General features: G+C 71.6%; 50 protein-coding genes and 1 riboswitch (1 of these 51 only partly in view). Of the genes, 17 read left to right on the forward strand and 33 right to left on the reverse strand.

The features are described from left to right. Window positions 1-266: 266 nt before the first annotated feature. The gene (locus tag BIV24_RS24885) at window positions 267-758 is read right to left on the reverse strand and encodes an SRPBCC family protein (RefSeq protein ID WP_245766934.1); all 492 of its coding nucleotides are present in this window, start codon (window positions 756-758) and stop codon (window positions 267-269) included. Between the two features lie 192 nt (window positions 759-950). Between BIV24_RS24885 and BIV24_RS24890 the strand changes: the two genes are divergently transcribed. From BIV24_RS24890 to BIV24_RS24900, 3 genes are read left to right on the forward strand one after another with little or no spacing between them, the layout of a single operon-like run. Then, a complete protein-coding gene (locus BIV24_RS24890; RefSeq protein WP_071368667.1) occupies window positions 951-3,443 on the forward strand; it encodes a DUF4132 domain-containing protein in 2,493 nt (830 codons plus the stop codon). Then, on the forward strand, window positions 3,443-5,791 hold the full coding sequence (locus BIV24_RS24895) for a DUF4132 domain-containing protein (RefSeq protein ID WP_071368668.1): 2,349 nt from the start codon (window positions 3,443-3,445) through the stop codon (window positions 5,789-5,791). The genes BIV24_RS24890 and BIV24_RS24895 overlap by 1 nt, the downstream gene beginning before the upstream one ends. Continuing rightward, window positions 5,791-6,183 carry a hypothetical protein gene (locus tag BIV24_RS24900; protein WP_071368669.1) on the forward strand — a complete coding sequence of 131 codons (393 nt, stop codon included), beginning with the start codon at window positions 5,791-5,793 and terminating at the stop codon, window positions 6,181-6,183. Before BIV24_RS24895 ends, BIV24_RS24900 begins: the two co-directional genes overlap by 1 nt. 100 nt (window positions 6,184-6,283) lie before the next feature. Here the strand turns inward: BIV24_RS24900 and cobC are convergent, their stop codons facing one another. From cobC to BIV24_RS24965, 13 genes are all read right to left on the reverse strand, one after another. Beyond that, window positions 6,284-7,357, reverse strand: a complete 1,074-nt coding sequence (cobC, locus tag BIV24_RS24905) for an Rv2231c family histidinol phosphate aminotransferase CobC (protein WP_071368670.1) — start codon at window positions 7,355-7,357, stop codon at window positions 6,284-6,286. Further along, on the reverse strand, window positions 7,347-8,267 hold the full coding sequence (locus tag BIV24_RS24910; RefSeq protein ID WP_071368671.1) for a sirohydrochlorin chelatase: 921 nt from the start codon (window positions 8,265-8,267) through the stop codon (window positions 7,347-7,349). Before BIV24_RS24910 ends, cobC begins: the two co-directional genes overlap by 11 nt. Next, window positions 8,264-8,848 carry a precorrin-8X methylmutase gene (locus BIV24_RS24915; RefSeq protein ID WP_071368672.1) on the reverse strand — a complete coding sequence of 195 codons (585 nt, stop codon included), beginning with the start codon at window positions 8,846-8,848 and terminating at the stop codon, window positions 8,264-8,266. Before BIV24_RS24915 ends, BIV24_RS24910 begins: the two co-directional genes overlap by 4 nt. Further along, window positions 8,845-10,515 (reverse strand): precorrin-3B C(17)-methyltransferase, encoded by a 1,671-nt coding sequence (gene cobJ, locus BIV24_RS24920; protein ID WP_071368673.1) that lies wholly within the window; start codon window positions 10,513-10,515, stop codon window positions 8,845-8,847. Before cobJ ends, BIV24_RS24915 begins: the two co-directional genes overlap by 4 nt. Next, a complete protein-coding gene (locus BIV24_RS24925; protein ID WP_071368674.1) occupies window positions 10,512-11,753 on the reverse strand; it encodes a bifunctional cobalt-precorrin-7 (C(5))-methyltransferase/cobalt-precorrin-6B (C(15))-methyltransferase in 1,242 nt (413 codons plus the stop codon). Before BIV24_RS24925 ends, cobJ begins: the two co-directional genes overlap by 4 nt. After that, window positions 11,750-12,568 carry a precorrin-4 C(11)-methyltransferase gene (gene cobM / locus BIV24_RS24930; RefSeq protein ID WP_071368675.1) on the reverse strand — a complete coding sequence of 273 codons (819 nt, stop codon included), beginning with the start codon at window positions 12,566-12,568 and terminating at the stop codon, window positions 11,750-11,752. The genes BIV24_RS24925 and cobM overlap by 4 nt, the downstream gene beginning before the upstream one ends. A gap of 117 nt (window positions 12,569-12,685) precedes the next feature. Next, a complete protein-coding gene (gene cobI / locus BIV24_RS24935) occupies window positions 12,686-13,435 on the reverse strand; it encodes a precorrin-2 C(20)-methyltransferase (RefSeq protein WP_071368715.1) in 750 nt (249 codons plus the stop codon). Beyond that, window positions 13,432-14,760, reverse strand: a complete 1,329-nt coding sequence (locus tag BIV24_RS24940) for a cobyrinic acid a,c-diamide synthase CobB (RefSeq protein ID WP_177198814.1) — start codon at window positions 14,758-14,760, stop codon at window positions 13,432-13,434. Before BIV24_RS24940 ends, cobI begins: the two co-directional genes overlap by 4 nt. A 14-nt stretch (window positions 14,761-14,774) precedes the next feature. Beyond that, entirely contained in the window at window positions 14,775-15,374 is a 600-nt protein-coding gene (gene cobO / locus BIV24_RS24945; RefSeq protein ID WP_071368677.1) for a cob(I)yrinic acid a,c-diamide adenosyltransferase, read from the reverse strand. Next, window positions 15,374-17,362: a putative cobaltochelatase gene (locus tag BIV24_RS24950; RefSeq protein ID WP_071368678.1), complete on the reverse strand. Its 1,989-nt coding sequence runs from the start codon at window positions 17,360-17,362 to the stop codon at window positions 15,374-15,376. The genes cobO and BIV24_RS24950 overlap by 1 nt, the downstream gene beginning before the upstream one ends. Then, on the reverse strand, window positions 17,359-21,012 hold the full coding sequence (cobN, locus tag BIV24_RS24955; protein WP_071368679.1) for a cobaltochelatase subunit CobN: 3,654 nt from the start codon (window positions 21,010-21,012) through the stop codon (window positions 17,359-17,361). The genes BIV24_RS24950 and cobN overlap by 4 nt, the downstream gene beginning before the upstream one ends. Further along, window positions 21,009-22,580 (reverse strand): cobyric acid synthase, encoded by a 1,572-nt coding sequence (locus tag BIV24_RS24960; RefSeq protein WP_071368680.1) that lies wholly within the window; start codon window positions 22,578-22,580, stop codon window positions 21,009-21,011. Before BIV24_RS24960 ends, cobN begins: the two co-directional genes overlap by 4 nt. Continuing rightward, the gene (locus tag BIV24_RS24965) at window positions 22,577-23,533 is read right to left on the reverse strand and encodes a cobalamin biosynthesis protein (protein ID WP_071368681.1); all 957 of its coding nucleotides are present in this window, start codon (window positions 23,531-23,533) and stop codon (window positions 22,577-22,579) included. The genes BIV24_RS24960 and BIV24_RS24965 overlap by 4 nt, the downstream gene beginning before the upstream one ends. 101 nt (window positions 23,534-23,634) lie before the next feature. Beyond that, a riboswitch (cobalamin riboswitch) is annotated at window positions 23,635-23,773 on the reverse strand. Between the two features lie 305 nt (window positions 23,774-24,078). Here BIV24_RS24965 and BIV24_RS24970 point away from each other — a divergent pair. Then, the gene (locus BIV24_RS24970) at window positions 24,079-24,288 is read left to right on the forward strand and encodes a DUF397 domain-containing protein (protein WP_071368682.1); all 210 of its coding nucleotides are present in this window, start codon (window positions 24,079-24,081) and stop codon (window positions 24,286-24,288) included. A 268-nt stretch (window positions 24,289-24,556) separates the two neighbouring features. Here BIV24_RS24970 and BIV24_RS24975 read toward each other — a convergent pair whose 3' ends face one another. From BIV24_RS24975 to BIV24_RS24990, 4 genes are all read right to left on the reverse strand, one after another. Beyond that, entirely contained in the window at window positions 24,557-25,069 is a 513-nt protein-coding gene (locus tag BIV24_RS24975) for a hypothetical protein (protein ID WP_071368683.1), read from the reverse strand. Between the two features lie 35 nt (window positions 25,070-25,104). Then, entirely contained in the window at window positions 25,105-25,962 is an 858-nt protein-coding gene (locus BIV24_RS24980) for a helix-turn-helix domain-containing protein (RefSeq protein ID WP_071368684.1), read from the reverse strand. A 306-nt stretch (window positions 25,963-26,268) separates the two neighbouring features. Continuing rightward, window positions 26,269-26,484, reverse strand: a complete 216-nt coding sequence (locus BIV24_RS24985) for a hypothetical protein (protein WP_071368685.1) — start codon at window positions 26,482-26,484, stop codon at window positions 26,269-26,271. 12 nt (window positions 26,485-26,496) lie between these two features. Further along, complete coding sequence (locus BIV24_RS24990; protein ID WP_071368686.1) at window positions 26,497-27,768, reverse strand: inorganic phosphate transporter; 1,272 nt, start codon at window positions 27,766-27,768, stop codon at window positions 26,497-26,499. 319 nt (window positions 27,769-28,087) lie between these two features. Here BIV24_RS24990 and BIV24_RS24995 point away from each other — a divergent pair, with 319 nt between their 5' ends. The 3 genes from BIV24_RS24995 (at window position 28,088) to BIV24_RS25005 (ending at window position 31,635) form a co-directional block, all read left to right on the forward strand. After that, complete coding sequence (locus tag BIV24_RS24995) at window positions 28,088-28,807, forward strand: class II aldolase/adducin family protein (protein WP_071368687.1); 720 nt, start codon at window positions 28,088-28,090, stop codon at window positions 28,805-28,807. A gap of 42 nt (window positions 28,808-28,849) precedes the next feature. Then, on the forward strand, window positions 28,850-29,977 hold the full coding sequence (locus BIV24_RS25000) for an alpha/beta hydrolase (protein WP_071368688.1): 1,128 nt from the start codon (window positions 28,850-28,852) through the stop codon (window positions 29,975-29,977). A 212-nt stretch (window positions 29,978-30,189) separates the two neighbouring features. Next, window positions 30,190-31,635 (forward strand): hypothetical protein, encoded by a 1,446-nt coding sequence (locus BIV24_RS25005; RefSeq protein ID WP_177198812.1) that lies wholly within the window; start codon window positions 30,190-30,192, stop codon window positions 31,633-31,635. Between the two features lie 7 nt (window positions 31,636-31,642). On the opposite strand, the gene BIV24_RS25010 is transcribed toward BIV24_RS25005, so the two are convergent. Beyond that, complete coding sequence (locus BIV24_RS25010) at window positions 31,643-32,059, reverse strand: VOC family protein (RefSeq protein WP_071368690.1); 417 nt, start codon at window positions 32,057-32,059, stop codon at window positions 31,643-31,645. Window positions 32,060-32,352: 293 nt separating this feature from the next. Between BIV24_RS25010 and BIV24_RS25015 the strand changes: the two genes are divergently transcribed. The 3 genes from BIV24_RS25015 (at window position 32,353) to BIV24_RS25025 (ending at window position 35,460) form a co-directional block, all read left to right on the forward strand. Beyond that, on the forward strand, window positions 32,353-33,951 hold the full coding sequence (locus tag BIV24_RS25015) for an ABC-F family ATP-binding cassette domain-containing protein (protein WP_071368691.1): 1,599 nt from the start codon (window positions 32,353-32,355) through the stop codon (window positions 33,949-33,951). Between the two features lie 365 nt (window positions 33,952-34,316). Next, window positions 34,317-34,538: a helix-turn-helix domain-containing protein gene (locus BIV24_RS25020; RefSeq protein WP_071368692.1), complete on the forward strand. Its 222-nt coding sequence runs from the start codon at window positions 34,317-34,319 to the stop codon at window positions 34,536-34,538. A 130-nt stretch (window positions 34,539-34,668) separates the two neighbouring features. Further along, window positions 34,669-35,460 (forward strand): enoyl-CoA hydratase/isomerase family protein, encoded by a 792-nt coding sequence (locus BIV24_RS25025; RefSeq protein ID WP_071368716.1) that lies wholly within the window; start codon window positions 34,669-34,671, stop codon window positions 35,458-35,460. A 72-nt stretch (window positions 35,461-35,532) separates the two neighbouring features. Here BIV24_RS25025 and BIV24_RS25030 read toward each other — a convergent pair whose 3' ends face one another. The 5 genes from BIV24_RS25030 to BIV24_RS25050 all read right to left on the reverse strand — a co-directional run bounded on the left by BIV24_RS25030 (window position 35,533) and on the right by BIV24_RS25050 (window position 40,411). After that, the gene (locus tag BIV24_RS25030; RefSeq protein ID WP_071368693.1) at window positions 35,533-36,288 is read right to left on the reverse strand and encodes an SDR family oxidoreductase; all 756 of its coding nucleotides are present in this window, start codon (window positions 36,286-36,288) and stop codon (window positions 35,533-35,535) included. 5 nt (window positions 36,289-36,293) lie between these two features. Further along, a complete protein-coding gene (locus BIV24_RS25035) occupies window positions 36,294-38,087 on the reverse strand; it encodes a glycoside hydrolase family 15 protein (RefSeq protein ID WP_079168509.1) in 1,794 nt (597 codons plus the stop codon). Window positions 38,088-38,172: 85 nt separating this feature from the next. Then, window positions 38,173-38,964, reverse strand: coding sequence for an SURF1 family cytochrome oxidase biogenesis protein (locus BIV24_RS25040; protein ID WP_071368694.1), 792 nt, complete (start codon window positions 38,962-38,964; stop codon window positions 38,173-38,175). 157 nt (window positions 38,965-39,121) lie between these two features. Beyond that, the gene (locus tag BIV24_RS25045) at window positions 39,122-39,355 is read right to left on the reverse strand and encodes a hypothetical protein (protein WP_079168513.1); all 234 of its coding nucleotides are present in this window, start codon (window positions 39,353-39,355) and stop codon (window positions 39,122-39,124) included. A gap of 78 nt (window positions 39,356-39,433) precedes the next feature. After that, window positions 39,434-40,411, reverse strand: a complete 978-nt coding sequence (locus BIV24_RS25050) for a DEDDh family exonuclease (RefSeq protein WP_071368718.1) — start codon at window positions 40,409-40,411, stop codon at window positions 39,434-39,436. Window positions 40,412-40,605: 194 nt separating this feature from the next. Between BIV24_RS25050 and BIV24_RS25055 the strand changes: the two genes are divergently transcribed. From BIV24_RS25055 to BIV24_RS25065, 3 genes are all read left to right on the forward strand, one after another. Further along, window positions 40,606-41,304, forward strand: a complete 699-nt coding sequence (locus BIV24_RS25055) for a VIT1/CCC1 transporter family protein (protein WP_425442591.1) — start codon at window positions 40,606-40,608, stop codon at window positions 41,302-41,304. Between the two features lie 137 nt (window positions 41,305-41,441). Next, window positions 41,442-42,317, forward strand: coding sequence for a sterol desaturase family protein (locus tag BIV24_RS25060; protein WP_071368696.1), 876 nt, complete (start codon window positions 41,442-41,444; stop codon window positions 42,315-42,317). Next, a complete protein-coding gene (locus tag BIV24_RS25065) occupies window positions 42,314-43,027 on the forward strand; it encodes a lysoplasmalogenase (protein WP_079168510.1) in 714 nt (237 codons plus the stop codon). The genes BIV24_RS25060 and BIV24_RS25065 overlap by 4 nt, the downstream gene beginning before the upstream one ends. Window positions 43,028-43,158: 131 nt before the next feature. Here BIV24_RS25065 and BIV24_RS25070 read toward each other — a convergent pair whose 3' ends face one another. From BIV24_RS25070 to BIV24_RS25085, 4 genes are all read right to left on the reverse strand, one after another. Next, complete coding sequence (locus BIV24_RS25070) at window positions 43,159-44,202, reverse strand: CopD family protein (RefSeq protein WP_071368698.1); 1,044 nt, start codon at window positions 44,200-44,202, stop codon at window positions 43,159-43,161. Window positions 44,203-44,328: 126 nt separating this feature from the next. Beyond that, window positions 44,329-45,708 (reverse strand): CoA transferase, encoded by a 1,380-nt coding sequence (locus tag BIV24_RS25075; RefSeq protein ID WP_071368719.1) that lies wholly within the window; start codon window positions 45,706-45,708, stop codon window positions 44,329-44,331. Between the two features lie 81 nt (window positions 45,709-45,789). Next, complete coding sequence (locus BIV24_RS25080) at window positions 45,790-47,310, reverse strand: S8 family serine peptidase (RefSeq protein ID WP_071368699.1); 1,521 nt, start codon at window positions 47,308-47,310, stop codon at window positions 45,790-45,792. Window positions 47,311-47,381: 71 nt separating this feature from the next. Next, window positions 47,382-48,905 carry a S8 family serine peptidase gene (locus tag BIV24_RS25085; RefSeq protein WP_071368700.1) on the reverse strand — a complete coding sequence of 508 codons (1,524 nt, stop codon included), beginning with the start codon at window positions 48,903-48,905 and terminating at the stop codon, window positions 47,382-47,384. A gap of 367 nt (window positions 48,906-49,272) precedes the next feature. On the opposite strand from BIV24_RS25085, the gene BIV24_RS25090 reads away from it, so the two are divergent. The 3 genes from BIV24_RS25090 (at window position 49,273) to moaA (ending at window position 52,412) form a co-directional block, all read left to right on the forward strand. Then, on the forward strand, window positions 49,273-49,629 hold the full coding sequence (locus tag BIV24_RS25090; protein WP_071368701.1) for a DUF485 domain-containing protein: 357 nt from the start codon (window positions 49,273-49,275) through the stop codon (window positions 49,627-49,629). Next, window positions 49,626-51,245: a solute symporter family protein gene (locus BIV24_RS25095; protein ID WP_071368702.1), complete on the forward strand. Its 1,620-nt coding sequence runs from the start codon at window positions 49,626-49,628 to the stop codon at window positions 51,243-51,245. Before BIV24_RS25090 ends, BIV24_RS25095 begins: the two co-directional genes overlap by 4 nt. A gap of 177 nt (window positions 51,246-51,422) precedes the next feature. Further along, window positions 51,423-52,412, forward strand: a complete 990-nt coding sequence (gene moaA / locus BIV24_RS25100; RefSeq protein WP_071368703.1) for a GTP 3',8-cyclase MoaA — start codon at window positions 51,423-51,425, stop codon at window positions 52,410-52,412. A 1-nt stretch (window position 52,413) separates the two neighbouring features. Here moaA and BIV24_RS25105 read toward each other — a convergent pair whose 3' ends face one another. After that, window positions 52,414-52,653 carry a hypothetical protein gene (locus tag BIV24_RS25105; protein ID WP_071368704.1) on the reverse strand — a complete coding sequence of 80 codons (240 nt, stop codon included), beginning with the start codon at window positions 52,651-52,653 and terminating at the stop codon, window positions 52,414-52,416. A gap of 228 nt (window positions 52,654-52,881) precedes the next feature. Continuing rightward, a complete protein-coding gene (locus BIV24_RS25110) occupies window positions 52,882-53,325 on the reverse strand; it encodes a DUF3099 domain-containing protein (RefSeq protein WP_071368705.1) in 444 nt (147 codons plus the stop codon). A 246-nt stretch (window positions 53,326-53,571) separates the two neighbouring features. On the opposite strand from BIV24_RS25110, the gene BIV24_RS25115 reads away from it, so the two are divergent. Next, a complete protein-coding gene (locus BIV24_RS25115; RefSeq protein WP_071368706.1) occupies window positions 53,572-53,853 on the forward strand; it encodes a GlsB/YeaQ/YmgE family stress response membrane protein in 282 nt (93 codons plus the stop codon). A gap of 60 nt (window positions 53,854-53,913) precedes the next feature. Here the strand turns inward: BIV24_RS25115 and tyrS are convergent, their stop codons facing one another. From tyrS to BIV24_RS25130, 3 genes are all read right to left on the reverse strand, one after another. Continuing rightward, window positions 53,914-55,182: a tyrosine--tRNA ligase gene (gene tyrS, locus BIV24_RS25120; RefSeq protein ID WP_071368707.1), complete on the reverse strand. Its 1,269-nt coding sequence runs from the start codon at window positions 55,180-55,182 to the stop codon at window positions 53,914-53,916. Between the two features lie 58 nt (window positions 55,183-55,240). After that, window positions 55,241-56,635 carry a TldD/PmbA family protein gene (locus tag BIV24_RS25125; RefSeq protein ID WP_071368708.1) on the reverse strand — a complete coding sequence of 465 codons (1,395 nt, stop codon included), beginning with the start codon at window positions 56,633-56,635 and terminating at the stop codon, window positions 55,241-55,243. A 168-nt stretch (window positions 56,636-56,803) separates the two neighbouring features. Continuing rightward, window positions 56,804-57,276, reverse strand: the 3' end of a protein-coding gene (locus BIV24_RS25130) for a TldD/PmbA family protein (protein WP_071368709.1). Its footprint extends 1,051 nt past the window's final position; 473 of the gene's 1,524 nt are visible here — the last part of the coding sequence; its start codon lies off the right edge, out of view; its stop codon occupies window positions 56,804-56,806.

Genomic DNA, 57,276 nt, shown 5'->3' on the forward strand with positions numbered 1-57,276 from the left:
AGCCCAAGTACGTCCAGTACGAGGGCTTCCGGCCGGCACTCCCCCAAGCTCTTCGAGCAGGGGGGACCCCCAGAGCACGCTCCCCCACTCTCGGCTTCTCCCCCACTCTCGACTCCGCTCGAGCGGGGGGACCCCCAGAGCGGGAGGTGCCCCCACGACGCCGCTCCTTAACGGGCAAACGTTGCCTGCCGCGGCACTAGGCCGGGAGGCCTGGGCGGCCTTCCTGCCCTACGCCGCAGACCGCCCCGTTCGCTGAGCCTCGGGCGTCAAGCCGGCCGCTCCAGGCGGGCCGTCAGAACACGGGCCCGGGCCTGCTGGACGGCTCCCGCCTGGGAGGCGGCGAAGCGGAGCAGGCCCGGGGGCGTCCGCAGGTGCAGCGTGTCGGTGACGACGCTCCCGGCCTCGTCGCGGTCGATGGCGAAGCGGTAGCTCATGCGGACCCGGCCGGGGCTGCGGACCTCGCCGGAGATCTCGGCGGACTGCGGGAGGCCGTCCGGGGCGGCGACAAGCGTGACGTCGATGATGTTGTCGTGCCGCAGGACGCCGAGGAACCGGAAGCGCTCCACGGCCGTGTAGTGCACGGTCCCGCCGCTGCGGCGCACGTCGCGGACGGCCACGAGGAGCGGTGACAGGCCGACGTAATGCGACGGTTCGGCCAGGTGTGCGAAGACTTCCTCGGGCGGCGCGGTGATCTGGAACGTGTGCTTCAGTTCGGTGGACGGCACCTCGGACCCCTCCTCGGCACGGCGCGGTGGCACGGTGATCCTCCCATCGCCGGCGCGGGCGAAACCGATCCGACCCTGCACGCTGCGCAGGACGCGGCTCGCGCCCCGGACGCTGTGCGTGGGACGCCTTCGAGCCGCCGGTAGTCGGGCCCGGAGATCACATGAACAGGCGCGAGCATCCTTCGACTTGATCGCGTTGTCAGTCCCCCCTGTCATCATCCCGCCATGCTGTACGACGCCTTGGTGGCCGAATCCCGCAGGAACGACTCGCTCGACGACGTGCGGTCCGCCGCGCTCGACCGCGTCCGCTGGCTCGTCGACCTCCTGGAACGTCAACGGATCGAGTTCCGGCGGTCCATGGGGCACGAGCACCGGCGAGACAGGGCTGTGGGTGCGGCGACCCAGGCCGAGATCGACGGGCGGCTCGCGGCCTGCGCGGACGAGGAGGGCAGGGCCGCGGTCCTGTGCCTCATGCAGGCGGCCTGCTTCGACGACACGACCTTCTGGCAGTACGACACCGAGATCGGGGCTCTGATCTCGCGGGTGCGCGGCTGGACGCCCGACGAGGTCGCGGTGATGCTGCTCCGCGCCACCGAGTACAGCATGGGCTGCTGGTTCGCCCATGCGCTGGGGTTGGTGCTGAACGCCGCCGACCAGCTCGACACCGATGGCCGCCGTGCGGTCATGCCCTGGCTGCGGCACGCACACACGGATCTCATGGACACCACTGTCGAGGCGCACCTGCGCGCGTCGCTGGCCCAGCGCCTCCGCGCGCTGCTCGCCAGCGTGGACGAGGCGCACATACCCGAGGGGCTGATCCCCGCCCACGCTCCCTGGGCCTCCCCGCTGAGTGACCGTGCGAAGACCTCGACGCCGGAACTTGCCCGCTTCGTAAGGCACTTGGCGAGCCTGTCCGGGCCGCGTCCCGCACAGAGATGGCGGCGGACGTGCCGTGAGCTCGCGAATGCGGCGTCGGCGCGGGATCTCGTGGCCGACACCCTGCGGGCGCTGGCCGAGGGCGAGGCGCTGTGCAGCAGGGAAAGCGGTGCGTACGACTGGCTCCACAGCGACGATTACCACTACCACTACGTCGTCCACCAGAAGGACGGAGACCTGGCACGCGGTGTCGTCTGGGCGGCCGCGCTGACCGGCGGCCCGGCCGCGGTGCAGCACCTCGGCGCGCTCGCTCTGCGGACCGGCGGCCTCAGAACCGACGTGATCGAGGACGTCAAGCTCGCGGGCGCGGCGATCAACGCGCTGGCCGACACCGGCGATCCGGCCTCTTTGGAGGCCCTGTGGCGGCTGCAGTCACGTATCAAGCACCGGGCTCTGCGCAAGCAGCTCGACACCGCGCTGGTGACGGCAGCAGGGAAGCAGGGCATCACGGCGGAGCAGCTCATAGAGCGCAGCGTGCCGGACCACGGCTTGGCGTCGGACGGTTCGCTGGAAAGGGAGTTGGGTGGACACCGGGTACGGGTGGCGATCGAGGACGCGGCGGCCGTGCGGCTCACCTTCACACGCCCTGACGGGGGAACGTCCCGCACGGCTCCGGTGGCAGTGAAGGACGGCTTCCCGGATGAGCTCCAGGAGTTGAAGGCCCTGGCCAAGGAGGTGCGGGGGACACTGTCGGGGGAGCGGGCCCGCGTCGAGGCGCTGATGTCGGCCGGGCGCGAGTGGCCGTACGACGAGTGGTGCCGCTACTACAGCGACCATCCGGTCACCGGGACTCTCGTCCGCGGCCTGATCTGGGAGTTCCAGGGCGCGGACGGCGAGTGGCGTGCGGTGGCGCCGATGGCCGAGCCGCCGGGCGAGCCCGAGCGCGTCCGGTTGTGGCATCCGATCCGGGCGTCGACGGACGACATCAGGGCGTGGCGGGAGCGGCTCGTCGTCGAGCGGCTGCGGCAGCCGTTCAAACAGGCTTTCCGGGAGATCTATCTACTCACCCCGGCGGAGGAGGAGACCGGCGTCTACTCCAACCGGTTCGCCGCCCACATCGTCCACTACCGGCAGCTCTACGCGCTGTTCAAGGAGCGTGGCTGGCAGGCCAACTTCCTCGGCCGGTACGACGGCGGCCACTACGGGCAGGCGCGGGCCGAGTTCGGCGACGGCGAGTGGCGGGCCTGCTTCCACCACGAGCCCGCCGCGGACGACGACGGCGGCTACGTGCCCGAGCACGCCGCGACGGACCAGGTCCGCTTCGAGCGGCGGGACGGCCGGCGCCGGCGGGAGGTTCCGCTGGCGGAGGTGCCCCCGCTGGTGTTCAGCGAGGCGATGCGGGACGTCGATCTGTTCGTGGGCGTGACCTCGATCGCCGCCGATCCCGAATGGACCGACCGGGGCGAGGACCGCTACGCCGGGTACTGGCGGACGGCCACGTTCGGTGCGCTGACGGCGAGCGCCGAGGTTCGCCGCGAGGCGCTGGAAGGGATCCTGCCGCGCCTGAAGATCGCCGACCGGTGCTCGCTCGACGGCCGCTTCCTGATCGTCCGAGGCGATCTGCGCACCTACAAGATCCATCTGGGCTCGGCCAACATCCTGATGGCACCGGACGACGCCTACCTGTGCATCGTTGCGGCACGCGGCAAGGGCGGCGGCAAGGTGTTCCTGCCGTTCGAGGACGAACGGCTCTCCCTGATCCTCAGCAAGGTGTTCCTGCTCGCCGCCGACACGAAGATCACCGACAAGACGATTCTCCGACAGATCAAGAGGGGGGCCTGATGGGCCTTGTAGCCCGGCTGATGCGCGCGCTGACCGACCCGGACTTCACACCTGAGGACGAGGACAGGCACCCCGATCTGTCGCAGGTCTCCGACGAGGAACTCGGCAGCCTGCTCGCGACGGCCTACCGGGTGGACGGCTCGGCCACGCACGCGACGAGGTTGGTCCGCTACGCGCTCGAAAAAGCGGCTGCAGATCGACAGCCGCGTTATACGCCCGACGCGTGCCGCCGGATGTTCGAGGCGCTCGCCGAAAGGTGCGAGAAGCACGGCTGGGCGGACCTCACCCGGGGCCTGGACGCGCTGGAGCGCTGTACGGGGCCGCTGCCCGACGTGTCCGAACCGGCTTGTGTCCTGGTCGGGTTGTGGCTGGAGAAGGAGCCCGTGCGTCAGCCGTACGCGCTTCTTGCGGTCGCGGGGCTCGCCGGCGACGAGACGCTGCGCGCGGCCGTGGAGCACCTCGCCCGTGATGTGGGCCCCATCGTCGCGGAGGAGATGGCGGTCATCGCCGGTCTCACTCCTGCCGAACGGGCGCTGCTGTCCGAGATCAACCGGGACCACGGGTTCGTCGACGCGCCGCTCGCGCACGTGTGGCGCAGGGCCGCCGACAGCCCCGCCTACGTGGCGTTCGCCCGCCGCGCGCTGGAAGCGGCGGCCGATCGCACCGACGCGATCCGGACCGGCGAGATCCCCTACCGGGCGGACAAGGCGTTCACGGACCGGGAGATCACTTCGCTCGGACAGGCCCTGCGGGTGGCTCTGCTGCGTGACGAGCCCTGGCTGCCGGAGCTGCTCGAGCGGCTGCTGCCCGGCGTCGCCCTCGCCCCGACAGCGGCGAAGACGCTTCCGTCGCAGGCCCTGCTGTACGAAGTGGTGCGCGCCGCACAGGACTTCCCGACGCCCGAGCTGGTGACCGCGATCCGTACCGTGCGCCGGACCGTCCGGCACGCCGGGGTGCCCAAGCAACTCGACAAGATGATCAAGAAGGTCGACGCGGCCCTGGCCGAGCGCACCGACGTGGCACTGCGACTGCCGAGGCTGGGGTTCGACACCGCGTCCATCAGCGGCTCCGTCGCGGGCGGCGTCCTGCGCCGGACGGTCGGCGACTACCAGGCCGTCGTCCTGGTCGCCGAGACCGCCACGCTGACCTGGGAGAAGGACGGTCGCCCGCTGCGCAGCGTCCCGGCGCCGGTCCGCCGCGACCACGCCGCCCTGGTCAAGGAGCTGCGCGACCTGGTGAAGCGGGTGAATGCCCAACTTGTCACCCTCGTACGCGCGTTGGAAGGCGGATTCACCGTCGATGCCGTCCACCCCTACGGCTGGTGGCGCACCGAGCTGGCCGGGCACCCCCTCGCCCGGACCCTCGTACGCCGGCTGATCTGGGAGGTCGAGGTCGCACCCGACGAATGGCGGTCCGTACTGCCCGAGACGGACGAGCACCTTCCCGACGCACCCCACGACGCCTCCGTACGGCTCTGGCACCCGCTCCGCTCCGAGCCTCACGCCGTGCGGGCCTGGCGGGATCTGCTCACCGAGCGGTGCATACGGCAGCCCTTCAAGCAGGCTTTTCGCGAGATCTACCTCCTCACCCCGGCCGAGGAGCAGACCCGCGTCTACTCCAACCGCTTCGCCGCGCACCTCGTCCACTACCTCAAGATGTTCGCCCTGTTCCGGGCCCGGGGGTGGGGGAGCGACCGGCTCGGCCCCTGGGACTGCGGGGACGACGGCCGGGCCGAGCGCACCCTCGCGGCGGGCGAGTGGCGGGTCCGCTTCTTCCACAGCTGGGCCGACTGGGCGGGCGACGACGAACTGGCCTCGACCGATCAGGTGCGCTTCGACCGCCGGGTGGGGAGCGCCTGGCGCGAGGCACCGCTCGCCGACGTTCCCCCGCTGGTGTTCAGCGAGGCGATGCGCGACGTGGACCTCTTCGTGGGCGTGAGCTCGATCGCCGCCGATCCCGACTGGACCGACGGCGGCCCCCGGCGCACCTACTGGGAGCGGGCCTCCTTCGCCGAGCTGACGGCGAGCGCCGAGGTTCGCCGCGAGGCGCTGGAAGGGATCCTGCCGCGCCTGAAGATCGCCGACCGGTGCTCGCTCGACGGCCGCTTCCTGATCGTCCGAGGGGACCTGGGCACGTACAAGATCCATCTGGGCTCGGCCAACATCCTGATGGCACCGGACGACGCCTACCTGTGCATCGTTCCGGCACGGCGCGCGGGGGACGGCAAGGTGTTCCTGCCCTTCGAGGACGAACGGCTCTCCCTGATCCTCAGCAAGGCGTTCCTGCTCGCCGCCGACACGAAGATCACCGACGAATCCATCCTCATGCAGATCAAGCGAGGTGCCTGATGGCCACCGTGACGTTCCGGGACGAGACCGCGACGGGCAAGGCGGTCGCTGAGTGGGAAGTCGCCGGGCTGCCGGAACGGATGACCGTACGGGAGCTGCTCAGGCTCCGGGTCCGCGAGGAGGTCGCTCGGCACAACGCCCGCCCGAGCAACCACTTCAACGGCCTCGTCCGCCCCGACGACGCCGAGACGGAGCTGAACGGCTACCGTCTCCGCGAGCCCCGCCGCATCGACTGGGAGCGCCAGGCCGAGATCGCCGAGCGCGCCTTCCTGGCCAACGGGTTCTTCATACTGGCCGGTGATCGTCAGGTCGAGGACCTCGACGACGTCGTGGATATCACCATCGATCCCGACGTGGTCTTCATCAAGCTCGTCGCGCTCGTCGGCGGCTGAGAGACCGGCCCCTGCCATGGCTGACGAGCCGTCGGCCGTCCGCAGCAGATCACATGATCCGCTGCGGACGGCGACCGACTGTCGAGTCCTGCCGAGGGCCTCACCTGCCCGCCAGCGTTGCCGCCCGGTCCAGCGCCTGCAGGAACCGATTCACCGTCGCCCGGTCGCGTACCGCCAGCCGCAGCCACTCCTCGTCCAGGCCCGGGAACGTGTCTCCGCGGCGTACCGCGAAGCCGAGGTCCCTCAGGTGGCGGCGGACCGTCGCGGCCCGCGGCAGGCGGACGAGGACGAACGGGCCCTCCGCGGGCTCGGCCACATACAGCCCGTCCGCCTCGAACTCCCGCAGCCCGGCGACCAGATACGCCCGGTCCACCGCCCCCCGGCGTGCCACGTGTGCGGCCTCTGCCAGTGCCCGGGGCGACACGCACGCCTCCGCTGCCGCGAGCGCGGGCGTGGACACCGGCCACAGGGGCTGCGCCCGCACCAGAAGAGAGATCGTTTCCGGGGCGGCCAGGACATAGCCGATCCGCAGGCCCGCCAGCCCCCATGTCTTCGTCAGGCTGCGCAGGACCACCAGGCCAGGCACGTCCGTCCGGTCCGCCAGTGTCTCCCGTTCTCCCGGCACCGCGTCCATGAACGCCTCGTCGACCACCAACGTTCGCCCTGGACGGGCCAGTTCGGCGATCGTGGACGCCGGGTGCAGTACCGATGTCGGGTTCGTCGGGTTCCCGATCACCACCAGGTCCGCGTCGTCCGGGACCAGCGCCGGATCCAGGCGGAAGCCGTCCGACGGCCGCAGCAGCACCCGGTCGACCATGTGCCCCGCATCCCGCAGCGCCGCCTCCGGCTCCGTGAACTGCGGGTGCACCACGACCGGTCGCCGTACCTTCAGCGCGCGGGCGAGCAGAACGAACGCTTCCGCCGCGCCCGCCGTCAGCAGCACCCGCTCGGGTGGCAACCCGTGCCGCGCCGCCACCGCCGCCCGAGCCGCACGCCCGTCGGGGTATGCCGCGAGCCCGCCGAGCGACCCGGCGATCACCTCGCGCAGCCACACCGGGGGCGTGTCCGTACGCACGTTCACCGCGAGGTCCGTCAGCGCCGCGCCGTCGTCACGGACCTCGGCGTCCCCGTGGTGCCGCAGGTCGTGACCGCCGCCCTCCGCCTCAGTGCGCATGGGAGTGTGCGTGCCCCCCGTGGTGGTGTCCGTGACCGTGGTGGTGGCCGTCGTCGTCCGGGTGGAAGTGCGGCTGCTGCGGCAGGCCCACCTTCTCCTCGAAGCCGGGCAGCGCGATCCGGTACACGCACGTGTCGCAGTTCATCCGCAGATCGCCCTGCACGGCCTCCTCGTACCGTTCCCTCACCAGGTCGAGCAGCTCCGGTTCCGGCCCGATGACGTCCGCCGAGCGCACCCCGATGTCCGGGTGCGCCGCCGCCCAGTCCTCGGTCTGCCGCCGCACCCGGTCCGGCAGGACGCCCGTGAACAGGAAGTACGGCAGGACGACGATCCGTTTCGCGCCCAGCTTCGCGCACCGGTCCAGGCCGCTCGGCACGTCCGGCGCCGCCAGCGAGACGAACGCCGTCTCCACTCCCGCGTACCCGCGCCCCTCCCACAGCAGTCGTGCCGCCTTGTGCACCTCCGCGTTCGCGTCGGGGTCGGTGGAGCCACGGCCCACCAGCAGCACGGTCACATCGGAGCGGTCCCAGGAGGGATCCATCGCGTCGTCCAGCCGCCGCTCCAGGACCGACAGCAGCGCCGGATGCGGGCCCAGCGGGCGCCCGTACGTGTACGAGATCCCGGGGTGCCGCTCCTTCTCCCGGGCCAGCGCCGCCGGGATGTCTCCCTTGGCGTGCCCGGCGGACACCAGCATCAGCGGTACGGCGGCGAACCGGCGCACTCCGCGCTCCACCAGTTCGGCCACCGCGTCGCCCAGCGGCGGCGGCGACAGCTCGATGAAGCCGCCCGCGACGGGCAGTTCGGGATGGCGGCGCCCCAGTTCCCGTACGAAGGCGCGGAACGCCTCGGCTCCGGCCTCGTCCCGGGTGCCATGACCGGCGATGAGCAGGGCGGGTGGCGGGGTGGTCACGGGTTCTCCTTCGAAGTGGGGTGATACAGCAGGGCGTTGAGTGCGGCGGCAGCGACCGCCGAACCGCCCTTCTCGGACACGTTGCTGACGGCGGGCAGCCCGCTGTCGCGCAGCGCGGCCTTGGACTCCGCCGCGCCGACGAAACCGACGGGCAGACCGATCACGAGCGCGGGCGAGGCGTCCAGCTTCAGCAGCTCCTCCAGGGCGGTCGGCGCGCAGCCGATCACCCAGAGTGCTCCGGGGCCGACGTCCTCGTAGGCCAGTCGGATCGCGTGCGCCGAACGCGTCAGCCCAGGGCCGGATGCGGCGTCCCTGAGACGGCACACGGTCTTGCGCCGGGTGATCCCGGCCGCGACCATCTCCACGTCCACCACGACGGGCGCCCCCGCGTGCAACGCGGCGTGTGCCGAGGCGAGTTGACCCTCGTTCATCACGAGGTCGGTCGCGTAGTCGAGGTCGGCGGCGGAGTGGACGACCCGCTCCACCACCGCCCGGGTCAGCGGCGGGAAGTGCGAGGTGTCCAGACGGGCGCGCAGTCGCCGGAAGGACTCCTGTTCGATGGGATGGACCACGCGGTTCACCGGACCGCCTCCTGCCAGCGGTAGCCGCGCGGTGTCACCATGCGCCCCGCGACCTCGCGGGTCGCGGTGTTGCCCACGGTCACGACCGTCATCATGTCGACCGTCGCCGGGTCGAGCGCCGCCAAGGTCGTCAGACGGCTGGACTCGTCCGGCCGTGACGCGTTGCGTACGACACCGACCGGCGTAGTCGGTGCCCGGTGTCCGGCGAGCATCGCGAGCGCCTTCGGCAACTGCCAGTCACGGCCCCGGCTGCGCGGGTTGTAGAAGGTGACCACGAGGTCCGCCTCCGCCGCGGCCCGCACCCGTCGCTCGATGACCTCCCAGGGGGTGTGCAGATCGGAGAGGCTGATCGACACATGGTCGTGGCCCAGGGGAGCGCCGAGGATCGCGCCCGCCGCCAGCGCGGCGGTGACGCCGGGCACCCCGACCACGTCGATGTCGTCGGCCGCCTCGGCGAGCGCGGGCGACGCCATCGCGTACACGCCCGCGTCACCGCTGCCGATCAGCGCGACCGCGTTCCCCTTGCGGGCCTCGGCGACCGCGGTTCGCGCCCGCTCTTCCTCGGCGCCGAGCCCCGACTCCAGGACCCGGGTGCCGGGCGGCAGCAGATCGCGGATCTGGTCGACGTACTGGTCGAGCCCGACGAGCACGGAGGCGCGCCGCAGTTCGGCCTTCGCGCGCGGGGTCAGCAGGTCCCGCGCGCCCGGCCCGAGCCCGACGATCGCGAGCCGCCCGCGGCCAGGGCGGCGTACGACGGCACAGGTGGCCATGGCCGACTTCCGCTTGGGGACGAGGAGTTCACCGCCGCGGGCGAGCGCGGCCGCCTCCGCGACGGACGGCGTACCGACGGCGGCCAGTGGCGCGGCGGACGGGTTCGGCACGTCTACCGTCGCCAACTCCCCGGCGGGGTAGGTCACCAGGGGCACGCCGAGCCGCTCGGCCGCTTCGACGATGCCGGGCTCGCCGGCCTTGGCCTCCACGGTGGCGAGTTCGGCGAGCGAGCGGACGCAGAGCCCGGCCTCCCGCAGCGAACCCTCGACGAGCCCGAGGACTTCGTCGACCGGGGCGCCCCTGGACGCGCCGACGCCCACGACCAAGGTCGGGGGCCGCAGGACGGCCTCCCGCTCGGCGGGCCGGACGGCACGGTCGGTGACCCGGATCGTGTACGGGCCCTCGGCGGTCACGGGCAGCGCAGGCAGCGGCCAGCGCACATCCGCCCGAAGGGCGACCGGTTCCCCGTCCAGCAGCGCCCGCGAGACCCCGGCGACATCGCCCTCCACGGGGAACCCGAGCGTGTCCAGGCCGGGCAGCCCCATGGAGTCCGTCGCGGTCGTCACCACCGGTCGCGCCCCGAGCACCTCGCCCACGGCACGGGCGAGTTCATTGGCGCCGCCCGCGTGCCCGCCCACGAGGGACACCGCGAACCGCCCGCCCTCGTCGACGCACACCACGCCCGGGTCGGACGTCTTGTCCCCGAGCAGTGGGGCGAGCAGCCGTACGGTCGCCCCGGTCGCCAGGAAGCACACGAGCTGCTCGCACTCCGCGAACGCGGCCCGTACGGCGTCCCCGACGGGTCCGTCGTACACCCGGGTGCGGTCCGGCCACGCCGTGGCCAGCCGGTCCCGTGCGGCCGCCCCCGCCGCGGTGGCGGACATCAGGCCGATCACTGCACAACTCCTTCGTGACGTGCCGGAGGCCGTGTGCCCCACAGCAGGAAAACAGGGTTGGTCGCCGCGAGCCGGGTCACATCCCCCGGCAGCGGCGCGAGCCGCGACGAGTGCAGCAGCACGCCGTCGCAGGAGAACCCGGCCGCGACGAGCGCCTCACGGACCGGCGGTACCCGGTCCAGGGCGGCCAATGCGACCACCACCGCCCGCCGGGCGCGCCGCGCGCACACCGTCACGATGTCCGGCAGCTCGCGTCCGCCGCCACCGACGAACACCGCGTCGGGGTCGGCGAGAGGGGTCAGCGCGTCCGGCGCGGCCCCGTGCACGACGTGGACGTCCACGCCGTGCGCCGCCGCGTTGGCACGGATCCGCTCCACCCCGTCGCCCGTCCTCTCGACCGCGACGGCGGCGGCGCCCAGGCGGGCGCACTCTACGGCGACCGACCCGGAGCCGGCGCCGACGTCCCAGACGAGCTCGCCGAGCCGCGGTCCCAGCCGGGCCAGCGCCAGGGCGCGTACCTCGAACTTGGTGATCATCGAGTCGCGGTGGGCGAAGGCGCTCTCCTCCAGGGCCCACCCGGACGGACCCGGCGGCGGCCCGGCGACCGTGCGCACGGGCCCGAGCGTTCGCGACGGGTCGAGGCACAGCACCACGCTCACCGCCGCACCCCAGTCCCGGGCCGCCGCCTCGGCGGGCGTCACCCGCTCCACCCGCTCGTGCTCCGGGTCGCCGAGGGCGCTCGCCACGACCAGGACCCGTTCGGCGCAGCCGTCGGCGAGCGCGGCCCCCAGCTCGGCGGGACCGGCGCCGGGCCCGGTCAGCACCGCGACCTTCGGTCGCGCGCGGCACACGTTCACCGCTGTCCGCGCAGCACGCCCGTGCGCGCTGACCACCACCGCGTCGTCCCACGGCAGCCCGAGCCGCGCGAAGGCGGCGACCACCGAGGAGACACCCGGGCGCACATCGAGCCGTTCCGGCCCGAACCGCTCGGCCAGCATCCGGACGATCCCGAAGAACCCGGGGTCGCCGGAGGCGAGCACGACGACCCGCCGTCCCTGGTCGAGGCACCGCTCGATCGCGTCGAGGGCGGGCGCCGGCGGCCCGAGGACGATCCGCCGAGCCCCCTCGGGCAGCCGTACGGCGTCCAGATGCCGCCGCCCGCCCACCACGAGGTCCGCGGTGGCCAGGGCGTCGGCGGGAAGCGGCATCCCCGTGCCCGTACCGACGACGGTGATCATGTGCGCGCACCCCGTGCGCGCAGGGCCTTGCGGGCCTCGGGATCCGCCTTGCGATAGCCGTGGAAATGGCCGGGGTGGTAGAGGTGCGAGCGGGTGCCGTGCGCGTCGAGCGCCGGGCCGACCAGGAAGAGGGTGTGCTTCCAAAGACGGTGCTCCTTGACGGTCTCCTCCAGCGTGCCGATCGTGCAGCGCACGACCAGTTCCCCGGGCCAGGTCACCTGGTGGGCGACGATGACCGGGGTGGATGTCGGATAGCCGCCCTCCAGCAGTTCCCGCACCAGCTGGCCGCTGCGGGCCGCCGAGAGGAAGATCGCCATGGTGGTGCCGTGCCGGGCGAACTCGCGCACCTCCTCCCCGGGCGGCATGGGCGTCTTGCCGCCGCCGAGCCGGGTGAGGACCACGGACTGCGCGACCTCGGGGATCGTCAGTTCACGCCCGGCGAGCGCGGCGACGGCGGAGAAGGACGAGACACCCGGCACGACCTCCGTCCCGATGCCGATCTCGGCACACCGGTCGAGCTGCTCCTGCGTGCCGCCCCACAGGGCCGGGTCGCCGGAATGGATACGGGCGACGCGCAGGCCCTCTTCCCGGGCACGCCGGTAGACGGCGACGACGTCCTCCAGGGACAGGGCCGCCGAGTCGAGGATCTCGGCGCCCTCGCGCGCGTGCTCGAGGACCTCCGTCTGCACCAGGCTGGCGGCCCAGATCACGACATCGGCCTCGGCGATGGCGCGTGCGGCACGAAAGGTCAGCAGGTCGGCGGCGCCGGGGCCGGCACCGACGAAGGTCACCTTGCCGGTGGGGGTGTCGGCCATGGGAAGGGGTCCTCTCCTACGAAAGCTCGGGTGGTACGAAACGCGGAACGCCGGTGCCTGCACGGCCGCCGGTCCCGCGCACACGGGGGTTGGCTCACCGCCCAGGTCCCCGGACGGTCACAGCCTGCCGCCACGGGTGCCGTCGCGACGGGCGGGCGCGATGAGGGTGGACAGGTAGGGGAGCGGACCCCCGTCGAGGTCGGCGGCCGGCCGGATCGACTCCTCGGGCAGTCCGAGCGCCGAACCCCACACCGCGTCCTCGATCCGCCCGGTCTCCCGTAGCGCCTCGGCGACCTCCTGCGCCTGCCGCCCGAACTTGTACGCGACCACGGTGCCGGGCCCGCCGAGCGCGTCCTTGAGCACGGTTGCCCCGGCCGTGACGGGCACCAGCGTGAGCGGCTCGGTGCCCTCGGTCAGGACCGCCCCCGACCGTGCGGCGAGGTCCTGCATGGCGGTGATGCCGGGCACGGTCTCGACGACGATCCCCGGCACGAGGTCCCGGAGGGTCTGCGCGAGATAGGTGAACGTCGAGTACACATGGGGATCGCCGAGGGTGGCGAAGGCGACGGTGGCGTGCCGTCGCAGCAACTCGGCCACGCGCTCCCCGGCCGCGTCCCAGGCGGCCTCGCGCCGCGCACGGTCGCTGCGCTCGTTGAGCGCGAACACGACGCGCACCACCTTCTCTTCGGGCACGTAGTGCAGCACGGTCGCCTCCGCGCGCCCGGGCTCCCCGCCGTCCCGCCCGTCGGACGCGGCCATGACGGGTACGACGACGGCGTCGGCGGCACGCAGGGCCTTGACGCCCTTGACGGTCACCAGCTCGGGGTCGCCGGGCCCCACCCCGACTCCGATCAGCCTGCTGCTCATGACGTCCGGCACCTCTCCACGAACCGATGGGCGGCACCGGGCACGGCGGCCCAGTGCGTGTGCAAGTAGCTGGCGTGCACGCCCTGTTGTACGAACCCTTCGACGCGCCGGTCGGGGGCGCGCACCCCCCAGGCGGGAGCCGCCCCCGCACCGGGTTCGACGACGGTCCGGTGGAACTCGTGTCCCCGCATCCGGGTCCCGGCCGGGGCGAGGACGTTGTCACCGACGGCCACCGCGTCCCGGTAGCCGAGGGTGAGCCGTTCACTCATGCGGGCACGCGCGTCGAGCACCCCGCACATCGGTTGTCCGTCCAGCTCACGGCAGAGATAGAGCAGCCCGGCACACTCGGCGGCGACCGGAGCACCGCCCAGCGCGAGGTCGGCGACGGCCTTGCGCAGGGGCTCGTTGGCGGACAGCTCCGCGGCGTACACCTCGGGGAAGCCACCGCCGATGACCAACCCGCGCGTACCTTCGGGAAGTTGCTCATCACGCAGGGGGTCGAAGGGGACGACGTCGGCGCCGGCGGCGGTGAGCAGCTCGGTGTGCTCGGCGTAGGAGAACGTGAATGCCGCGCCCCCGGCTACGGCGACCACCTCCCGCGCTCCCGTCGCGGCGGCGGGCGGCTCCCAGGGCTCATCCGGCAGCGTTCCCGCGCTCTTCGCCAGCCCCAGCAACGCCTCCAGGTCGCAGCCCTCGCGCACCTGCGCGGCCATCGCGGCGACGGCCTCCACCGCCTCCGCCCGCCGCTCGGCGGCCGGCACCAGGCCGAGATGGCGCGACGGCGTGCCGATGCGCGAGGCCCTCCGCAGCGCGCCGAGCACCGGCACCCCGGCCGCCTCCAGGGCCTCGCGGAGCAGCGCTTCGTGCCGGTCCGACGCCACCTTGTTCAGGATCACGCCCCCGATCCGCACCCCCGGATCCCAGGACGCGAAGCCATGCACCAGCGCCGCCACCGACCGCGACTGCGACGACGCGTCGACGACGAGCACCACCGGGGCCCGCAGCAGCTTCGCCACCTGCGCGGTGGACGCCAGTTCGCCCTCTCCCGCGGCCCCGTCGAACATTCCCATCACACCCTCGACGACGGCGAGGTCACAGCCGCGCGCCCCGTGCAGGAACAGCGGCGCGATCAGCTCCGGCCCGCACAGGTAGGCGTCGAGGTTCCGCCCTGCGCGCCCGGTCGCGAGCGCGTGGTACCCGGGGTCGATGTAGTCCGGTCCGACCTTGTGCGGGGAGACGGCCATCCCCCGCTCGGCGAACGCGGCCATCAACCCCGTGGCGACGGTGGTCTTGCCGCTGCCCGATGACGGTGCGGCGATGACCATCCGTGGCACAGACGTCACCACTCGATGCCCCTCTGGCCCTTCTGGCCGACGTCCATCGGGTGCTTGACCTTGGACATGTCGGTGACGAGGTCGGCGAAGCCGACGAGCCTCTCCGGCGCGTTCCGTCCGGTGATCACGACATGCTGGGTGCCGGGCCGGTGGCGCAGTACGTCGACGACCTCATCGGTGTCGACCCACCCCCAGTGCATCGGATACGCGAACTCGTCGAGCACGTAGAGCTTGTAGGTCTCGGCGGCCAGGTCCCGCTTGACCTGCTCCCAGCCCTCGCGGGCCTTCTCCTCGTTGTCCAGTTGCGCATCGCGCTGCACCCACGACCAGCCCTCGCCCATCTTGTGCCAGTCGACGCTCCCGCCCTGCCCGGACGCCCCCAGCACCCGCAGCGCGTTCTCCTCGCCGACCTTCCACTTCGCCGACTTGACGAACTGGAACACCCCGATCGGCCACCCCTGGTTCCAGGCACGCAGCGCGAGCCCGAAGGCCGCGGTCGACTTACCCTTCCCGACACCGGTGTGCACGACGACGAGCGGACGATTGCGGCGCTGACGGGTCGTCAGCCCGTCGTCCGGTACGACACTCGGCTGTCCCTGCGGCATCACGCGGCCCTCCCGATCCCCTGTACGTTCCTCACCAAGCCCGCGATGCTGTCCGCGCGCAGCTCGTCGAGCGTCACCGCCGTAGCCGCCAGCTCCGCGGCCAGCCGCCCGGCGAGCCCCAGCCGCACGGGTCCCGACTCGCAGTCCACGACGACGGACGCGACACCCTCGGCGGCGAACAGCCGCGCCGCACGCCCCGCCAGCGTGACCGGCTCCGGACCGCCCGTGGCCCGCCCGTCCGTCACCACCACGACCAGCGGACGCCGCGCGGGATCCCGTAGCCGCTCCACCCGCAGCACGTCATGGGCCTTGAGCAGCCCGGCGGCCAACGGCGTCCGCCCGCCCGTCGGCAGCGACTCCAGCCGGGCCGCCGCGGCGTCCACCGACGAGGTCGGCGGCAGCGCGACCTCGGCCGCCGACCCCCGGAAGGTCACCAGCCCCACCTTGTCCCTGCGCTGGTAGGCGTCCAGCAGCAGCGACAGCACGGCACCCTTCACGGCACTCATCCGCTGCCGGGCCGCCATCGACCCGGAGGCGTCGACCACGAACAGCACGAGGTTTCCCTCCCGCCCCTCCCGCGTCGCCTGCCGCAGATCGTCCCGGCGCACCACGAGCCCGGGCCCCGACCGCCCGCGCGCCCGCTGATGCGGGGCCGCCGCCCGCACGGTCGCCGCCAGATGCAGCCTGGTCAGCGCCCCCCGGGGGCGCCGCGCCCCGGTGGTCCGCCCGTGCTCGGTCCGGGCACGCGAACGCCGCCCGGCGGCACCCTCACCGATCCCCGGAACGCTGAGCACCTTCGTACGGAACGGCTCGGATGCCCGCACGGGCTGCTGCTCCCCGGAGCCGGAGGCCTGCGGCTGCCCGCTCTCCCCGGCCTCGGGCCGCGCCGCGGTGTCACCGCCCTGCGGACCGTCGTCGGGCGACGGCCGCCCACCGCCGCCACCCGGCCCGTCGGGGCCCGGGTCGTCCTCGTCCGAGCCGCCGAACTGCTCCAGGGCCTCGTCGAGCGTGTCCTCGTCGAGCCCCGGCGCGTCGAACGGATTGCGCCGCCGCCGGTGCGGCAGCGCGAGCAGCGCGGCCTGCCGTACGTCCTCGGCGAGCACATCGGTCCGCCCGGCCCAGGCGGCCAGCGCGGTCGCCGTACGCGCCATCACGATGTCGGCGCGCATGCCGTCCACCTCGAACGCCGCGCAGGTCGCCGCGATCTGCCGCAGCGCCCCGTTCCCGAGCCGCACGGACGGCAGCAGGTCACGTGCGGCCACGATCCGCGCCCGAAGGGCAGCCTCCTCGTCGGCCCAGCGCGCCGCGAAACCGGCGGGGTCGTCGTCGTAGGCGAGCCGCCGCCGGACCACCTCCACCCGCCGGTCGGGTTCGCGTGAGGCGGCCACCTCCACCGTGAGCCCGAACCGGTCGAGCAACTGCGGCCGCAGCTCGCCCTCTTCGGGGTTCATGGTGCCGACGAGCAGGAAGCGCGCCGCATGCCGTACGGAGACACCCTCGCGCTCCACGTACGAGGCGCCCATCGCAGCCGCGTCGAGCAGCAGGTCGACCAGGTGGTCGTGCAGGAGGTTGACCTCGTCGACGTAGAGGATCCCGCGATGCGCCTGCGCCAAGAGGCCCGGCTCGAAGGCTTTCACTCCCTCGGCCAGCGCCCGCTCGATGTCGAGGGCGCCCACGAGCCGGTCCTCGGAGGCACCGACGGGCAGTTCGACCATGCGGGCAGGCCGCAGCGTCCCGGCGCCCGCCCCGTGCGACCCGTCCGGACACCCAGGGTCGGGGGCGGCCGGGTCGCAGGAGAAACGGCACCCGGGGACCACGTCCACCTCGGGCAGCAGGGCGGAGAGGGCGCGTACGGCGGTGCTCTTCGCGGTGCCCTTCTCGCCGCGCACCAGGACACCGCCCACGGCCGGGCTCACCGCGTTCAGCAGCAGCGCCAGCCGCAGATCGTCCTGCCCGACGACCGCTGTGAACGGAAACGGAGTACTCACTTGTCGTCGCCCTCCAGGTCGCCCTCGAGTTCCAGGTAGCCGGCACGCAGCCGCTCCAGCGTGTCCGCGTCGGGCTCGGCCCACAGGCCGCGCTCGGCGGCCTCCAGCAGTCGCTCGGTGATGCCGCGCAGCGCCCACGGATTGGACTTCCGCATGAAGTCCCGGTTCTCGGCGTCGAAGACGTACTCCGCGCTGAGCTTCTCGTACATCCAGTCGTCCACGACCCCGGCCGTGGCGTCGTACCCGAAGAGGTAGTCGACGGTGGCCGCCATCTCGAAGGCGCCCTTGTAGCCGTGGCGTCGCATGGCCGCCATCCAGCGAGGATTGACCACCCGCGCGCGGAAGACCCGGTGGGTCTCCTCGCCGAGGGTGCGGGTCCTCACCTGGTCGGGTACGGCGGAGTCGCCGATGTACGCCTCAGGGTCGGACCCCGTCAGATGGCGGACCATGGCGACCATGCCGCCGTGGTACTGGAAGTAGTCGTCCGCGTCGTGAATGTCGTGCTCTCTGGTGTCGACGTTCTTCGCGGCCACGGCGATGCGCCGGAACGCCGTCTCCATGTCCCCGCGCGCCGCCCGCCCGTCCAGCCCGCGCCCGTAGGCGTAGCCGCCCCAGACCGCGTACACCTCGGCGAGATCCGCGTCCGACCGCCAGTTGCGCGCGTCGATCAGCGGCAGCAGCCCGGCACCGTACGCACCCGGCTTCGACCCGAAGACCCGGGCCGTCGCCCGCCGCCGGTCGCCATGCCGGGCGGTGTCCTCCTCCACATGCGCCCGTACGTAGTTGGACTCGGCGGGCTCGTCCAGCTCGGCCACCGCCCGTACCGCGTCGTCGATCAGGCCGACGACGTGCGGGAACGCGTCCCGGAAGAAGCCCGAGATGCGGACGGTGACATCGATACGGGGCCGGCCCAGCTCCCTTGGCCCGATCACCTCGAAGCCGGTCACCCGGCGTGAGGCGTCGTCCCAGACCGGGCGGCAGCCCAGCAGCGCCAGGATCTCGGCGATGTCGTCGCCCTGGGTGCGCATGGCGGACGTGCCCCAGACGGTGAGACCGACGGACCTCGGGTACGCCCCGGTGTCGCTCAGATACCTCTGGACGAGCGAGTCGGCGAGCGACTGACCGACCTCCCAACTCAGTTTCGACGGGATGGCCTTGGGGTCGACGGAGTAGAAGTTGCGTCCGGTCGGCAGGACGTTGACGAGACCGCGGGTGGGAGAGCCGGAGGGGCCCGCGGGGACGTAACCGCCGTCGAGCGCCTTGAGGATGTGGCTGATCTCGTCGGTGGTCCGGGCGAGCCGAGGCACGACCTCGGTGCACGCGAACTCCAACACGTCGATGACATCGGGGAGTTCGAAGCCCAGGACCTCCCGGACGAGGGTCGGGACGGCCGTGGCGTCCCAGCCGCGCTCCTCCATGCCCTCCGCGAGCCGCCGGCACACCTGCTCCAGCAGGTCGATCGCGTCCGACGCCGTACGAGCCGGACCCTCCACCAGATCCGTCAGCTCCACCGGCATTTTCACCGGCGCACCTGGCTCGGCCAGCAACTCCTTCTCCACCAGCCCGACATGAGCGGCCAGCGACGCCCTCAGGCCCGGCAGTGCGTTTGCCCGCCCACCCCACACCTGCGAGGCGCGCAGCACGGCGAGCACGAGGTTCACGCGTGGCTCGCCGACCGGGCCGTCGCCCAGGATGTGCAGACCGTCCCGGATCTGCACATCCTTGATCTCGCACAGGTAGCCGTCGATGTGCATGACGAACTCGTCGAACGCGTCGTCGTCCGGCTGCTCGTCCACGTGCAGGTCGTGGTGCAGTTCGGCGGCCTTGACGAGCGTCCAGATCTGGGCCCGTACGGCGGGAGCCTTCGCCGGGTCCAGGTCGGACACGAGCGCGTACTCGTCGAGGAGTTGCTCCAGCTTGGCCAGGTCGCCGTAGGTGTCGGCGCGTGCCATCGGCGGGACGAGGTGGTCGACGACGGTGGCGTGGCCGCGCCGCTTGGCCTGGGTTCCCTCGCCGGGGTCGTTGACGATGAACGGGTAGATCAGGGGGAGGTCACCGAGGACGGCGTCCGGCGCACAACCCCGGCCGAGCCCGAGCCCCTTGCCCGGCAGCCACTCCATCGTGCCGTGCTTGCCCATGTGCACGACGGCATCGGCCCGGAACGTGTTCTCCAGCCACCGGTAGGCGGCCAGATAGTGGTGCGACGGCGGCATGTCGGGGTCGTGGTAGATCGCGATCGGGTTCTCGCCGAAGCCGCGCGGCGGCTGGATCATCACGACGACGTTCCCGAACTGCAGTGACGCCAGCACGATCTCGTCGCCGTCGACATACAGCGAGCCCGGCGGCTCGCCCCACGCCTCGACCATCGCATCCCGCAGCCGCGGGTCCAGCCGGTCGAACCACGCCCGGTAGTCGGCGAGCGGCACGCGCGCGGGTGCGGTGGCCAGCTGTTCCTCCGTCAGCCACTCGACGTCGTGCCCACCGGCCTCGATGAGGCGGTGGATCAACTCGTCGCCGTGCGAGGGGTACTCGGTCGGCGAGTACCCCGCGTCCCGCAGCGCGTCCAGCACCCGTACCGCCGAGGCCGGCGTGTCCAGGCCGACCGCGTTGCCGACGCGTGAGTGCTTCGTCGGGTAGGCGGTGAAGACGAGCGCGATCCGTTTCTCCGCGTTCGCCGTGTGCTTCAACCGGGCGTGCCGTACGGCGATTCCGGCGACCCGTGCCGCCCGCTCGGGGTCGGCGACGTACACCGGCACATCGTCGGGGCCCTGCTCCTTGAACGAGAACGGCACGGTGATCAGCCGCCCGTCGAACTCGGGGATCGCGACCTGCATCGCCGCGTCCATGGGGGAGAGAGCGGCGTCGGACTCCTCCCACGCGGCGCGCGACGAGGTGAGGCAAAGACCCTGGAGAACGGGGATGTCGAGTTCAGCCAGAGCTCCCACGTCCCAGGACTCCTCGGTTCCGCCCGCCGACGACTGCGCGGCGTGCGTGCCGCCGGCGGCGAGCACGGTGGCGACGAGGGCGTCGGCCCGGCCGAGGAGTTCGTACAGTCCGGGCTCGGCGCCGCGCAGCGAACCGCAGTACACCGGAAGGGCGTTGGCACCCTTCGCCTCGATCGCATCGCACAGCGTGTCCACGAAGGCGGTGTTGCCGCCCAGTTCGTGGGCCCGGTAGAAGAGCACGCCCACGGTGGGACGGCCCTCGACCTGCGCACGCTCGCCGTGGACGCCGTACTCGGGCATCTTCCGCGGCGGGTCGAACCCTTCGCCGGTCAGCAGCACGGTGTCGGACAGGAACCGGGCCAGCTCCGCGAGGTTGGCCGGGCCGCCCTCGACGAGGTAGCGCAGCGCCTCGGCCACCACACCCGCGGGCACGGACGACTCGGCCATCAGCTCGGCGTCGGGGACGGATTCGCCGCCGAGCAGCACGGTCGGGATGCCGGACGCCCGGAGCCGGGCGAGCCCGTCCTCCCAGGCGCGCTTCCCGCCCAGCAGCCGTACGACGGCGATGTCCGCGCCCTCGACGAGATCCGCAAGCTCTTCACCGACATCCACCCGCATCGGGTTCCCGATCCGGTAGGGCGCGCCGGAGGCACGGGCCGCCAGCAGATCGGTGTCGGCGGTCGACAGCAACAACACGGTGCTCATGCGGGTACTCCCGGAGGAAGGAAAGGCAGTCCACGGGGCGCGCCCGACTCGATGAGCCGCCACAGCGCGTCCGTGTCCGCGTGCTGTTCGATCAGGTCGCCGAGCCGGTCGAGCTGTTCCTCGCGCAGCGCGGCGAACGACGTGCCGGCGGCCGGTACGAAGCGACGGCCCGCGGCGGCCGCCACCTCGCGCAGGAACGCCCGGCGGAAACCGTCCGACTCCAGCGAGCCGTGCCAGTGCGTGCCCCAGACCGAGCCGACCCGGCAGCCGTCCAAGAAGGGTTCACCGCCTACGACGTCGGCGACCCCGTGGTGGATCTCGTATCCCTCGACGGGTTCGCCGAGCGCCTCGCCGACGGGCCGGGCGAGGGTCTTCTCGTGCGCGAACCGCACCCGCACGGGCAGGATCCCGAGCCCGTCCACGACCCCGTGGCGGCTCTCGACCTCGTCCTCGATGCGCTCGCCGAGGATCTGGAAGCCACCGCAGATGCCGAGGACCGGCCGGCCGTCGACGGCCCTGCGGACGACGGCCTTCGCGAGCCCGCGCTCGCGCAGCCACTCCAGGGCCCTGACGGTCCCCCGGGTCCCCGGAATGATCACGAGGTCGGCGTCGGCCAGTTCCTCGGGCCGGTCCACGAACCGCACGACGACGCCCGGTTCGGCGGCAAGGGCGTCCACATCGGTGAAGTTGGACATGAGGGGGATCGCGCAGACGGCGACGCGCAGCACGTCCTCGCCGGCGGGCGCGGTCACCTCCGACTCCCGGACGGCCTCCTGCAGGGACGCTCTCGACTCCTCCCCCACTCTCGACTTCGCTCGAGCGGGGGTACCCCCACGAGCAGGGGGGACCCCCATCCCGTCCTCCTCGTCGATCCCGAGCCCGTGCCGGAAGGGAAGCACGCCGTAGGTACGCCGCCCGGTGAGGCCGTGCAGCATGTCGAGGCCGGGCTCCAGCAGGGTGACGTCCCCGCGGAACTTGTTGACCAGGAACCCGGCGACCAGTTCCTGGTCCTCGCGCGACAGCAGGGCGACGGTGCCGAAGAAGGAGGCGAAGACACCGCCGCGGTCGATGTCGCCGACGACGAGGACGGGAAGCCGGGCGTTGCGGGCGATCCCCATGTTCACGATGTCGGTCCGCCGCAGATTGATCTCGGCGGGACTGCCGGCCCCCTCGCAGATCACCGCGTCATACGAGCTGCGCAACGAGGCGAGGCACTCCAGCACGGTGCCCAGGAGTGCCTCCTGCCGCCCGCCGTGGTAGCCGCGCGCGCTCAACTCGCCCACCGGCTTGCCCATGAGCACGACCTGACTGCTGCGGTCGCTGCCGGGCTTGAGCAGCACGGGGTTCATGAGCGCGGTCGGCTCGATACGGCACGCCTGAGCCTGCATGGCCTGCGCCCGCCCGATCTCCGCGCCCTCGCGCGTGACGAAGGAGTTGAGGGACATGTTCTGCGCCTTGAACGGCGCGACCTTGACCCCCTGCCGCACCAGCCAGCGGCAGATCCCGGCGGTGACGACGCTCTTGCCCGCGTCGGAGGTGGTACCGGCGACCAGCAGCCCGCCGCTCATGAGGACCGTCCCTTGGTGAGAACCCTTCGGGCGAGGAACCGCCCGGCGACCGTGACCCCGAGCGCGAGCCCGCTCACCCGCCGGGACAGACGTACGGCGCGTTCGACGTCGTGCACGCCGACGGCCCGGCCCCGGCCGTTCAGTACCGGCCGATGTTCCACCCGCCCCCCGTACGAGAGCGTTCCGCCCAGCCGCACCCCGAGGGCCCCCGCGAAGGAGGCCTCCACGGGCCCGGCGTTGGGGCTCGGATGCGCCGCGGCATCGGCACGCCAGGCGCGTACGGCCCCGCGCGGATCCGGGCCTGCCGCCGCCGCCAGGACGGCGGTCAGGCGCGCCCCCGGCCACCCGGCGACGTCGTCGAGCCGAGCCGAGGCCCACCCGAAGCGCCGGTACCGGGGCGACCTGTGCCCGACCATGGCGTCGAGGGTGTTCACGGCCCGGAAGCCGAGCAGCCCGGGGACGCCGGCGACCGCCCCCCACACCAAGGCGCCCACCACGGCGTCGGAGGTGTTCTCGGCGACGGACTCGACAGCCGCCCGCGCGATCCCGTCGGCGTCGAGCGCCTGCGGATCCCGCCCGCACAGATGCGGCAGCCGCGCGCGGGCGGCCTCGAGGTCCCCCGCCTCGAGGGCGCGCCCGATGGCCCGGGCCTCCCGTGCGAGCGACGTACCCCCGACGACGGCCCAGGTGGCGGCGGCGGTCAGGGCGAGGGACGCGGCGGGGGAGGGACGTACGCAGCGAGCGGCGACGGCCCCCAGGGCAACGGCGCCACCGGCGCACACAGCGGTGTGCAGCGCGCCCCACCCCCGGTGGTCGCGCCACAACGCCCGCTCCACGGCGCTCGTGGCCAGCCCGAACATGGCGACCGGATGCCCGCGGCGTGGATCGCCGAGCAGGAGGTCACCGAGAAGGCCGGCGGCGGCGCCGTACGCGAAGACGCGATCGGCACCCATCGGGTCAGCCGGCCGAGGGGTCCGGCAGGAGTCGGGTACTCAACCTTGAACGGCAGCCGCGCATGGCGATGTGTCCTCACTCAGGGTGTCCACGCCCTGGTTCGACGAGACCGGCGGTGAGAGTTCCTGGCTCCCGGGATGTTCTTCCCCGGTGACAGTGGCGGGACCGCGCCGGATTCGCACCGGCTTCCTCTCCTACCGCCGTAATGGCTCCGGCAGTCCACCACGTGCCCCGAACAGCCGTCAACTGGCTCTTGAGCTGCGACGGTGCGGTGTGCTGAGCCCCACACCGCGGAAAACCCGGTCAGTACCCCGAATCGACGGTTTCTGTGCTCTTTCCCGGAGCAGAAGCTGGGAAGACTTGAGGGAACGGCAGTACGAACGGGGCGGGCGCCGACGAGCGGTTTGGGGCGATGCGTGGCGGGGAGACGAACCCGATGCGGCCGGTCCCTGTTGCCTGTGGCAGCGGTGGGACACGGCTCTCGGGAGCGTCGCGGGCAGGACGCCGTGTCGGTGCGCTGACTCTTGGGCAGAAGGAGGTCGGTGTGATCGGCAGGGAGCCGTCGGAACGGGTGTGGGTCAAGAGCAGCTACTCGCCGAACGACAACGATGCCTGCGTCGAAGTCGTCGACGAGGGGGCGCGTGTGCGGGTGCGTGACTCGAAACGGCGCGAAGGCCCAGTGCTCGTCTTTCGCCGTACCGCGTGGTGTGGTTTGCTGGCTGCACTTGAGAACCCGGCTGCGGACCGTTTCTGAAGATCCGTCCAGAGGACGGGAGGGACCCATATGGGGGACAGGGCCAGAGAAGTCCCGGCACGTGCGGGAGGTCCACACACGGCGCGTGTTTCGCTGTCGGCGGCGGCTCCGCTCGCACTTTTCTCCCTGACGACGGGAGTGCTCGCGGTCGGTATGGGCGCGCTCGCGGCGCTGCTCGTTCCCGGATCCTCGGCGCGGGCTCTGGTCTGGCTGGTGGTGACGCTGGTGGCCGCCGCCTGCGCAGGCCTGTGGTGGGGCCTCACCCCGGTCACGGAACGCCTCCGCGTTCTGGACCGGGCTGCGGCGGCGGCTCGTCCACGGGACCCGCACAGCCACTGACCTCGGGGGTGCGCGGTGCTCCCGAGCGGCCGCGCACCGCTCTGCCGAGACCGGCCGCGAGGGCGGTGACGACGGCCGCGCCGAGCGCTCCCAGCACCGTGGTGGTCAGGGGGGTCAGGGCGCCCACCTGGAGGCTGGGCGCCACCCGGGCGGACACGGCGATGCTGAACAGCAGGACGCTGCCGCATGCCGTGCCCAGCAGCAGGCGGACCGACAGCAGCCGGATCTCGCCGCTGACCCGGGCGTTCTCGACGTCGATGAGGGCCTCGGCCCACTCCCGCCGCTGCATCGCGCAGGCCTTGAGCGTGACGTCGTCGAGGCAGGCGGGGCCGTCGTCGTCGGCCGCGCCGGCCTGTGGGGGGACGGCGGGAGGGTCCCCCGCCGTGACGGAGCGCACTGCGTGCAGCCGCCTGCACCACTCAAGGAACCCGAAGACCGCCATGGGCCCTCCCCGTTGTTCGCCCGGTGCCTCCCGGGTCAGGTGTTGTCCAGACTCTCCTTGACCGCGTCGATCAGCTCGATGAGCCGGTCGCCGTCGTATGCCTTGGTGCTGATGTCCTCGAAGCACTCCTGGTAGCGCGCCGTCAGAGCGAGGTCGTCACGGTTCGACACGCTGCCGGTGGGACCTTCGAGGTAGAGCAGGTCGTCGTCGTCCTTGAAGCCGAGCAGGACGAACGAATTGGCCACGCTGTAGTGGGCGCCCGCCGTGAACGGCAGCAGCCGCATGGTGACTCTGGGGTGCCGGGACAGCGTCTTGAGGCGCTCCAGTTGATGGCGCATCACACCGGGGCCGCCCATGACCCGGCGGATCGCCGCCTCGTCGAGCACCAGGTGCACCTCCGGCCCCTGCTCGCCGTCGTAGACCCGTTCCTGCCGGGTGGTGCGCAGCTCCGCCGACCTGCGGGTCTGCTGAGGAGCCGAGTGCGGCGCCAGCAGGGCCATCGTGTAGTCCTCCGTCTGGAACAGCGCGGGGACCAGGGTCGGGTGGTAGGTGCGGATCGAGGTCGCGGCGCTCTCGTAGCCGAGGTACTGAGCGAACTGCGGACGCACCATGTCGCTGTACGGCGCCCACCAGGACAGCCCCTTGGAGCCGCGGGCGGCCTCCTCCAGCTCGGCCACCATGCCGGGTTCCGTGACGCGGTACAGCTGGAGCAGTGCGCGCAGGTCCGTGACGCTGAGGCTGACCGTCCCGGCCTCCAGTCGGATGAGTTTGGACAGGGACCATTCCAGCGCGTCGGCGGCCTCCCGTTGTGTGAGACCGGCTTCCTCGCGCGCCTTGCGCAACTCGATGCGGAGCCTGCGTCGGTTGAGGCTCGGATCGATGTCCCTGGCCATGTCGCTCCCTGCCACTCGTCGTCGTCGGACTGGTCGGGCGGCCGACGTCGACTAGAACTCACCCACTAGAGTAGGTGAGTTGGGCGAGAGCGGCCAGACCTCTGCTGTCTGACACATGTCTCTTCGACGTGGTCGCGTGCGATGTAGACCGTAGAAAAACTGTGCCGTAAAAGGCAAATCCATAAATGAGCCTATGTGGGCGTATTTGCACGAAATAAGCCATACATAAACGAGCCCCCGTGGTGAATTTTCACCACGGGGGCTCGTGTGAGTGTCCGGGGCGGCTGCCGAGCCGCCCGCGCAGTCTCAGGCGACGATCAGATAGATCCCGTACGCCACCGCGGCCGCGCACGCGGCGAAGCAGGCGTAGGCGCCGGTGACCGCCAGAGCGGCCGTGCCGCCCTCGGCCGATTCCTTCTTGGTGAGGCCCACGACGCCCAGGGTGAACAGGCCCACCAGGGCCACGGTGACCACGAGGCTGACGCCGAAGACGGAGCCGAGTGCTGCCCAGTCGATTTTCATGGTGGTGATTCCTTAAACCGTCGCGGCGCGGTTCGGTTCCGCGGAGGTTCCGGCGTCGGGGGACGGGATCGTGGTCTTCAGATCGGCGGTGGCGTCCACCGGGGCGTCGGCCGTCGCGACCGGGCCCGCCGGCGGCGGGGTCACCGCGGCGACCGCCGCCGTGACGACGCCCGCGGACTCCGGCTCGATCTCGTGGATGTTGTCGCTCGTGACCGGCTTGCGGCGGGACAGGGCCCAGATGACGGTGGAGCCGGCGATCAGCAGGACACCGGTGACGACCGTGCCCCAGGTGCCCTGCCGGGTGAGGAGTTCGGCGCCCGCGCCGACCAGGCCGGCGGCCGGAAGCGTCAGACCCCAGGCGGCGAACATCCGGGTCGCGGTGGACCAGCGGACCACGCCGCCCTTGCGGCCCATGCCCGCGCCCAGGACGGCACCGGAGCAGACCTGGGTGGTGGAGAGCGAGAAGCCGATGTGCGAGGAGGCGAGGATCGCGGTCGCGGCGCTGGTCTGGGCGGCGAAGCCCTGCTGCGGCGCCAGGTCCGTCAGGCCCTTGCCCAGGGTGTGGATGATGCGCCAGCCACCCAGGTAGGTGCCGAGTGCGATGGCCATGCCGGCCGAGACGATGACCCAGGTGGGAGGGTTCGAACCGGGGGCGAGGACGCCGCCGGTGACCAGTGCCAGCGTGATGATGCCCATCGTCTTCTGGGCGTCGTTCGTGCCGTGCGCCAGGGAGACCAGGCCTGCGGAGGCGATCTGCCCGGCGCGGTAGCCCTTCGAGGCCGCCTTCTCGTCGGTGTGGCTGGAGACGGCGTACGACAGGCGCGTCGCCAGCATCGAGGCGAGCCCCGCCACGATCGGCGCGGCGACCGCGGGGATCAGGACCTTGGTGACGACGGTCGAACCGTTCACCGCGGACCAGCCGGCCGAGGCGACCGCGGCGCCGATCAGGCCGCCGAAGAGGGCGTGGGAGGAACTGGAGGGAAGCCCGAGGAGCCAGGTCAGCAGGTTCCACAGGATGGCGCCGACGAGGGCCGCGAAGATCACTTCGACGCGGATGCCCTGCTCGTTGATGATGCCGCCGGAGATCGTCTTGGCGACCTCCACGGAGAGGAAGGCGCCCACGAGGTTCAGCGTGGCGGACATCGCCACCGCCGTCTTGGGCCTCAGGGCGCCGGTCGAGATGGTCGTCGCCATCGCGTTGGCTGTGTCGTGGAAACCGTTCGTGAAATCGAACACGAGAGCGGTGACGATCACGATTCCGAGGAGGAGCGTGATGTGTTCCATTTACCCAGGCTTCTGTGGGAGGTCAGTGGCTTGTGGACCCTAGGCAACCTGGGTGAACGGAAGGTGAACTGAGGCATGCCTCGAGGTGTATCCAAAGGAGTGCCGCCGTTCCGCTTGTGATGGGACAGCGATGCCCGCCGTCTCGGACGAAGGCGGAATTTCGGCCTCCGGAGGTCTTCGAGAACCTTCCCGGGCAGTCCGGCCCGTGCCTCGCACACCCCCTTCAGCCACGCCTGAAGAGACATTGGTCACCCTGCACTCAGCCGCGGTCCGCCCTGATCACCGCCGGTACCGGAACACCGCCTGGCAGGATCACGGCATGACCGAGCAGCGACGCGGGGCGCGGGACGTGCGGGAGGACGCCCAGGGCGGACGAGGGCGGGGCGGACCGGTACCGGCGGACGCGCCGGCCTCGGCGTGGGACGAGCTGGTCGCGACGGCCCGCCGCACCGTGTCCGACGGGCTGGTCGTCGGCACGTCCGGCAACGTCTCCGTACGCGTCGGCGACACCGTACTGGTCACGCCCACGGGTGTGCCCTACGAGCGGCTGACACCGGATGACGCCGTCGGAGTCGGTCTCGACGGCCGGCAGGTGCTCGGCTCCCTGCGCCCGACGAGCGAACTGCCGATGCACCTCGCGGTCTACCGCACGACCGGAGCCCGCGCCGTCGTCCACACGCATGCCGTGCACGCGACGGCGGTCTCCACACTCGTACGGGAGCTACCGCTGATCCACTACATGGCCGGTGCGCTCGGCGGAGCGGTCCGGGTCGCCCCGTACGCGACCTACGGCACACCGGAGCTGGCCGAGAACATGCTCCGTGCGCTGACCGGCCGCACCGCCTGCCTCCTCCAGAACCACGGCACGATCGCCTACGGGGCCTCGCTCGCCGAGGCCTACGACCGCACGGCCCAGCTGGAGTGGATGTGCCGCGTATGGCTGACGGCGTCGTCGGTGCCGGGGCTGTCGCCCGCGCTGCTCTCACCCGAGCAGGTGGCGGAGGCGGGCGAGCGGCTGCGGGGCTACGGGCAGCGGTAGGTTCCGGTGGCCGGGCGCGCGGTCCGCCGGGAGACTGAAGGGGTGGGTACTGTCAAAGCGGTGGCCGCAGCCGTCACCGCAGCCATCGCCGTCGGCGCGGCCGGTGTCGTCGCGGGCCGCTACGCCAGCGACGCCGCGCTCAAGACGCCACCGGGCCGCCCGCTGCCCAGCGAACCCCGCCTCACCGTGCACTCGCTGGCCGCCGGCCAGGTCACGCTCACCCGCGATCTGGCCTCCCTGCGCCCCGGGACCTACGGCCTGTCCGGCGACGGCTCCCACGCGGTCGTCGGCCCGGTGCTGAGCACCGCACCCCACTCCGCAGACACCGTCGTACGCCGCCTGGAACGCGTCACCCACGGCACCCTCGAACCCGGCGACAAGGCCTGGCTCACCCCCAACCTGTACGTCGGTGATCCGGGCACCGCTCTCGGCCTCGACCACTCCGACATCGAGGTGCCCGGCGAACTCGGTTCCCTGCCCGCCTGGCTCGTGCCCGGCGCCCGCGAGACCTGGGTGATCACCGTGCACGGGCTCGGCACCACCCGGGAACATCCCATGAACGTCATGGAGTTCCTCAGCCGCTACCACTTCCCGGTCCTCGACCTCGCCTACCGCGGCGACCTGGGCGCGCCCCGTCCCCCGGACGGCCTGAACCGCCTCGGCGAGACCGAGTGGCGTGATGTGGACGCCGCCGTCCGCCACGCCGTGCGCCAGGGCGCCGAGCGCGTCGTCCTGCACGGCTGGTCCACCGGCGCCACCATGGCGCTGCACACCGCCGCGCACTCCGCGCTGCGCGAGCAGATCGCCGGGCTCATCCTGGACTCGCCCGTGCTCAGCTGGGAGGCCACGCTGCGCGCCCTCGCCTCGGCCCGGCACACCCCCGGCGCGCTGCTGCCGCTGGCGGTCCGCGCCGCCCAGGGCCGCACAGGTCTGTACCGCGACCGCATCCAGACGGTCGCGGACCCGGACCGCCTCCAGATACCGGTCCTGATCTTCCACGGGCCCGACGACACCATCGCCCCCTGGGGTCCCTCGCGTCGCCTCGCGCAGCGCCGCGCCGACCTGGTCACCCTGAACACGGTGCCGAACGCTCCGCACGGCGCCATGTGGAACCCGGACCCCGAGGCCTACGAAGAGGCCATGCGCCGCTTCCTGACCCCGCTGATGTGACCGCCGCCTTTGGCGGAGGGCCCGGATGAGCTCAGGGGCTGTCCCAACCGTCCCACGCTCCCGGAAACCCGGCCGAGTGCCCCAGCGCGCCCTCTTCCGCTTAGCCCCTTTCCCGCGTCGCACCCCTCTCCGGCGCCGTGCGTTGGCCGCCTCCTTCGCCCGACGTGACCTTCCGTTTGGGTTTTCGGACCGTCAACCGGAAGACTGCACCCGTGACGTCCCGTACCCCGCGCGACTCCAGGCTCCGACTCGTCAGCCCGCGGCCCCTGGCCGCCGCCCCCCGAGCGGTGACCGAACGCCGCTCACGCCGCCCTGCCCCCCGGCCGCCCGAGGGCACTCCCGCTCGCGCGGAACTCGCCAGGATGGCCCGGGTCCGCCTGGCCGACGCGGCCCGTGTCGCCTACTGGGCCGATGCCGCGCTCCGTCCGGGGCGCGAGGGCGCCGCTCCGGACGGCAAGGGCACCCTCTCCGACACCACCGCTGAACGGGCCGCCGCCGACCTCGGCCTGAGCGTCGCCCAGGTCCGCGCCGACTGGGACACCGCGCGCCTGGCCGGCCTCGTCGAGGTGCACGGCGACAGCGCCCGCCCCGGCTGGCGGCTGCGCGCCTGGAACCGCGACGACTCCGCCGTGCTGCGCGGCTGGGTCGCTCTCTTCGACGCCTGGTCGCTCGCCTACCCCGAGCCCGAGGCGTGCGAGCACTCCGCCGTCGCCGATGTCATCTCGGCCATGCCCCAGGTGCTCTCCTTCCTGCAACTGTCCGCGGGGCCCGTCCCCGTCGAGCAGCTTCTCGACCTCCTCGAACAGCGGGTGACCGAACTGCGCACCGAGCGGTGCGAGATCCCCTACGTCCCCCGCGTCGCCCACCACCCCGAGGAAGACGAGGCGCCTCGCGTCGAATCCGTCGACGCCTCGGACCAGGGGCGCGCCAAGGACATCCGGCCGACCCCCCTCCTCGACTGGGCCCTGGACGCGCTCGCCTACGTCGGCGCCCTCACCTGTGCCGACAGGCAGGCCACCCTCACCCCGCTCGGCAGCTGGGCGGTCTGGGTCAAGCTGGAGCAGATCTGCGTCGCCGCGCAGAGCCCCGCGGGGAACATCGAGCAGAACGCCGAGGCCATGCTGCGCGGCTGCGCTCAGCTCCGTCCGAACGCGGCCCGTGCGGAGTACCGCGCCTGGCTCGCCGCGCGGCCCGTCGGCAGTGCCGTCACCGAACTTCTGGAGGCCGCCCGCGGTGAGGACGCCCTCCTGCGCGGCCTGGCCTTCGAGGCGCTCCGCGTGGTCGGCGCCCCCGCCGAGCCCGATGTGCGCGCCGTCGCCGACGAGACGCCGCTGCGCCCCTACGCCCTGCTCTGGCTCGCCGAGCACGACGGCACCGACCCGGAGGACGCCCACGAGGTGCTCACCCGGCAGGAGGTCACCTGGCTGTGGGTCGACACCGCCGCGGCCGTCGCCGACCACGGTGAGGCCCCGCTCCTCGTGCGGCACCTGGAGTCCGCGGTGCAGCCCACCGTGCCCGCCCTCCTCGACGAGGTGCGCGCGGTCGGGCATCCGCGCACCGTGCAGGTGCTGGTCGCGCTCGCGGCCGCCCACCCGGATCCGGCGCTGGCCAAGGCCGTGCGCCGCGCCGCGTTCCAGGTCCACACCGGAGAAGGCTGAGGCATCGTCAGAGAGTCGGCGTCTCTGGGGAGTAGGTGCCGAAACTCCAGATGTTGCCCTCTACGTCCCGGGCCATGTAGTCCCGAGATCCGTACTCCTGGTCCGTCGGCGGCATCAGGATCTCCGCGCCGTGCTCCACGGCCCGCCGGTGGTGTGCGTCGGCGTCGTCCACGACGACGTACACCCCGCACGGGCCCGCATTCCTCATCGCCTCGTCGAAGGGGCCGCCCCGGCCCTTCGAGCCGAGCATCACCGCTCCGCTGCCCTGCGCCAGCTCGGCGTGGAGCACCGAGCCGTCCTCGTCCTCGTACACCGACAGCTCCGTGAAGCCGAAGGCCTCCGTGAGCTGCTTGATCGCCGCGCTCGCGTCGGAATACAGCAGCGTCGGGTAGATGCTCGGACGCCTGCTGCCCATGCCCGCCATGCCGATCAGTCCCTCCGGTGTCCAGCCCGGTAGTACGGCCTGCGGCTCAGTCTCGCACCGGGCACCGACAACGGGCGGTCCCGCGATCGCCCCCGCCATGGACGGCGGGGCGAGCATCACAGCGCCGGACGCCCGCACGGAGGAAATGCGCTTGCACGGCCCCGTTAGACTGGCCCCATGGCCATTCTCCTCGCGCATTAGACGGCGGGAACGTCCTCAGCCGCCCATCCCGCCACCTTCCCCCAGGCTCGCGATGCCGCTCGAGCAGGGGGCCCAGTCCCTGGAGTCTGTCCGTGATCTCCGCCTCCGGTATCGAGCTGCGCGCCGGTGCCCGCATCCTCATCGAGAACGCCACCTTCCGCATCGCCAAGGGCGACCGCATCGGCCTGGTCGGCCGTAACGGCGCGGGCAAGACCACGCTCACCAAGGTCCTCGCCGGCGAGGGCATCCCCGCCGCGGGTACCGTCGCCCGCTCCGGCGAGGTCGGCTACCTCCCGCAGGACCCGCGCACCGGCGACCTGGACGTGCTCGCCCGCGACCGCGTCCTCTCCGCGCGCGGCCTCGACGTCCTGATCCGCAGGATGCGCGAGAACGAACAGCGCATCGCCACCGGCAAGGGCACCACCCGCGAGAAGGCCCTCAAGCAGTACGAGCGCCAGGAGACCGAGTTCCTCACCAAGGGCGGGTACGCGGCCGAGGCCGAGGCCGCCACCATCGCCGCCGCCCTCAACCTGCCCGACCGTGTGCTCGGCCAGCCGCTCCACACGCTCTCCGGCGGTCAGCGCCGGCGTATCGAGCTGGCCCGGATCCTGTTCTCCGACGCGGACACCCTGCTGCTCGACGAGCCGACCAACCACCTCGACGCCGACTCGATCATCTGGCTGCGCGACTACCTGAAGACCTACCGCGGCGGCTTCATCGTCATCTCGCACGATGTCGACCTGGTCGAGACGGTCGTCAACAAGGTGTTCTACCTGGACGCCAACCGGTCCATGATCGACGTCTACAACATGGGCTGGAAGCTCTACCAGCAGCAGCGCGAGGCCGACGAGAAGCGGCGCAAGCGTGAGCGCGCCAACGCCGAGAAGAAGGCCGCCGCGCTCAACGCCCAGGCCGACAAGATGCGCGCCAAGGCCACCAAGACGGTCGCCGCGCAGAACATGGCCCGCCGCGCCGAGAAGCTGCTCTCCGGCCTGGAGGCGGTCCGTCAGTCGGACAAGGTCGCAAAGCTCCGCTTCCCCGAGCCCGCACCCTGCGGCAGGACCCCGCTGATGGCCGAGGGCCTGTCGAAGTCGTACGGCTCCCTGGAGATCTTCACCGATGTCGACCTGGCCATCGACAAGGGGTCCAGGGTCGTCATCCTCGGCCTCAACGGTGCCGGAAAGACCACCCTGCTGCGGCTGCTCGGGGGCGTCGAGCAGCCGGACACGGGCGCAGTCGTCCCGGGCCACGGCCTGAAGCTCGGCTACTACGCGCAGGAGCACGAAACCCTCGACCCGGACCGCACGGTCCTGGAGAACATGCGCTCCGCCGCCCCGGACATGGACCTGGTCGAGGTCCGCAAGGTGCTCGGCTCGTTCCTGTTCTCCGGCGACGACGTCGACAAGCCGGCCGGTGTGCTCTCCGGCGGCGAGAAGACCCGCCTCGCCCTCGCCACCCTCGTGGTCTCGTCCGCGAACGTGCTGCTCCTGGACGAGCCGACCAACAACCTCGACCCGGCCAGCCGTGAGGAGATCCTCGGCGCGCTGCGCACCTACAAGGGCGCGGTCGTCCTCGTCACGCACGACGAGGGCGCGGTGGAGGCGCTCCAGCCGGAGCGGATCATCCTGCTGCCCGACGGCGTCGAGGACCTGTGGGGCGCCGACTACGCGGACCTGGTGGCCCTCGCCTGAGCCCCCGGACCGGGTCGGTCGGTGCGACTCGACCGCATGATTGATCCACTGCGCATGGATCATTCGGCCGATCCGTGATCCGTCATATGTGTGAGATCTCCTCGTACCGGGTGTGTCGTACACGGAAACACCGGCCGATGCCCTCCGTTCCGAGGCTCGGCCGGTGCGCGCCGCTGACCTGGTCCTTCCCGGATAAACCCGTTCGGGTGTACGGATGACATCGGGTGGAATCCCAGATTCCATTCGTGGGGACGCGCTCCTGTCGTCACATCCGTGTCGCACGGACCTTGCCGAATGGGTGGCCATCAGGCCCCCGAGGGGTGATCATGAGGGGACCAAAGCGCACTTCCCATGAGGAGGCACGGGTGGCCGAGACTCTGAAGAAGGGCAGCCGGGTGACCGGCGCCGCGCGCGACAAGCTCGCGGCAGACCTGAAGAAGAAGTACGACTCCGGTGCGAGCATCCGGGCGCTGGCCGAAGAGACCGGCCGCTCGTATGGCTTCGTCCACCGGATGCTCAGCGAGTCGGGTGTCACGCTCCGAGGGCGTGGCGGGGCGACGCGGGGCAAGAAGGCCACGCAGGCCTGACGCCGGGCGGGCCATCGGCTTCGGTGGTGGCCACCCGGTCGGTCGGGTGACCGGCTGGGTGGTTACTGTGCAGTCACTTGTGGATGTCGTCGTCCGGCATCCTCTCCTGACCGCACCCATCGGAGGCGCCATGGCTTCGCTCGACCCGGTACTCGACAAGGACGGCGTACGGCTCACCGTCGACGAGGCGATCGCCACGGTGACGCTGACCAATCCGGCCAAGCGCAACATCCAGAGCCCGGCTCTCTGGCGGGCGCTGGCTCAGGCCGGGGGTGCGCTGCCCGGCTCCGTGCGTGTGGTCGTGATGCGCGCCGAGGGCAAGTCCTTCTCGGCCGGACTCGACCGGCAGATGTTCACGCCGGACGGCATCGAAGGCGAACCGACCTTCATCGATATCGCACGCAGCAGCGACGCCGAACTGGACGCGACCATCGCCGAGTACCAGGAGGCGTTCACCTGGTGGCGGCGCAATGACATCGTGTCCATTGCCGCCGTGCAGGGGCATGCGATCGGTGCGGGGTTCCAGCTCGCCCTCGCCTGTGATCTGCGCGTCGTCGCAGACGATGTGCAGTTCGCCATGCGCGAGACCAGCCTCGGTCTCGTACCGGACCTCACCGGCACGCATCCGCTGGTGAGCCTCGTCGGATACGCCCGCGCGCTGGAGATCTGCGCGACGGGCCGTTCCGTCCTGTCCGAGGAGGCCGTGAGCACGGGGCTCGCGAACATCGCCGTACCGCGCGAGCAGCTCGACGACACCGTGCGGGACTTGGCGGCCGCACTGCTCACGGCGCCCCGGGACGCCGTGATCGAGACCAAGGCCCTGCTGCGCGGAGCACAGGAGCGGTCGTACGAGGAACAGCGCGCCGCGGAGCGGGCCGCGCAGGCCCGTCGGCTGCGGGACCTGGCCGGGGTCGGCGACTGAGACACCGGCGGCGGTCACTGGGCCCCGGCAGGCTGCCTGCCGGGGGCACTAGTACCGGACGTCGCTCCTTGACTAGAAGCCGTGCCGGGCGCCGCCGTCCACCGGCAGCATGATGCCCGTCAGATACGACGCCGCGGGCGAGAGCAGGAACGCGGCGGTGCGGCCGAACTCCTCCGGGGCGCCGTAGCGGCGCAGCGGGACGGCGGCCTCGAAGGCCGCGCGCCTCGCCTCGGGGTCGGGGGAGCCCCCGTCCAGCTCGCGCACCCGGTCCGTGTCGATGCGGCCCGGGAGCAGACCCACCACGCGGATGCCGCGCGGGCCCAGCTCGTCCGCGATGGACTTGGCGAAGCCCGCGAGTCCGGGGCGCAGACCGTTGGAGATGGTCAGGCCCGGGATCGGCTCATACACCGAGCTGGACAGGACGAAGCCGATGACGCCGCCCTCGGTCAACTCCTCGGCGGCCGCGCGGGCCAGTCGGACCGCGCCCAGGAACACCGACTCGAACGCGGTCGTCCACTGCTCGTCCGTGTTGTCGGCGACCTGGCCGGCCGGCGGACCACCGACGCTGATCAGAATGCCGTCGAAGCCGCCGAAGCTCTCGCGGGCGGCGGCGATCAGCCGGGCGGGCGCCCCGGGATCGGCGTTGTCGACCGCCACGCCCACCGCGTTCGTGCCCAGCCCGGCCGCCGCCTCCGCGGCCCGCTTCTCGTCGCGGCCGGTGACGACCACCTTCGCCCCGTCGGCCACGAGTTCTCGCGCGGCGGCGTTGCCCAGCCCGCGAGTGGCGCCGGTGACGACGTAGACACGGTCCTTCAGCCCAAGATCCATGGCCCCTATCCTGCCCCCTCGCCTCCGAACAGGGCGAGGGCGGTCCCCACCAGGCCGAGATGGCTGAAGGCCTGCGGGAAGTTGCCGAGCAGACGGCCGGTGGCCGGGTCGTACTCCTCGGCGAGCAGACCGACGTCGTTGCAGATCCCCACCAGGCGTTCGAACAGCTCGCGGGCCTCGTTGCTGCGGCCGATGAAGTGCAGGGCGTCCGCGAGCCAGAACGAGCAGACCACGAAGGTGCCCTCCCGCCCGGGCAGCGGATCCACGTTGGTGTTCTCCGTGCTGTAGCGGCGCATGAAACCGTCAGGGGCGAGCTCCGCGCGCACCGCTTCGACGGTACCGATGACGCGCGGATCGTCCGGCGGCAGGAAGCCGACGCGGGGGATCAGCAGCAGCGAGGCGTCGAGCGCGCGCGAGCCGTAGTACTGCGTGAACGTGTTCCGCTCGGGGTCGTAGCCGCGCTCGCACACCTCCCGGTGCACCTCGTCGCGCATCACCCGCCAGCCCTCGAGATCGCCTTCGAGTCCGGGGTAGCCCTCCAGGGCGCGGGCGGCGCGGTCGGCGGCCACCCAAGCCATCACCTTCGAGTACACGAAGTGGCGCCGCCCGCCGCGCACCTCCCACATTCCCTCGTCCGGCTGCTTCCAGACCGACCGCAGGAACTCCATCAGCGCGACCTGGACCCGCCACATGTGCGGTCTGATCGGCATGCCCGCACTCCGCGCCAGCGTCAGCGAGTCGATGACCTCGCCGTACACGTCCAGCTGCAGCTGGTTCACCGCCGCGTTGCCGATCCGGACCGGTGCCGAGCCCTGGAAGCCGGGCAGCCAGGGCAGTTCGTACTCGGGCAGCCGCCGTTCGCCCGACAGGCCGTACATGATCTGCAGGTCCGCCGGATCACCCGCGACCGCGCGCAGCAGCCAGTCGCGCCATGCCTCGGCCTCCTCGTGGTAGCCGACGGACAGCAGTGCCTGCAGGGTGAGGGTGGAGTCGCGCAGCCAGCTGTAGCGGTAGTCCCAGTTGCGGACCCCGCCCGGCGTCTCCGGCAGCGAGGTCGTGGGGGCGGCGACGATGCCGCCGGTCGGTGCGTAGGTGAGGGCCTTGAGGGTGATCAGGGAGCGGACCACCGCTTCCCGGTGCGGCCCGTGGTAACGGCACTGCGCCGCCCAGGCACGCCAGTCCGCGACGCTGGACTCCAGTGCGTCGAAAGGGTCGATGAGGCGAGGACGCGGCTTGTGCGAGGGGTGCCAGGTGAGGACGAGGGCGACCTTCTCCCCTGCCTCGACCGTGAACTCGGAGTAGGTGGCGAAGTCCTTGCCCCAGGTGTGCACCGGGGGCTGGCTGCGCAGCCACACCGAGTCCGGGCCCGCGATGGCCACGCGATGGCCGTTGGTCCGGCGCATCCACGGCACGATCGAGCCGTAGTCGAAGCGCAACCGGAGTGTGCTGCGCATGGTGACCTTGCCGTCCAGGCCTTCGATGATGCGTACGACGTCGGGCGCGCGGTCGCGCTGGGGCATGAAGTCGGTCAGGCGGACCGAGCCGCCCGGGGTGTCCCACTCGGAGTCGAGGACGAGGGTGTCGGGGCGGTAGGCGCGGCGGGTGCAGGTGCCGCCGTGCCGGGGGGCGACGTGCCAGTGGCCGTGGTTCTCGTCGCCGAGCAGGGCGGCGAAGCAGGCCGCGGAGTCGAAGCGGGGGAGGCAGAGCCAGTCGACCGAGCCGGTTCGGCTGACCAGGGCGGCGGTCTGCTGGTCGCCGATGAGGGCGTAGTCCTCGATGGTCCGGGTGGAACGCTGCACGGTTTCCGGGTTCCCGGCGGGGCGAGGGGGCAATCTGGAGTGGGGCCGGGCGGGTGACGTGTGTCCGGTGGGCGGGTTCGCGCAGCTACGCCGGCGCCGGTTCCGTCTCCGGGGCGTTCTCCCGGGCCGCGGCCAGCGCGCGGTCCCGTGCCTCGCGGCGGGCCAGGATGAACCAGCCGACCGGGACGGCGGCGGAGAACAGCCACCACTGGATCGCGTACGCCATGTGGGGGCCGATGTCATTGTGCTCCGGGGCAGCGATCAGCTCCGGGGAGTCACCCTTGGGGGCGGGGGAGACGAGTTCGATATAGCCGGCGAGGACCTGCTTGCCCAGACCCTTGGCCTGCTGTCCGCTGCTGATCAGCATGATCTGGCGGTCCGGCAGCCCCTGGACGTCCTTGATGCCGCTCTCGGCGGTCGTCTCGTCGGGCATGAGCCGCCCGGTGACCGTGATCTCACCGCTCTCGGGCGCCGGGACCTTCGGGTACACGGTCTGCGCGAGGTCCGCCGGGATCCAGCCCCGGTTGACCAGGAGCACCTTGCCGTCGTCGAGCACGAACGGGGTCAGGACGTGGTAGCCGATGTCGCCATTGGTGTTCGTACGGCGGCGCACCACGACCTCGTGAGCCGTGTCGAAGTGGCCCTTCGCGGTCACCCGCCGGTACAGGTCGACATGCCTGACGGTGGCACCGGGTGAGGTGAGCGTCTCGGCGGGCACCGGCTTCGCGGCCAGTGAGTCGCCGATCACCTTGTTGAGCGCGACCTTGTGCTCGTGACGGTGCAGCTGCCAGAAACCCAGCTCGATCATCGTCGGGATGAGCGCCAGCATCACGAGGGTGAGGATCACCCACTGCCGGGACAACAGGAAGCGGTACACCCACTGACCGTACCTCGCATGCGTCAGCCCTCTGCGGGAGGGGCCCCGTAGAGGGCTGACGACCGGCCGAGGCGGGGTTCACCGCTGGTCGCGCCCCCAGACGGCATGCGCCGCCGCGGCCCGGGACACGACGACGACCCGGTCACGGGCCATCGGCTCACACCTTGTCGACGATCCCCGCCTTCCCCTCGGCGCGCGCACAGTGGGCGCCGCAGTACCAGTGGCCCTCCACCTCGACGCCCTGGCCGATGATCTGGACGCGACAGTGCTCGCAGATGGGTGCCATCCGGTGGATCGCGCAGGAGAAGCAGTCGAAGACATGCACCGCGCCCTGCGCGTGCACCTCGAACGTCATGCCGTAGTCGTTTCCGCAGACCTCGCAACGTGCCATGCGCCACAGGGTGAGCCGTCGCCGCGATGCGGGCGAGCGGGCGCCGGGCGAGTCGTGCGCAATCACCCGTCCGCGGGGTCACTCTCCCGAGGCCGGCTCCACGTCCCTGAGCAACTGCCCGAACGCCGCCTCGTCGATCACCGGTGTGCCGTACTGCCGTGCCTTGACCGTCTTCGACGTGCCCGAGCCGGGGTCGTTGGTGACGAGCAGGCTGGTGAGCCGGGACAGGCTCGTCGCGATGTGCAGCCCCGCCTCGACGGCGCGGTCCTCCAGCAGTTCGCGTTCGATCGAGGTGTCCCCGGAGAACGCCACCCTCATGCCCTGTTTGAGGCGTTTGCCCTCTTCGTACCGTCCAGGGTTGGGGTAGGGGCAGGCGGGACGCTTGCGGGAGGGGCGCCAACTGGTCGGACGGTAGCCACCGGGGGACTGCTGTCCGATCGTCGGGGAGGCGGACCACTCGGTCAGCGGGCGGCACTCCAGCAGGGGCAGCCGCACACCGTCCCGGGCGGCGGCATGCAGACTCGGCTGGAACGCCTCGGCCAGCACGCGCGCGTCGTCCAGCGCGTGGTGCGCCCGCTGCTGGACCACGCCGAAGTGCGCGGCCAGCGTCTCCAGCTTGTGATTGGCCAGCGGCAGGCCCAACTCCTTGGAGAGCGCGATGGTGCACAACCGCTGACGGACCGGCGCCACGCACTGCGCGCGCGCGTACTCCCGGGCGATCATCGACCAGTCGAAGACCGCGTTGTGCGCGACGAGCACCCGGCCGTCGAGCCGGGCGGCGAACTCCTCGGCGACGTCCCGGAAGAGCGGCGCGTCCTGGAGCATCGTGCTCGTCAGGCCGTGGATCCATACCGGGCCCGGGTCGCGCTGCGGGTTGACCAGCGTGTACCAGTGGTCCTCGACCTCGCCGCGTGCGTCCAGCCGGTAGACGGCGGCCGAAATGATCCGGTCGTCCCGCGCCAGGCCGGTGGTCTCCACGTCGACGACCGCGTACCCCTCGGGATACGCGGTCGGCCAGGCGGCCGGGGACGCTGCGGTCGTACGGTCTTCGAGCATGGTCACTGAGGATACGGGCCGCCACCGACAGCGCCGTCCGCGGTGTGCGTTCAGGGCCCGAGGTGACGACCAGTCGGGACGGCCCCTCGACGTGCCGGTGCCGCCCGATGCGACCGGCCGGTGAGGGCCGGCGGGCCGAGTCGGTGCGGCGGCGGGAGTTCCCGGGGTGTCATCCTCCCTGTGTGACGCAACGCATGCACGACGAAGCGCACGGCGGTGCGCTCGGCTCGCGGCTGAACTGGCTGCGGGCGGCGGTCCTCGGCGCGAACGACGGCATCGTCTCCACCGCGGGCCTCGTGGTCGGTGTTGCGGGCGCGACGAGTGACCGCACGGCGCTGCTGACGGCCGGTCTGGCCGGGCTGCTGGCCGGGTCCATGTCGATGGCGGTGGGCGAATACGTGTCGGTGTCGACCCAGCGGGACTCGGAGAGGGCGGCGCTGGCCCTGGAGAAGCGGGAACTGAGGGAACAGCCGCAGGAGGAACTGGAGGAGCTGACGGCACTGCTGGAGAGGCGGGGCCTGTCACAGGAGGTGGCCCGGGAGGCGGCGCTGCAGTTGACGGAACGGGACGCGCTGCGCGCTCACGCCAGCGTGGAACTCGGCATCAACCCCGACGAGTTGGCGAACCCGTGGCACGCGGCCTGGGCGAGCTTCCTGGCGTTCACGGTGGGAGCACTGCTGCCGCTGCTGGCGATCGTGCTGCCACCCGAGGGCGCGCGGCTTCCTGTGACGGTCGGATCCGTCCTGGCCGCGCTCGTCGTCACCGGATGGGCCAGCGCGCGACTGGGCGCGGCCAGGCCGGGACGGGCCCTGGTGCGGAACGTGGTGGGCGGGGCGCTGGCCATGGGCATCACCTATGCGGCCGGGTCGCTGCTGGGCGCGGTCGGGGCCTGAGGCCGCGGCGCGGCGGAGCTGTCCTTCGGCCGGCCCGCCGTTTGGAGGAGATCACCAATAAACAAGCGCATACCGCCGGTAATACTTGTGAGTAACAGCCTCTGGCCCCGGCCGCCCGGTCGCTCTACGGTTCCCCCATGCCGAACCTTCCCGACGTCGTGGTCTGGTCGATACCAGCCTTCTTGTTGCTCACGGTCCTCGAGATCGTCAGCGTCCGGCTCCATCCGGACGAGGACGACGCCGGGTACGAGGCGAAGGACGCGGCGACGAGCGTCGGCATGGGGCTGGGCAGCCTCTTCTTCGACTTCCTGTGGAAGTTCCCGATCGTCGCGATCTACACAGCCGTCTACGAGCTCACGCCGCTGCGCGTGCCTGTGCTGTGGTGGACCGTCCTGCTCATGCTGCTCGCGCAGGACTTCTTCTACTACTGGTCCCACCGCGGTCACCACGTCATCCGGATCCTGTGGGCCTGCCACGTCGTGCACCACTCCAGCCGGAAGTTCAACCTCACCACCGCGCTGCGCCAGCCCTGGACGTCGCTCACCGTCTGGCCCTTCTACCTCCCCCTGGTCGCCGTCGGCGTGCACCCGGCCGCGCTGGCGTTCTGCTCCTCGGTGAACCTCGTCTACCAGTTCTGGATCCACACCGAGCGCATCGACCGGATGCCCCGGTGGTTCGAGTTCGTCTTCAACACCCCGTCGCACCACCGGGTGCACCATGCGTCCCAGGGCGGCTACCTGGACCGCAACTTCGGCGGGATCCTCATCGTCTGGGACCGGCTGTTCGGGTCCTTCGTCCCCGAGACCGACCGGCCCGTGTACGGGCTGACCAAGAACATCGACACACACAACCCGCTGAAGGTCGCCACGCACGAGTACGTCGCCATCGCCCGGGACGTGAAGGCGGCGGCCGGCTGGAGCGAGCGCGCCGGACGTGTCTTCCGCGGCCCCGGCTGGCACCCCGCGGACCGGGCCGTGTCCCCGGCCGCCGCCGTCGACGGGCCCGTCGCATGAGGCTCCGCGGAGAGCGGCCCGCGGAAGGGCATGAGCTGCCGCGGGCCGAACGCCTCGCCCGCATGCTCCTCTCTCTGTTCTGGTTCGCCGTCGCCGTCGACCTCTCCTGCCTCGCCGCCGGATACGCCCTCGGCCACATCGTCGCCAAGCCCCTTCTGATACCGCTGCTCGCGCTCTACGCGTGCGTGCGCGGCGGGCCGCGCCTCCTGGTCGCGGCACTGCTCCTCGGGTGGGGCGGCGACGTCCTGCTGCTGTTCCACGCCGACGCCGCCTTCCTCGCCGGGATGGGCTCCTTCGCGGCGGGGCACGTCTGCTATCTCGTCTACTTCGCGCGGTACGGCACTGCACACGCGCGTGGAGCATGGGTCGCCGGCGTCTACGGCGCCGCCCTCGTCGTCCTCGTCGCCTTGCTGTGGCCCGGCCTCCCGGCCGACCTGCGCATCCCCGTCACGGGCTACAGCCTGCTGCTCACCGCGATGGCGTGCGGCTCCACCCGGCTCGGGCCCGTCGTGGGCGTCGGTGGCGCGCTGTTCCTGCTCTCCGACACGCTCATCGCGACCGGCATCGCCGAGTGGCCGCAGCTTCCGCGGCCCGACCTGTGGGTCATGCTCACCTACGCCGTCGCGCAGGCCCTGCTGGCCCGGGGCGCCCTCGACGCACGACGGGAGCCGGCGCCGGCGTACCGTGAAGCGCCCTCGGTCACTGCCTGAGCGCCGGCCCGGCGCCAGGGTCGCACGAACTCACCGGCGGCCAGGGAGCGCACGCGATGACCGAAGCGGTCCGCACCGAGCAGTGGGTGCGGACCGCCCGCCCCGCGCGGATGCTCCTCACCGGCGGCTGATCAAGACCAGCGGATCGGCAGCGGCAGCGCCGTCAGCAGCCCCGACACCGCGACGACCAGGCCCAGCGCCACCACCTCCGCACGCGCGGGAGTACAGGCGCCGAGCGGGTCCGCGGCGCGCCGCAGACGCAGGCGCGCGACCAGGGCCAGCACGGCGACGACGGCCACGAGCAGTAGTTTGGCGAGCAGGGTGCGGCCGTACGCGGTCTGCGTCAGCTGGTCGAGGATCGTCTCGCGCGGCATACGGCGCAGCGAACTCCAGGTGCCTGTCGCGGTGAGCGCGGCGAGCAGAACGGCCGCCACGCGCGCGTAGAGGCCCAGCAACGCGGCGCCCGCCCGGGGGGCGGTACGCCAGTGCCGCAGTGTGCGCAGGACGTACAGCAGCCCGCCCAGCCACAGCGTTCCGCAGATGAGGTGAACGAGCGTCAGGCCGGAGCCCACCAGAGGGCTGTGCTCCGTCGTGGGGTGGGCCCGCAGCGCCTCGGCGACGATCACCGCTGCCGGCGGCCACACCTGGAGGGACGCCCGGCGCGACAGGGCGCACAGCCCGGCCACGAGGAAGGCGTTGACCTCCAGGAGCGCCAGCGCGCCGTCCCGCGTCCGGTACAGCCCGCCGACATCGATCTGGCCGAGAGAGTGCGGAACCAGATTGCCGGTGGCCACGACCGACGCGAGCCCCAGCGCGGCGACGAAACCCGCACAGGCCGCGTAGGGCGCCCAACTTCGCGGCACGGCCGCCGGGGGCGCGCCCGGCACCCGAGAGGCCAGCCGGGCGACGAGGAGTTCGCCCGCGGGGATGCACAACGACACGAGCAGCACGGTGCGCAGCAGACCTATGCCGCCGACTCCGGGCGCTGCCGCCTCACCCGTGCCGTGCAGCGTGGCCGAGGGGCCGACAAGCGGTATCAGGGTGGCGGTCGTGACGAAAGCGAGCACCAGAACGGCTCGACGTGCGGAGGGCCGGGGCGCGGGGCCCGCGACGGACCCGGAAGACGCTTGCGCGTCACGGTCGTTGGAATCCGCTGTCGATCGTATGGGACTCATCTCTGGATACTCGCGAGTCGCCACGGAAGCGGGCAACCTCAGTAAATCAACCAGGAGAGCGGCGTTCCGGCTCTCCGTATGCTTCCGGCCGAATACCGTCCGGATCCCGACGCCGGCTGTCCGTGCTCACTCCCAGCGCGCCCGATCCGCGCCCCATGCTCCCGGCGGTCGTGCCCAGTCGGTCGGGCCGCCGGCGAAGCGGACCGGCGGCAGGGCGTACCTGAGCCGTCCCAGCACGCTGTCGGTCTCGGCCAGCCAGGGGTCCGGGCCGCGGTACACCGCCCGCGCCTGTCCGGCAGCCCGGGCGGCCCCGTTCGTCAGCCAGGCTGCTGTCCGCGCCAGCGCCAGGCGTACGACCCGGCTTCCGCCCTCCTCGGTCTGTTCGGTGAGGGACCGCAGGACCGCGGCGGCCAGCAGATACCCCGTACCGTGGTCGAGGGCCTGCGCGGGCAGTGCGCCCGGCCGCTCTGCCGACCCCTCGGTCACGGCTATGCCGGTGGCGACCTGCACCAGGCTGTCGAAGCCGCGCCGCTCGCCCCAGGGCCCGTACCCGCCCCACGCCGACAACTGCGCCACCACCAGCCCGGGCCGCCGCTCCGCCAGCTGCTCGGGGGTGAGCCCGAACCGGTCGAGCGCGGCGGGCCGGTAGCCGGTGACGACCACGTCGGCCTCCGCCAGCAGCTCCTCGAAGGTGCGGCGGTCTGCGGGCGCCGCCAGAGCGAGGACGGTGGACCGCTTACCGGTGTCCATGTCGGCGTGCTGGTCGGGGAGTTCGGGAAGGTGAGGGCTGTCGACGCGCAGGACGTCCGCACCGAGCAGGGCCAGCGTGCGGGTGGCCACGGGGCCCGCGATGACCCGGGTGAGGTCCAGGACGCGCAGGCCCGCCGCGGGCAGCAGCGGCGTTGCGGTCGACGGCCGAAGCGGTCGTTCGGGTGCCGTGTCGAGCCGTTCCCGGCCCACCAGCGGGTGAGCGGCGACGGTGCGTCCCTGCTCGTGCGCCGCCCACTGCTCGGGGGTGCGCAGCGCGACCGCGAGCCCTCCGGCCGCGTACACGCTCTCCTCGGCCTCGACGGCCGGCCGCTCGGCGAGGGCGGCGGCCACGTCCGCCACGGACGCCTGAGCCGGCAGCCCCAGGGCGGCCAGCAGCCGCGTCCGGTGATGCGGATAGTTCGCGTGGGTGCGCACCCAGCCGTCCGCCGTGGGCCAGAAACGGGACAGCGGCGCGAAGTTGACCGGTTCACGGCCGTCGACCAGCAGATGCCGCTCGCTGTGGAAGGCGGTGGCCACGGCCCCGTCGTCGACCAGGACGTGAGGCACGACCGGCAACCCGGCCCGCCGGGCGCCCCATTCGGCGGCGGCCAGCGCACACGTCCCGACACAGGCCCGCGCCATCTCCCGCACGGGCAGACGTGCCGGCAGCGCCCCGTCCCGTATGACGGTCGATATCCGCGACAACAGTGCGGGGTCCCCGCCCAGTGCCGCCCATGCGGTGTTCGTATACCTCATGAGATCACTCTGCCGTGTGTACTGGATCAACATGACGGAAGGGGCCGGGCGACGGCCCGGCCCCTTGCGTACGGACGACCCTTACTTCGTCACGGCGTTCAGCGCGTTCACGATCCCCGCCCCGTAGAACCCGTTGTGGTTCTTGGACCCGAGGCACACGGCGTCGATCTTGCCGTCGGAGTTGATGTCGTACGGGTCCGTGCACGGCGTGGCGTCGGCCTGGGAGTACAGCAGGGCCTTCACCTGGCCGGCGGTGGCGTTCGGGTGCGTCGACTTGATGAGGGCGGCCACCCCCGCGACGTGCGGGGACGCCATCGACGTGCCCGCCTTGTAGCCCCACTTGCCGCCGGGCAGCGTGCCGAGGATCAGACCGCTGGTGGCCGGCGCGGCCGGGGGCTGGTACGCGGTGGAGTCGCCTCCCGGCGCGGCGACGTCGATGACGTTCAGACCGTAGTTGGAGAACGACGACTTGATGCCCTTCGCACCGGTCGCGGCCACGGTCACCACACCGGGCAGCTGGGTCGGGATGTCGAAGCACTTGTGCGGGTCGATCACCCGGTCACCCGACGCGCCGTCGTTCGGGGAGACGGGGTCGGTGATGGAGTCCGCGTCCAGGTCGTAGTTCTCGTTGCCCGCGGCCGCGACGTTGACCGTGCCCTTGTGCTCCGCGTACTGCGAGGCCCGGGTGATGGCGTCGACGAGCGCCTTCTGGTCGGCGTCGTCGAGGCAGTTGAAGTTCCAGGGGTCGGTGTAATAGCTGTTGTTGGTGACGTCCACGTGGTGCTCGGCCGCCCAGACGAAGCCGCAGACCACGGCCTCGGTGTAGAAGTAGCCGTCCGGGTTGGACACCTTGATGCCGGCGACCTGCACGCCGGGTGCGACGCCCGTCATGCCGATGCCGTTCTTGGCGGCCGCGATCTCACCCGCGACATGCGTGCCGTGGTTGCTCTCCGTGGCGCTCGGCCGCCAGGCGCCGTCGGCGGTGTTCGGCTTGCCCGACACGCAGTTGACGGACGCGTCGCGGTTGAAGTTCGGCGCGAGGTCGGGGTGGGTGTCGTCGACGCCGGTGTCGATGACGGCGACGGTGACGTCGTGGCTGCCGAGCGTCTTCTCGTGCGCCTTGTCCGCCTTGATGGCGGGCAGGTCCCACTGCAACGACTCCAGCGGGTCCTGGCCGTCGGCGGCCTGGGCGTTCGCGACCTCCTCGGCGGTGAGCTCCTTCGTCACGCCGATGTCGGTGGTCGACTGCGTGGCAAGCGGCGCGGTGCGGGTGGCACCGGCCGACTGCACGCCCGGAACCTTGCGGATGGTCCGTGCGAAGTCGGGGTTCGAGGAGTGGACGACGATCACGCCGATCTGGTCGTACGCGATCGTGATCGTGCCGCCCGCGTCGGCGATGGCCTTCTTCACCGTCGCGGACGGCCCTTGTCCGGTGGGTATGTTGACGACGTAGCTGAGGGTGGCCGCGTCGGCCGCCGAGGCCTTCGGGGCCGCCTCCGCCGCCGACGCGGTGATGCTCGGCAGGAAGGCGAAGGCGGTTGCCATGGCCATTCCCAGCGGAAGGGCGACGAGACGACGGGAACGCTTGCGCGGCGCTGTCATTGGGGCTCCAGTTCGTTTTGCGGTACTAGCGGTTCCATGCGTGCGGAAGATCGACACGTGGATGGATGCGGCTACTTGACGGCCCGAAGGGCGTTGACGATGCCGAAGCCGTAGAACCCGTTCACGCGCTTGCCGCCCTCGCAGGTCGCGTCCACGACCCCGTCGCCGTTGTAGTCGTAGGGGTCCTTCGGGCAGCCCGGGTTGTCCGCCTGGGCCTTCAGGAGCGCCTGGAGCTGCGCCGGAGTCGCGTGCGGGTGCTTGGACTTGAGCAGCGCGGCCACGCCCGCGACGTGCGGCGCCGCCATCGAGGTGCCCTGCAGGAAGGCGTACTCGCCGTTCGGCATCGTGGAGAGGATGCGGCCGTTCTTGGACGGCGTGTCCGCGCTCACGTACTTGTCGCCGCCCGGCCCCGCGACGTCGACGACGTGGTTTCCGTAACTGGAGTAGTAGGACTTGACGTTGGTGGGCCCGGTCGCGCTGACCGTGACGACCCCCTCCAACTGGGTCGGGATGTCAAGGCACTTGTGCGGGTCGACCGTGCGGTCCGCCGGGGTCGTGTCGTTGGGGCTGGAGGGGTCGAGGATGGCGTGCGAGGCGAGGTCGTCGTTGGAGTTGCCCGCCGAGGCGACGCTGAGGGTGCCCTTGCGCTGGGCGTACAGCTGGGCGCGGTTGACCGCGTCGACGACGGCCCGCTGGTCCGGGTCGTCCATGCAGTTGTAGCGCCACGGGTCCACGTAGTAGCTGTTGTTGGTGATCTCGACGCCGTGGTCGGCGGCGAACACGAACGCGCAGACGACACTCTCGGGGTAGAAGAGCTCACTGACCGGGTCGGCCACCCTGATGCCGGAGACCTTGACGTTCGGGGCGACACCGGCGACGCCGGTGCCGTTGCGAGCCGCGGCGATCTCACCGGCGACATGCGTGCCGTGGTAGTGGCCGGGGTCCGCGGGCCGCCAGGCGCCGTAGGAGGTGTCGGCCTTGCCGCCCACGCAACTCGCGGACTGGGAGGCGGAGAAGTTCGGGGCGAGGTTGGGGTGGGTGTCGTCGACGCCGGTGTCGATGACGGCGACCGTGACGTCGCGGCTCCCCGGGTTGATCTTGGCGGCCTTGTCGGCGCCTATCGCGCGCAGGTCCCACTGCTCGGCCTCCAGGGGCTCCTGGCCCGGTGCCGTGCTCTGAGCGGCGAGCTTCGCCGCCTCCGCCTTCGTCAGGTACTGCGCGGAGCCCTCGTCCGTCGTGCCCGCGGCGGTCACCGGCGCGGTCCGGGTCGCGCCCGCGGACTGCACCCCGCGGACGGTACGCAGGGACTTGGCGAAGTCCGGGTTCGCGGAGTGGGCGACGATCACGCCGATCTTGTCGTACGTCTCCACGATGGTGCCGCCGGCCTTGGATATCGCCGCTTGCACCGCCGAGATCGTGTGACGGTCCGTCTGAGTGTTGACCACATAGGCAAGTTCGACGCCGGAGGCGGTCTGTGCGGTGGTGGTGCGTGGGGCGGCCGACGCCGCACCGGGCAGGAAGCCCAGGGAGGCGGTGAGCGACAACACGACCGGCACAGCCAGGGCGAGACGGCGTCGGGAAGGCAGGTGAGCCATGGGGTCTCCACATCATCCGGGTACGTGAACGAACCGGGACGCGCTGACGCCCGGCAGGTACATGACGGTGGTGCAGAGCGAAGCTATCCGGCATCCAGGCTGGTCAGCAATGGGTTTTGGCAAGTATGTGCGAAAGAAGTAAAGGGAGTTGAACCGGTCCACGTGTGGCGCCGTGACCTTGGGCAGGGGGAGCCGGGGCGATCGATGCCCCTTCCCGTATTACATAGAGAAGCGATATCGTCACATTCCGTCACGTGATTCAGATCACTTTGAGGACCGTATGCCCGTACCCGACCCGTCCCCGACGGCGAACCCGCACTCGCCGCCGACGGCCGCCGTCACCGCACCCGTTACGCGAGGAGACACCGTGGCTACCGATGCACCTCCCCCCTCGAAGACCGAGCACCGCCTGCCGTCCACCGAAGAGTTCGTCGCGGTCCAGGAGGGCGCGGAATTCGGTGAACTGCGCAGCTCCCACCGCTCGTTCGCCTTTCCGCTGACCGTGGCGTTCATCGCCTGGTACCTCGTCTATGTCCTGCTGTCGAACTACGCCGGCGGCTTCATGGGCACCAAGCTCTTCGGCAACGTCAACGTCGCCCTGGTGCTCGGCCTCGCCCAGTTCCTCAGCACGTTCCTGATCGCCTGGTGGTACGCACGGCACGCCGCCGCCAAGCTCGACCCCAAGGCCGAGGCCATCAAGTCCCGTATGGAGGGCGGCGCATGAACCACGCAGTGATCCTGGCAGCCGGTGAGGCGAGCAAGCACCGGCCGCTGATCATCACCTTGTTCGCGGTGTTCGTGGTGGCGACCCTCGTCATCACCATCTGGGCGGGCCGCCAGACCAAGGACGCCGCCGACTTCTACGCGGGCGGCCGCCAGTTCACCGCCTTCCAGAACGGCCTCGCCGTCTCCGGCGACTACATGTCCGCCGCGTCCTTCCTCGGCATCGCGGGCGCGATCGCCCTCTTCGGGTACGACGGCTTCCTGTACTCCATCGGCTTCCTGGTCGCCTGGCTGGTCGCCCTGCTCCTGGTCGCCGAGCCGCTGCGCAACTCCGGCCGCTACACCATGGGCGACGTGCTGGCGTACCGCATGCGCCAGCGCCCGGTCCGCACGGCGGCCGGCACCTCCACCATCGTCGTGTCGATCTTCTACCTGCTCGCTCAGATGGCGGGCGCGGGCGTCCTGGTCTCCCTGCTGCTCGGCATCACCAGCGACGGCGGCAAGATCGGCATCGTCGCCCTGGTCGGCGTCCTGATGATCGTCTACGTCACCATCGGCGGTATGAAGGGCACCACCTGGGTGCAGATGGTCAAGGCGGTCCTGCTGATCGCGGGTGCCCTGCTGCTGACCTTCCTGGTCCTGCTGAAGTTCAACTTCAACATCTCCGACCTGCTCGGCAAGGCCGCCGACAACAGCGGAAAGGGCTCGGCCTTCCTGGAGCCCGGCCTGAAGTACGGTGCCACCGGCACCACCAAGCTGGACTTCATCTCGCTCGGCATCGCCCTCGTTCTGGGCACCGCGGGCCTGCCGCACATTCTGATCCGCTTCTACACGGTGCCCACCGCCAAGGCCGCCCGGAAGTCGGTGAACTGGGCGATCGGCCTGATCGGCGCCTTCTACCTGATGACTCTCTCCCTCGGTTTCGGTGCCGCCGCCCTCATCAAACCGGACGAGATCATCGCCTCCAACAAGGCGGGCAACACGGCGGCGCCCCTGCTCGCCCTGCACCTGGGAGGCACGGACTCCAGTTGGGGGGCGATCCTGCTGGCCTCCATCTCGGCGGTCGCCTTCGCCACCATCCTCGCGGTCGTCGCCGGGCTCACCCTGGCCTCGTCCTCCTCGTTCGCGCACGACATCTACGCGAACGTCATCAAGAAGGGCCAGGCCGGCGAGAAGCAGGAGATGCGCGCGGCCCGCTGGGCGACGGTCGGCATCGGCGCCGTGTCCATCGTGCTGGGCGCCCTCGCGCGCGACCTGAACGTCGCCGGTCTGGTCGCCCTCGCCTTCGCCGTCGCCGCCTCCGCCAACCTGCCGACGATCCTCTACAGCCTCTTCTGGAAGCGGTTCACGACCGCGGGCGCGTTGTGGTCGATCTACGGCGGCCTGGTCACCGCGGTCGGTCTGGTGCTGTTCTCCCCGGTGGTCTCCGGCAAGCCGACGTCGATGTTCCCGGACGTCGACTTCCACTGGTTCCCGCTGGAGAACCCCGGCATCATCTCCATCCCGGTCGGCTTCCTGCTGGGCTGGCTGGGCACACTGCTGTCCAAGGAGCAGCCGGACCCCGGCAAGTACGCGGAGCTGGAGGTCCGGTCCCTGACCGGCACCGGCGCGCACTGACCGGCGCGCACTGACCGGTTCGCACCGACGGCCGCGGCGTAGGGATCCCCACGCCGCGGCCGCGGCGTATTCGCGCGCTTGACGCGCTGTGCGCCGAGGCGATGTCGATGTCAGCGGTGTCACGTACGCTCGCACCTAACGGAAGACGAGTGATCCGCGACGAGGGAGGGGGCCCACGTGCTCATCGACACCTACGGCCGGGTGGCCACCGACCTGCGGGTATCGCTGACCGACCGGTGCAATCTGCGATGCACGTACTGCATGCCCGAGGAGGGCCTGCAGTGGCTGGCCAAGCCCGATCTGCTCACGGACGACGAGATCGTCCGCCTGATCGGCGTCGCGGTCACCTCCCTCGGCATCGAGGAGGTCCGCTTCACGGGAGGCGAGCCCCTGCTCCGCCCCGGCCTGGTCGGCATCGTCGAGCGGGTCGCCGCGCTGCGGCCGCGCCCCCGGATGTCCCTCACCACGAACGGCATCGGCCTGGGCCGCACGGCCGCGGCCCTGAAAGCCGCAGGCCTCGACCGGGTGAACGTCTCGCTGGACACCCTCCGCCCGGACGTCTTCAAGGCCCTCACCCGCCGGGACCGCCACAAGGACGTCATCGAGGGCCTGAGGGCCGCCCGCGAGGCGGGCCTGACCCCCGTCAAGGTCAACTCCGTCCTGATGCCGGGCCTGAACGACGACGAGGCCCCGGACCTGCTCGCCTGGGCGGTCGAGCATGACTACGAGCTGCGCTTCATCGAGCAGATGCCCCTGGACGCCCAGCACGGCTGGAAGCGCGAGGGCATGGTCACCGCGGGGGACATCCTGGCCGCACTGCGCGCGCGTTTCGAGCTGACCCCCGAGGGCGCCGACGCGCGCGGCTCCGCCCCGGCCGAACGCTGGATCGTCGACGGCGGCCCGCACCGCGTCGGGGTGATCGCCTCGGTCACCCGCCCGTTCTGTGCGGCCTGCGACCGCACCCGGCTGACGGCCGACGGACAGATCCGCACCTGCCTGTTCGCCACCGAGGAGACCGACCTGCGCGCGGCACTCCGCTCCGGTGCGCCCGACGAGGAGATCGCCCGGGTCTGGCGGCTCGCGATGTGGGGAAAGAAGGCGGGCTCGGGCCTGGACGATCCGTCATTCCTGCAGCCTCAGCGGCCGATGTCCGCGATCGGCGGGTGACTCAGCCCGCCGGCGAGCCGCTTTCGGGAGACTTCCAGTCCTCCAGCCTGACGACGTCCTTCAGGAACCCCCGCACGCCCAGGAACTTCGACAGGTGCTCCCGGTGCTCCTCGCAGGCGAGCCACGTCTTGCGGCGCTCCGGAGTGTGGATCTTCGGGTTGTTCCACGCGAGCACCCACACGGCGGCGGCGCGGCAGCCCCTGGCGGAGCAGATCGGCGCATCATGATCAGGGACGGTCACGTCCCGACCCTACCCCGTCCCGGACCGGCAAAAGGCGACGCCGAGCAGCCACGGGGGGAGCTGCCCGGCGTCGGTCTGTCGCTCCGACGGGGGATGCGGAGCGCGTACGAAGTATGTCATGGGTCACCCGCTGCCCGGCACCGGAACAACATGATTGATCTCAGCTTTTCCTGGGCCTGACACGGGATGCAATTCCGCGTCCGGGCGATGTCCGGCGATCCGCCGCGGTCAGGTCCGCTCGCCCGGTTCGCTCCGGAATCCGGCCGCAGGCTCGGCCGGGGCGGATTCCGCGGCGTCTTCCGGGGCGGATTCCGCGGCGCCTGCTCCATCCCCGGTTCCGTGCGAAACGGAGGGGCCCTCATCGTCCGACGGCGCGATCATGGGACGCATCGGGGTGGTGACGAATGTGGACGGGAGACCCGGCGCGTTCTCACGTCCCGCGTTGGCGATGACGACCGCGATATAGGGAAGGACGGCCCCCAGGACCAGCGCAACGATGGCGACGGGACGCTCGACGTTCCACAGGGTGGCCGCGAGGATCACCGCCAACGTGCGCACGCTCATCGAGATGACATAACGGCGCTGCCGGCCGCGCACATCCGCCGCGAGACCCTGCCGGGCACCGGTGATCCGGAACACCGGGGCGCCACCACCGTGGTTCAGCTTCCGCATCACACTCCACCACCCGCCTGCCTCGGACTCTCCCCGGCCCGCGTATGCCGTCTGCGACCCGGCCGCAACCGGGCTCACACACCGACAACGTTACGCCGCGCCTCCGCCGCCTTCGAGACCGGGGCGCCCTCTGTCTGCGCGACCACACTGCGCACCGTCACGTAGCGGCCTGCCCGACATGCGCCGTATGGCCTACACGCCGAGACTGGGCGTACTGCTCGCGTCGAGCCGTACCAGGAGGCAGTCATGGGCTGGTTGTGGGCGATCATCGTCGGATTCGTGCTGGGCACCATCGCCAAACTGATACTTCCGGGAAAGCAGCACAGCCCGATCTGGCTGACCACACTCATGGGCATGATCGGCGGCATCGTCGGTAATGCGGTCGCCCGCGCCATCGGTATCGCCGGCACCCCCGGCATCGACTGGGGCCGCCACGGCCTCCAGATCGCCGCCGCGGTCCTGTTCGTCTTCCTCGGTGAGACGGTGTACCTGGCGAGGAAGGGCGGCAGACAGCGGCAGAGAGCGTGACACCGCAGGAAAGGGGGCGGCCCCGGTGGGCCGCCCCCTTTCAGGACGTACAGGAACGCCTCAGGCGCCCGTGACCTCGACCGCGGCCAGGTTCTTCTTGCCGCGGCGCAGCACCAGCCAGCGCCCGTGCAGCAGGTCCTCCGTGGCGGGGACGGCGTCCTCGGCGGTCACCTTGACGTTGTTCACGTACGCGCCGCCCTCCTTCACCGTGCGCCGCGCGGCCGACTTGCTGGCCACCAGACCCACCTCGGCGAACAGGTCGACCACCGGGGCGAGCTCGGCGACCTGGATGTGCGGCACCTCGGAAAGGGCCGCCGCCAGCGTCTTGGCGTCGAGACCGCCCAGGTCGCCCTGGCCGAAGAGGGCCTTGGACGCGGCGATCACGGCGGCCGTCTGGTCGGCGCCGTGCACCAGCGTGGTCAGCTCCTCGGCCAGCGCGCGCTGCGCGGCACGGGCCTGCGGGCGCTCCTCGGTCTGCTCCTCCAGCTCCTCCAGCTCCTCGCGGGACTTGAAGGACAGGATCCGCATGTAAGGCGAGATGTCCCGGTCGTCCACGTTCAGCCAGAACTGGTAGAACGCGTACGGCGTCGTCATCTCGGGGTCGAGCCAGACGGCCCCGCCCTCGGTCTTGCCGAACTTGGTGCCGTCCGCCTTCGTCATCAGCGGCGTCGCCAGGGCGTGCACCGTCGCGCTGGGCTCCAGCTTGTGGATCAGGTCCAGGCCCGCCGTGAGGTTGCCCCACTGGTCGCTGCCGCCCTGCTGGAGCGTGCAGCCGTGCCTCCGGTAGAGCTGGAGGAAGTCCATGCCCTGCAGGAGCTGGTAGCTGAACTCGGTGTAGCTGATGCCTTCGGAGGACTCCAGGCGCCGGGAGACGGAGTCCTTGGTCAGCATCTTGTTGACACGGAAGTGCTTGCCGATGTCCCGGAGGAACTCGATCGCGGACAGGCCTTCGGTCCAGTCGAGGTTGTTGACCAGCACCGCCGCGTTGTCCCCCTCGAAGGAGAGGAACGGCTCGATCTGGCGGCGCAGCTTCTCGACCCAGCCGGCGACGGTCTCCGGGTCGTTCAGCGTGCGCTCCGCGGTCGGACGCGGGTCACCGATCTGGCCCGTGGCACCGCCCACCAGCGCCAGCGGCCGGTGGCCGGCCCGCTGGAGCCGGCGCATGGTGAGCACCTGCACCAGGTGCCCCACGTGCAGGGACGGCGCGGTCGGGTCGTAGCCGCAATAGAACGTGACGGGACCGTCCGCGAGCGCCTTGCGCAAAGCGTCCTCATCAGTGGACAGGGCGAACAGCCCGCGCCACTTCAGCTCGTCGACGATGTCCGTCACGGTTCTCGTGTCTCCTCAGGTGATCTTGTGGGCGGTCGGGTGACAGCCGCCTACGAGGTTATACGCCCTGGCTGACAGAGCTCATGTTGAAGTCGGGCACCCGCAGGGGAGGCATCGCGGTTCGAGTGAACCAATCGCTCCACTCGCGCGGCAATGTCTTTTCCGAACGCCCCGCCTCGCTCGCGCGGCCCAGCAGGTCGACCGGGGATTCGTTGAAGCGGAAGTTGTTGACCTCGCCGGTGACCTCGCCGTTCTCGACGAGGTAGACCCCGTCCCGGGTCAGGCCGGTGAGCAGCAGGGTCGCCGGATCGACCTCGCGGATGTACCAGAGGCAGGTCAGCAGCAGACCGCGCTCGGTGCCCGCGACCATGTCCTCCAGGGAGCGGTCGGAGCCCCCGTCCAGGATCAGGTTGCCGATCGAGGGTGTGACCGGAAGGCCGGTCAGGGCCGCGCTGTGCCGCGTGCTCGTCAGATGCTTCAGCTCGCCGTCGCCGATCCAGTCGGTGGCCTGCAGCGGCAGCCCGTTGTCGAACACCGACGCGTCGTCGCCGGAAGCGTGCGCGATGACGAAGGGGGATGTCTCAAGGCCCGGCTCGTGGGGATCGCTGCGCAGGGTCAGCGGCAGCCGGGAGAGCTTCTCGCCGATGCGCGTGCCGCCGCCGGGCCTGCTGAAGACCGTACGGCCCTCGGCCGCGTCCCGGGCCGCCGACGACCACAGCTGGTAGATCAGCAGGTCCGCGACCGCGGTCGGCGGCAGCAGCGTCTCGTACCGGCCCGCGGGCAGCTCGATCCTGCGCTCCGCCCATCCCAGCCGCCGCGCCAGCTCCGTGTCCAGCGCCGCCGGGTCGACGTCCTTGAAGTCCCGGGTCGACCGTCCCGCCCACGCCGAGCGGGTGCGGTCCGGAGACTTGGCGTTGACCTCCAGGGTGCCGTTCGGCTGGTCGTGGCGCAGACGCAGCCCCGCCGACGTACCGACATAGGTCGACACGAGTTCGTGGTGGGCGAAGCCGTACAGTTCCCGGCCGCCCGCACGCGCGCGTGCGAACGCCTCCCCGAGCGCCGGCGCGAAGTCCGCGAAGACGGCGGACGACGTCTCGGCGGGTGCGTCGGTGAAGTCGGGCGCCTGAGGCACCCCTGTCACCAGCGGCTGCGCGTCCTCGGCGGGCCCCGCGCCGCGTGCGGCGGCCTCCGCGGCCCGTACCAGCGACTCCAGGTCGTCGGCGGTGACGGCCGAGCGGGAGACGACCCCGGACGCCGTGCCCTCCTTGCCGTCGACGGTCGCGATGACGGTGAGGGTGCGCCCGCGTGTGACACCGTTCGTGGTCAGCGCGTTGCCCGCCCACCGCAGATTGGCGCTGGAGTGCTCGTCGGCGATGACGACGCACCCGTCGGCGCGGGACAGTTCGAGGGCACGCTCCACGATCTCGTGCGGCTTGTTCGTGTGAGCGCTCATCGGCCGGCCTCCTGCGTGGTGTTGAGACTGTGCTTTCCCGGGGGACAACCCCCGGACCCCCGGCCGATTCCCCAGCTGACGCTCATCGGCCGGCCTCCTGCGTGGTGTTGAGACTGTGTCTTCCCGGGGGACAACCCCCGGACCCCCGGCCGATTCCACGGCTGACGCTCATCGGCCGGCCTCCTGCGTGGTGTTGAGGACGTTGACGCCCTTGAAGAGGGCCGACGGGCAGCCGTGGGAGACGGCCGCGACCTGACCCGGCTGGGCCTTGCCGCAGTTGAAGGCACCACCGAGGACATATGTCTGCGGACCGCCGACGGCGGCCATGGAGCCCCAGAAGTCGGTGGTCGTCGCCTGGTAGGCGACATCACGCAGCTGACCGGTGATCCGCCCGTTCTCGATCCTGAAGAACCGCTGCGCCGTGAACTGGAAGTTGTACCGCTGCATGTCGATCGACCAGGACCGGTCGCCGACGACGTAGATCCCGCGGTCCACGCCCCCGATCAGATCCTCGGTGGACAGCCCGGCCGGAGCCGGCTGCAGGGACACGTTGGCCATGCGCTGCACCGGCACGTGCGAGGGCGAGTCGGCGTACGCGCAGCCGTTGGACCGCTCGAACCCGGTCAGCTTCGCGATGCGCC

Origin of the sequence: Streptomyces colonosanans, assembly GCF_001866645.1 — a bacterium.
In the GTDB taxonomy this organism is placed as follows: Bacteria; Actinomycetota; Actinomycetes; order Streptomycetales; family Streptomycetaceae; genus Streptomyces; species Streptomyces colonosanans.

Bases quoted from the DNA above. Each gene is read 5' to 3' on its own strand.
- cobO (WP_071368677.1), bottom strand. From the start codon at position 15,374: ATGCCGCAGGGACAGCCGAGTGTCGTACCGGACGACGGGCTGACGACC.
- BIV24_RS24985 (WP_071368685.1), bottom strand. From the start codon at position 26,484: ATGAAAATCGACTGGGCAGCACTCGGCTCCGTCTTCGGCGTCAGCCTC.
- BIV24_RS25065 (WP_079168510.1), top strand. From the start codon at position 42,314: ATGAGGCTCCGCGGAGAGCGGCCCGCGGAAGGGCATGAGCTGCCGCGG.
- BIV24_RS24890 (WP_071368667.1), top strand. From the start codon at position 951: ATGCTGTACGACGCCTTGGTGGCCGAATCCCGCAGGAACGACTCGCTC.
- BIV24_RS24965 (WP_071368681.1), bottom strand. From the start codon at position 23,533: ATGGGTGCCGATCGCGTCTTCGCGTACGGCGCCGCCGCCGGCCTTCTC.
- cobC (WP_071368670.1), bottom strand. From the start codon at position 7,357: ATGCGCACTGAGGCGGAGGGCGGCGGTCACGACCTGCGGCACCACGGG.
- cobN (WP_071368679.1), bottom strand. From the start codon at position 21,012: ATGAGCACCGTGTTGTTGCTGTCGACCGCCGACACCGATCTGCTGGCG.
- BIV24_RS25045 (WP_079168513.1), bottom strand. From the start codon at position 39,355: ATGGCACGTTGCGAGGTCTGCGGAAACGACTACGGCATGACGTTCGAG.
- cobM (WP_071368675.1), bottom strand. From the start codon at position 12,568: ATGGCCGACACCCCCACCGGCAAGGTGACCTTCGTCGGTGCCGGCCCC.
- BIV24_RS25125 (WP_071368708.1), bottom strand. From the start codon at position 56,635: ATGAGCGCTCACACGAACAAGCCGCACGAGATCGTGGAGCGTGCCCTC.
- BIV24_RS25075 (WP_071368719.1), bottom strand. From the start codon at position 45,708: ATGAGGTATACGAACACCGCATGGGCGGCACTGGGCGGGGACCCCGCA.
- BIV24_RS24975 (WP_071368683.1), bottom strand. From the start codon at position 25,069: ATGGCGGTCTTCGGGTTCCTTGAGTGGTGCAGGCGGCTGCACGCAGTG.
- BIV24_RS24895 (WP_071368668.1), top strand. From the start codon at position 3,443: ATGGGCCTTGTAGCCCGGCTGATGCGCGCGCTGACCGACCCGGACTTC.
- BIV24_RS25085 (WP_071368700.1), bottom strand. From the start codon at position 48,905: ATGGCTCACCTGCCTTCCCGACGCCGTCTCGCCCTGGCTGTGCCGGTC.
- cobI (WP_071368715.1), bottom strand. From the start codon at position 13,435: ATGAGCAGCAGGCTGATCGGAGTCGGGGTGGGGCCCGGCGACCCCGAG.
- BIV24_RS24900 (WP_071368669.1), top strand. From the start codon at position 5,791: ATGGCCACCGTGACGTTCCGGGACGAGACCGCGACGGGCAAGGCGGTC.
- BIV24_RS24940 (WP_177198814.1), bottom strand. From the start codon at position 14,760: ATGGTCATCGCCGCACCGTCATCGGGCAGCGGCAAGACCACCGTCGCC.
- BIV24_RS25025 (WP_071368716.1), top strand. From the start codon at position 34,669: ATGGCTTCGCTCGACCCGGTACTCGACAAGGACGGCGTACGGCTCACC.
- BIV24_RS24925 (WP_071368674.1), bottom strand. From the start codon at position 11,753: ATGATCACCGTCGTCGGTACGGGCACGGGGATGCCGCTTCCCGCCGAC.
- BIV24_RS25070 (WP_071368698.1), bottom strand. From the start codon at position 44,202: ATGAGTCCCATACGATCGACAGCGGATTCCAACGACCGTGACGCGCAA.
- BIV24_RS25115 (WP_071368706.1), top strand. From the start codon at position 53,572: ATGGGCTGGTTGTGGGCGATCATCGTCGGATTCGTGCTGGGCACCATC.
- BIV24_RS25080 (WP_071368699.1), bottom strand. From the start codon at position 47,310: ATGACAGCGCCGCGCAAGCGTTCCCGTCGTCTCGTCGCCCTTCCGCTG.
- BIV24_RS25110 (WP_071368705.1), bottom strand. From the start codon at position 53,325: ATGCGGAAGCTGAACCACGGTGGTGGCGCCCCGGTGTTCCGGATCACC.
- BIV24_RS25030 (WP_071368693.1), bottom strand. From the start codon at position 36,288: ATGGATCTTGGGCTGAAGGACCGTGTCTACGTCGTCACCGGCGCCACT.
- BIV24_RS25010 (WP_071368690.1), bottom strand. From the start codon at position 32,059: ATGGCGGGCATGGGCAGCAGGCGTCCGAGCATCTACCCGACGCTGCTG.
- BIV24_RS25055 (WP_425442591.1), top strand. From the start codon at position 40,606: ATGCACGACGAAGCGCACGGCGGTGCGCTCGGCTCGCGGCTGAACTGG.
- BIV24_RS24960 (WP_071368680.1), bottom strand. From the start codon at position 22,580: ATGAGCGGCGGGCTGCTGGTCGCCGGTACCACCTCCGACGCGGGCAAG.
- BIV24_RS25095 (WP_071368702.1), top strand. From the start codon at position 49,626: ATGAACCACGCAGTGATCCTGGCAGCCGGTGAGGCGAGCAAGCACCGG.
- BIV24_RS24995 (WP_071368687.1), top strand. From the start codon at position 28,088: ATGACCGAGCAGCGACGCGGGGCGCGGGACGTGCGGGAGGACGCCCAG.
- BIV24_RS25060 (WP_071368696.1), top strand. From the start codon at position 41,442: ATGCCGAACCTTCCCGACGTCGTGGTCTGGTCGATACCAGCCTTCTTG.
- BIV24_RS24980 (WP_071368684.1), bottom strand. From the start codon at position 25,962: ATGGCCAGGGACATCGATCCGAGCCTCAACCGACGCAGGCTCCGCATC.
- BIV24_RS24990 (WP_071368686.1), bottom strand. From the start codon at position 27,768: ATGGAACACATCACGCTCCTCCTCGGAATCGTGATCGTCACCGCTCTC.
- BIV24_RS25050 (WP_071368718.1), bottom strand. From the start codon at position 40,411: ATGCTCGAAGACCGTACGACCGCAGCGTCCCCGGCCGCCTGGCCGACC.